Origin of the sequence: Pseudomonas sp. GD03903 (assembly GCF_029840045.1) — a bacterium.
In the GTDB taxonomy this organism is placed as follows: Bacteria; Pseudomonadota; Gammaproteobacteria; order Pseudomonadales; family Pseudomonadaceae; genus Pseudomonas; species Pseudomonas pseudonitroreducens.
This window is the reverse complement of the sequence record NZ_JAOCBT010000001.1, coordinates 282,199-339,134: the sequence shown is the minus strand read 5'-3', so window position 1 is coordinate 339,134 and position 56,936 is coordinate 282,199. Positions and strand designations below refer to the sequence as shown.

At 65.4% G+C, this 56,936-nt stretch carries 49 protein-coding genes and 1 pseudogene (2 of these 50 only partly in view); 15 read left to right on the top strand and 35 right to left on the bottom strand.

The features are described 5' to 3' along the window. Together dtd and pip are read right to left on the bottom strand one after the other, a co-directional pair. Positions 1–181: the 5' portion of a D-aminoacyl-tRNA deacylase gene (gene dtd, locus N5C91_RS01535; protein ID WP_279827247.1), read on the bottom strand. The gene continues 257 nt to the left of window position 1, outside the view; 181 of the gene's 438 nt are visible here — the first part of the coding sequence; it begins with the start codon at positions 179–181; the stop codon falls past the left edge of the window. Continuing rightward, positions 178–1,149, bottom strand: coding sequence for a prolyl aminopeptidase (gene pip / locus N5C91_RS01530; RefSeq protein WP_236171176.1), 972 nt, complete (start codon positions 1,147–1,149; stop codon positions 178–180). The genes dtd and pip overlap by 4 nt, the downstream gene beginning before the upstream one ends. Before the next feature lie 179 nt (positions 1,150–1,328). On the opposite strand from pip, the gene N5C91_RS01525 reads away from it, so the two are divergent. Both N5C91_RS01525 and N5C91_RS01520 read left to right on the top strand, forming a co-directional pair. Continuing rightward, positions 1,329–1,757 (top strand): hypothetical protein, encoded by a 429-nt coding sequence (locus tag N5C91_RS01525; RefSeq protein WP_279827242.1) that lies wholly within the window; start codon positions 1,329–1,331, stop codon positions 1,755–1,757. Next, positions 1,754–2,230 carry an NUDIX domain-containing protein gene (locus tag N5C91_RS01520; protein ID WP_279827241.1) on the top strand — a complete coding sequence of 159 codons (477 nt, stop codon included), beginning with the start codon at positions 1,754–1,756 and terminating at the stop codon, positions 2,228–2,230. The genes N5C91_RS01525 and N5C91_RS01520 overlap by 4 nt, the downstream gene beginning before the upstream one ends. A 5-nt stretch (positions 2,231–2,235) precedes the next feature. Here the strand turns inward: N5C91_RS01520 and N5C91_RS01515 are convergent, their stop codons facing one another. From N5C91_RS01515 to N5C91_RS01505, 3 genes are read right to left on the bottom strand one after another with little or no spacing between them, the layout of a single operon-like run. After that, entirely contained in the window at positions 2,236–3,135 is a 900-nt protein-coding gene (locus N5C91_RS01515) for a transporter substrate-binding domain-containing protein (RefSeq protein ID WP_279827239.1), read from the bottom strand. Positions 3,136–3,174: 39 nt separating this feature from the next. Then, entirely contained in the window at positions 3,175–3,525 is a 351-nt protein-coding gene (locus N5C91_RS01510) for a RidA family protein (RefSeq protein ID WP_279827236.1), read from the bottom strand. 24 nt (positions 3,526–3,549) lie between these two features. Beyond that, complete coding sequence (locus tag N5C91_RS01505; RefSeq protein WP_279827233.1) at positions 3,550–4,794, bottom strand: D-amino acid dehydrogenase; 1,245 nt, start codon at positions 4,792–4,794, stop codon at positions 3,550–3,552. 63 nt (positions 4,795–4,857) lie between these two features. On the opposite strand from N5C91_RS01505, the pseudogene N5C91_RS01500 reads away from it, so the two are divergent. Further along, positions 4,858–5,839 (top strand): annotated as a pseudogene (locus N5C91_RS01500) (LysR substrate-binding domain-containing protein). A 98-nt stretch (positions 5,840–5,937) separates the two neighbouring features. On the opposite strand, the gene hutG reads toward N5C91_RS01500, so the two are convergent. The 9 genes from hutG to N5C91_RS01455 all read right to left on the bottom strand — a co-directional run bounded on the left by hutG (position 5,938) and on the right by N5C91_RS01455 (position 17,096). Beyond that, positions 5,938–6,741, bottom strand: coding sequence for an N-formylglutamate deformylase (gene hutG / locus N5C91_RS01495; RefSeq protein WP_279827230.1), 804 nt, complete (start codon positions 6,739–6,741; stop codon positions 5,938–5,940). Positions 6,742–6,866: 125 nt separating this feature from the next. Further along, positions 6,867–8,063, bottom strand: a complete 1,197-nt coding sequence (gene hutI, locus N5C91_RS01490) for an imidazolonepropionase (RefSeq protein WP_236199126.1) — start codon at positions 8,061–8,063, stop codon at positions 6,867–6,869. After that, the gene (gene hutH / locus N5C91_RS01485) at positions 8,060–9,592 is read right to left on the bottom strand and encodes a histidine ammonia-lyase (protein ID WP_236199127.1); all 1,533 of its coding nucleotides are present in this window, start codon (positions 9,590–9,592) and stop codon (positions 8,060–8,062) included. Before hutH (N5C91_RS01485) ends, hutI begins: the two co-directional genes overlap by 4 nt. Positions 9,593–9,641: 49 nt before the next feature. Further along, positions 9,642–10,457: a glycine betaine/L-proline ABC transporter ATP-binding protein gene (locus N5C91_RS01480; RefSeq protein ID WP_279827222.1), complete on the bottom strand. Its 816-nt coding sequence runs from the start codon at positions 10,455–10,457 to the stop codon at positions 9,642–9,644. Further along, a complete protein-coding gene (locus N5C91_RS01475; RefSeq protein ID WP_138523629.1) occupies positions 10,454–11,308 on the bottom strand; it encodes a proline/glycine betaine ABC transporter permease in 855 nt (284 codons plus the stop codon). Before N5C91_RS01475 ends, N5C91_RS01480 begins: the two co-directional genes overlap by 4 nt. 65 nt (positions 11,309–11,373) lie before the next feature. Next, positions 11,374–12,339, bottom strand: a complete 966-nt coding sequence (locus tag N5C91_RS01470; RefSeq protein ID WP_279827216.1) for an ABC transporter substrate-binding protein — start codon at positions 12,337–12,339, stop codon at positions 11,374–11,376. 79 nt (positions 12,340–12,418) lie between these two features. Further along, positions 12,419–13,831: a cytosine permease gene (locus N5C91_RS01465; RefSeq protein WP_279827213.1), complete on the bottom strand. Its 1,413-nt coding sequence runs from the start codon at positions 13,829–13,831 to the stop codon at positions 12,419–12,421. Positions 13,832–13,949: 118 nt separating this feature from the next. Beyond that, positions 13,950–15,617 (bottom strand): urocanate hydratase, encoded by a 1,668-nt coding sequence (hutU, locus tag N5C91_RS01460; RefSeq protein WP_279827210.1) that lies wholly within the window; start codon positions 15,615–15,617, stop codon positions 13,950–13,952. A 462-nt stretch (positions 15,618–16,079) separates the two neighbouring features. Beyond that, entirely contained in the window at positions 16,080–17,096 is a 1,017-nt protein-coding gene (locus tag N5C91_RS01455; protein ID WP_279827207.1) for an ABC transporter substrate-binding protein, read from the bottom strand. 232 nt (positions 17,097–17,328) lie between these two features. On the opposite strand from N5C91_RS01455, the gene hutH (N5C91_RS01450) reads away from it, so the two are divergent. Continuing rightward, positions 17,329–18,858, top strand: a complete 1,530-nt coding sequence (gene hutH / locus N5C91_RS01450) for a histidine ammonia-lyase (protein WP_279827204.1) — start codon at positions 17,329–17,331, stop codon at positions 18,856–18,858. 857 nt (positions 18,859–19,715) lie between these two features. Here hutH (N5C91_RS01450) and N5C91_RS01445 read toward each other — a convergent pair. Together N5C91_RS01445 and hutC are read right to left on the bottom strand one after the other, a co-directional pair. Next, positions 19,716–20,306: a HutD family protein gene (locus N5C91_RS01445; RefSeq protein WP_279827200.1), complete on the bottom strand. Its 591-nt coding sequence runs from the start codon at positions 20,304–20,306 to the stop codon at positions 19,716–19,718. Next, positions 20,303–21,013 (bottom strand): histidine utilization repressor, encoded by a 711-nt coding sequence (gene hutC, locus N5C91_RS01440; RefSeq protein WP_045216884.1) that lies wholly within the window; start codon positions 21,011–21,013, stop codon positions 20,303–20,305. Before hutC ends, N5C91_RS01445 begins: the two co-directional genes overlap by 4 nt. A gap of 247 nt (positions 21,014–21,260) precedes the next feature. On the opposite strand from hutC, the gene N5C91_RS01435 reads away from it, so the two are divergent. Beyond that, positions 21,261–22,625: a formimidoylglutamate deiminase gene (locus N5C91_RS01435; protein ID WP_279827197.1), complete on the top strand. Its 1,365-nt coding sequence runs from the start codon at positions 21,261–21,263 to the stop codon at positions 22,623–22,625. Between the two features lie 237 nt (positions 22,626–22,862). Here N5C91_RS01435 and N5C91_RS01430 read toward each other — a convergent pair whose 3' ends face one another. The 10 genes from N5C91_RS01430 to thiI all read right to left on the bottom strand — a co-directional run bounded on the left by N5C91_RS01430 (position 22,863) and on the right by thiI (position 37,224). Then, positions 22,863–23,417: a lipocalin family protein gene (locus tag N5C91_RS01430; RefSeq protein ID WP_279827194.1), complete on the bottom strand. Its 555-nt coding sequence runs from the start codon at positions 23,415–23,417 to the stop codon at positions 22,863–22,865. A gap of 37 nt (positions 23,418–23,454) precedes the next feature. Continuing rightward, complete coding sequence (bamE, locus tag N5C91_RS01425) at positions 23,455–23,709, bottom strand: outer membrane protein assembly factor BamE (RefSeq protein WP_024766664.1); 255 nt, start codon at positions 23,707–23,709, stop codon at positions 23,455–23,457. 73 nt (positions 23,710–23,782) lie between these two features. Then, complete coding sequence (locus N5C91_RS01420) at positions 23,783–24,388, bottom strand: DUF924 family protein (protein WP_236199137.1); 606 nt, start codon at positions 24,386–24,388, stop codon at positions 23,783–23,785. Beyond that, on the bottom strand, positions 24,388–25,401 hold the full coding sequence (locus N5C91_RS01415; protein ID WP_279827188.1) for a class 1 fructose-bisphosphatase: 1,014 nt from the start codon (positions 25,399–25,401) through the stop codon (positions 24,388–24,390). The genes N5C91_RS01420 and N5C91_RS01415 overlap by 1 nt, the downstream gene beginning before the upstream one ends. 146 nt (positions 25,402–25,547) lie before the next feature. Continuing rightward, positions 25,548–26,078: a lactoylglutathione lyase gene (gene gloA / locus N5C91_RS01410; protein ID WP_279827185.1), complete on the bottom strand. Its 531-nt coding sequence runs from the start codon at positions 26,076–26,078 to the stop codon at positions 25,548–25,550. 300 nt (positions 26,079–26,378) lie between these two features. After that, positions 26,379–28,286 (bottom strand): esterase EstP, encoded by a 1,908-nt coding sequence (gene estP / locus N5C91_RS01405; protein WP_279827183.1) that lies wholly within the window; start codon positions 28,284–28,286, stop codon positions 26,379–26,381. A 101-nt stretch (positions 28,287–28,387) separates the two neighbouring features. After that, positions 28,388–29,752 carry a DUF3999 domain-containing protein gene (locus N5C91_RS01400; protein WP_279827181.1) on the bottom strand — a complete coding sequence of 455 codons (1,365 nt, stop codon included), beginning with the start codon at positions 29,750–29,752 and terminating at the stop codon, positions 28,388–28,390. After that, positions 29,749–33,477 carry a DUF2339 domain-containing protein gene (locus N5C91_RS01395; protein WP_279827179.1) on the bottom strand — a complete coding sequence of 1,243 codons (3,729 nt, stop codon included), beginning with the start codon at positions 33,475–33,477 and terminating at the stop codon, positions 29,749–29,751. The genes N5C91_RS01400 and N5C91_RS01395 overlap by 4 nt, the downstream gene beginning before the upstream one ends. Positions 33,478–33,774: 297 nt before the next feature. Beyond that, positions 33,775–35,595: a translational GTPase TypA gene (gene typA / locus N5C91_RS01390; protein WP_279827176.1), complete on the bottom strand. Its 1,821-nt coding sequence runs from the start codon at positions 35,593–35,595 to the stop codon at positions 33,775–33,777. A 138-nt stretch (positions 35,596–35,733) separates the two neighbouring features. Then, positions 35,734–37,224, bottom strand: a complete 1,491-nt coding sequence (gene thiI / locus N5C91_RS01385; RefSeq protein ID WP_279827174.1) for a tRNA uracil 4-sulfurtransferase ThiI — start codon at positions 37,222–37,224, stop codon at positions 35,734–35,736. Between the two features lie 332 nt (positions 37,225–37,556). Here thiI and glnA point away from each other — a divergent pair, with 332 nt between their 5' ends. Beyond that, positions 37,557–38,966 carry a glutamate--ammonia ligase gene (gene glnA / locus N5C91_RS01380; protein WP_017517179.1) on the top strand — a complete coding sequence of 470 codons (1,410 nt, stop codon included), beginning with the start codon at positions 37,557–37,559 and terminating at the stop codon, positions 38,964–38,966. Positions 38,967–39,229: 263 nt separating this feature from the next. Here the strand turns inward: glnA and N5C91_RS01375 are convergent, their stop codons facing one another. Next, positions 39,230–41,437 (bottom strand): mechanosensitive ion channel domain-containing protein, encoded by a 2,208-nt coding sequence (locus tag N5C91_RS01375; protein WP_236171152.1) that lies wholly within the window; start codon positions 41,435–41,437, stop codon positions 39,230–39,232. A 194-nt stretch (positions 41,438–41,631) separates the two neighbouring features. Between N5C91_RS01375 and N5C91_RS01370 the strand changes: the two genes are divergently transcribed. The 4 genes from N5C91_RS01370 (at position 41,632) to ntrC (ending at position 45,489) form a co-directional block, all read left to right on the top strand. Next, positions 41,632–42,180, top strand: a complete 549-nt coding sequence (locus N5C91_RS01370; RefSeq protein ID WP_236171151.1) for a DUF4124 domain-containing protein — start codon at positions 41,632–41,634, stop codon at positions 42,178–42,180. Between the two features lie 2 nt (positions 42,181–42,182). Then, positions 42,183–42,773: a DUF4124 domain-containing protein gene (locus N5C91_RS01365; protein WP_236171150.1), complete on the top strand. Its 591-nt coding sequence runs from the start codon at positions 42,183–42,185 to the stop codon at positions 42,771–42,773. A 206-nt stretch (positions 42,774–42,979) separates the two neighbouring features. Continuing rightward, positions 42,980–44,056 (top strand): nitrogen regulation protein NR(II), encoded by a 1,077-nt coding sequence (gene glnL / locus N5C91_RS01360; RefSeq protein WP_236171149.1) that lies wholly within the window; start codon positions 42,980–42,982, stop codon positions 44,054–44,056. A gap of 2 nt (positions 44,057–44,058) precedes the next feature. Then, complete coding sequence (gene ntrC, locus N5C91_RS01355) at positions 44,059–45,489, top strand: two-component system response regulator NtrC (protein ID WP_279827167.1); 1,431 nt, start codon at positions 44,059–44,061, stop codon at positions 45,487–45,489. Positions 45,490–45,872: 383 nt separating this feature from the next. Here ntrC and trmL read toward each other — a convergent pair whose 3' ends face one another. Next, positions 45,873–46,334, bottom strand: coding sequence for a tRNA (uridine(34)/cytosine(34)/5-carboxymethylaminomethyluridine(34)-2'-O)-methyltransferase TrmL (gene trmL / locus N5C91_RS01350; protein ID WP_236171147.1), 462 nt, complete (start codon positions 46,332–46,334; stop codon positions 45,873–45,875). Here trmL and N5C91_RS01345 point away from each other — a divergent pair. Then, positions 46,333–46,785 carry a hypothetical protein gene (locus tag N5C91_RS01345; protein WP_279827164.1) on the top strand — a complete coding sequence of 151 codons (453 nt, stop codon included), beginning with the start codon at positions 46,333–46,335 and terminating at the stop codon, positions 46,783–46,785. The genes trmL and N5C91_RS01345 overlap by 2 nt on opposite strands. Positions 46,786–47,579: 794 nt before the next feature. Here N5C91_RS01345 and secB read toward each other — a convergent pair. The 3 genes from secB to N5C91_RS01330 are packed head-to-tail and all read right to left on the bottom strand — an operon-like array spanning position 47,580 to position 48,778. Continuing rightward, positions 47,580–48,062 carry a protein-export chaperone SecB gene (gene secB / locus N5C91_RS01340; RefSeq protein WP_024762250.1) on the bottom strand — a complete coding sequence of 161 codons (483 nt, stop codon included), beginning with the start codon at positions 48,060–48,062 and terminating at the stop codon, positions 47,580–47,582. A gap of 37 nt (positions 48,063–48,099) precedes the next feature. Next, positions 48,100–48,354 (bottom strand): glutaredoxin 3, encoded by a 255-nt coding sequence (grxC, locus tag N5C91_RS01335; RefSeq protein WP_024762249.1) that lies wholly within the window; start codon positions 48,352–48,354, stop codon positions 48,100–48,102. Between the two features lies 1 nt (position 48,355). Further along, positions 48,356–48,778, bottom strand: a complete 423-nt coding sequence (locus tag N5C91_RS01330; protein ID WP_236171145.1) for a rhodanese-like domain-containing protein — start codon at positions 48,776–48,778, stop codon at positions 48,356–48,358. Positions 48,779–48,923: 145 nt separating this feature from the next. Here N5C91_RS01330 and gpmI point away from each other — a divergent pair, with 145 nt between their 5' ends. The 4 genes from gpmI to N5C91_RS01310 all read left to right on the top strand — a co-directional run bounded on the left by gpmI (position 48,924) and on the right by N5C91_RS01310 (position 54,011). Beyond that, positions 48,924–50,459, top strand: a complete 1,536-nt coding sequence (gpmI, locus tag N5C91_RS01325) for a 2,3-bisphosphoglycerate-independent phosphoglycerate mutase (protein WP_236199145.1) — start codon at positions 48,924–48,926, stop codon at positions 50,457–50,459. A 138-nt stretch (positions 50,460–50,597) separates the two neighbouring features. Beyond that, positions 50,598–51,887: a murein hydrolase activator EnvC gene (locus N5C91_RS01320; protein ID WP_236199146.1), complete on the top strand. Its 1,290-nt coding sequence runs from the start codon at positions 50,598–50,600 to the stop codon at positions 51,885–51,887. Between the two features lie 27 nt (positions 51,888–51,914). Further along, a complete protein-coding gene (locus N5C91_RS01315; protein WP_236171142.1) occupies positions 51,915–53,225 on the top strand; it encodes a S41 family peptidase in 1,311 nt (436 codons plus the stop codon). A gap of 3 nt (positions 53,226–53,228) precedes the next feature. After that, the gene (locus N5C91_RS01310; protein ID WP_279827155.1) at positions 53,229–54,011 is read left to right on the top strand and encodes a divergent polysaccharide deacetylase family protein; all 783 of its coding nucleotides are present in this window, start codon (positions 53,229–53,231) and stop codon (positions 54,009–54,011) included. A 116-nt stretch (positions 54,012–54,127) separates the two neighbouring features. Here N5C91_RS01310 and N5C91_RS01305 read toward each other — a convergent pair whose 3' ends face one another. The 4 genes from N5C91_RS01305 to hisA form a co-directional block, all read right to left on the bottom strand. Then, on the bottom strand, positions 54,128–54,883 hold the full coding sequence (locus N5C91_RS01305) for an ABC transporter substrate-binding protein (protein ID WP_236171434.1): 756 nt from the start codon (positions 54,881–54,883) through the stop codon (positions 54,128–54,130). Between the two features lie 152 nt (positions 54,884–55,035). Beyond that, entirely contained in the window at positions 55,036–55,794 is a 759-nt protein-coding gene (locus N5C91_RS01300; protein ID WP_236199148.1) for an ABC transporter substrate-binding protein, read from the bottom strand. 228 nt (positions 55,795–56,022) lie between these two features. Beyond that, positions 56,023–56,793: an imidazole glycerol phosphate synthase subunit HisF gene (gene hisF, locus N5C91_RS01295; protein ID WP_024762245.1), complete on the bottom strand. Its 771-nt coding sequence runs from the start codon at positions 56,791–56,793 to the stop codon at positions 56,023–56,025. Positions 56,794–56,905: 112 nt separating this feature from the next. Beyond that, positions 56,906–56,936: the final stretch of a 1-(5-phosphoribosyl)-5-[(5-phosphoribosylamino)methylideneamino]imidazole-4-carboxamide isomerase gene (gene hisA, locus N5C91_RS01290; RefSeq protein ID WP_236171139.1), read on the bottom strand. Its footprint extends 707 nt past the window's final position; 31 of the gene's 738 nt are visible here — the last part of the coding sequence; its start codon lies beyond the right edge, outside the window; the stop codon is at positions 56,906–56,908.

The following is a 56,936-nucleotide window of genomic DNA, read 5'->3' as shown; positions in this document are numbered from 1 at the left end:
TACCTTCATCGTCGCCAAACACTCGATAGTTAAGCAGCTTGTGCAACAAACGGTTCACGGAAGCCTCATCATCCTGGGGTTCAACCCCCACCAGGGCCAGCAGCCCATGGTCGATGGCGCCGACGATTTCGCCGTCGACCTCGACGCGGGCACCGCGCACCCGCTGGATCAGCCCCTTCATTCGGCCTCCGGCGGCAGGTTCAGCAGGCGGCGGCCGATCTCGTTGGTGGCTCGCACCAGCGCATCGGTGATGCCCGGCTCGCCGGCCACATGGCCGGCATCGCGGACGATCTGCAGTTCGCTGTTGGGCCAGGCCTTGTGCAGCGCCCAGGCGTTGTCCAGCGGGCAGACCACGTCATAGCGGCCATGCACGATCACGCCCGGCAGGTGGGCGATCTTGTGCATGTCGCGCAGCAACTGGTCGGGCTCCAGGAAGCCATTGTTGACGAAGTAGTGGTTCTCGATGCGGGCGATGGATAACGAACGGTGCGGATCGGCAAAGCGCTCGACCACTGCCGGGTTCGGTCGCAGCGTAGCGGTGCGCCCTTCCCAGGTGGACCAGGCACGAGCCGCGTGCATCTGGGCAATCTGGTCCGGACCGGTCAGGCGGCGATGGAAGGCGTTCAGCAGGTCGCCGTGCTCGTCGGCAGGAATCGGCGCCAGGTAGTCTTCCCAGTAATCGGGGAACAGGCGGCTCGCGCCTTCCTGGTAGAACCAGCGGATTTCCTGCGGACGACAGAGGAAGATGCCGCGCACGATCAGCGCCAGCACGCGCTCGGGATGGGCCTGGGCATAGGCCAGCGACAGGGTCGAGCCCCAGGAGCCACCGAACAGCACCCACTTGTCGATGCCCAGGTGCTCACGGATTCGCTCGATGTCCTGCACCAGGTGCCAGGTGGTGTTGTTCTCCAGGCTCGCGTAGGGCGTGGAGCGGCCGCAACCACGCTGGTCGAAGGTGACGATGCGGTAGAGGTTGGGATCGAAGAAGCGCCGCGACATGGCATCACAACCGGAGCCCGGGCCACCATGGATGAACAGAACCGGCAGTCCGTCGGGCGTGCCACTCTCGTCCACATAGAGGACGTGCGGCGCTTCGACGGCCAGTTCATGGCGCGCGTAAGGCTTGATTTCCGGATACAAAGTTTGCATGGCTCGCTCCTGGATCAGTGCGTACGGTCGCTCCCGGACCAGTAACCATCCTAGGGCCTGTCGCCTACTTATAGAAAGTCGCGTTGTCGCGGCACGACTTCCATCGAAAGTCTTCGGCCCCCACGGTGTCGGGCATGATACTCGGGCCAGCGAAAAACCCATAAGGGAGTTAGTGAGCCATGCCACGGAAGTTGTTTCTTTCTCTATTCCTGCTGCTGTTCGCCTTGACCGGCTGCGACCGGGACGATCCGCGCGCGCAGCTGGATGCCGCGGTCAAGCAACTGCAGGACAACCTCGAAGCGAAGAATAGCGGGGCCGTGATCGATCAGTTGGCCGGCGACTTCCGCGCCAACGGCGAATTCGATCGCGACTGGGCCAGGCGCACCATGACGCTGATGTTCCTGCGCCACCAGCAGGTCAAGGTGATCCTGCTCAGCAGCGAAAGCAGGCTCGACCCGACCTACGCCAATCGCGGCCACACTGACGCGCAGGTGGCCCTCACTGGCGCCGAGAACTTCATCCCCGACAGCGCCGGGCATTACTCCGTGAAGCTGGAATGGTGGCGCGACGGCACCGACTGGAAACTGGCGAGGCTCGACTGGCAATGACGTCCCCCCTGCAACACCGCATCCGCGCTGCCGGGCTGCTGCTACGCAACGACGAAATCCTGCTGGTGCGTCATGCAGTCGCCGGCGATGAGTACTGGATCCCGCCGGGCGGCGGCTTCGAGTCGGACAAGGACGAATCCACCCGCGACACCGTGCGCCGCGAGTGCCGGGAGGAAACCGGGCTGGCCGTGGAAGTCGGGCCACTGGTCTACGTGCGCGAGTTCGCCGAGCCGCTGGCCGGGCGCTTCCACATGGAACTGTTCTATCGCGTCGACGCCTGGGACGGCCGGGTCAGCCTGGACAACCTGCGCGGCCTGGGCGGCGACGAGTTCGATATCCGCGAGGTCGCCTGGGTGCCGCGCCGCGAGCTGCCGCGCCTACCCTCCTACTACCCCGCCGAATTGCTCGACGACGTCTGGGAACGCCTGGCCGAGGCGCAGCCACTGATCCGCCACCTCGGCCTGCAACGCTAGCGGCGTTACTGCACCGGTTCGCTGGTGGGCCTGGCGATGATCGCCTGCAGCTCGGCAGTCATGGGGAATTCCAGGTTGAGGTTCTTCGGCGGGATCGGCTGCTCGAACCAGCGCTGGTAGATGCCCTTGATCTCGCCGGAGGAATACAGCTCGGCCAGCGTCTGGTTGACCAGGGCGAGGAACTGCGGATCGTCCTTGCGCACCATGCAGGCGTAGATTTCCCGCGATTGCGGCTCGCCCACCACCACCCACTGGTGCGGGTCGCGGGCCTTGGCCTTTTCGCCGTAGAGCAGCGCATCGTCCATGTAGAAGGCCACCGCGCGGCCCGACTGCAGCATGAGGAAGGCCTCGCCGTGGTCCTTGGCGCTGACCACGTTCATGCCCAGCTTGTGCTCGGCGTTGTAGGCCTTGAGGTAGCGCTCGTTGGTGGTGCCGGCGGTGGTCACCACGTTCTTGCCCTTGAGGTCGGCGAAGTCCTGGATGCCGCTGTCCCTGGCGGTCAGCAACTGGCCTTTGACGTAAATGAAGCCGTAGGAGAAGGCGACCTGCTTCATGCGCTCGGCGGTGACGCCGGTGGAACCGCATTCCAGGTCCACGGTGCCGTTCTGCACCAGCGGAATGCGCGTCTGCGAGGTCACCAGGTTGTATTTCACCTTGAGATCGGGCTTGTCGAGCTTCTGCCTGATGCGTTCGACCACCTTGCCGGCCAGGTCCACCGAGTAGCCCATGGGCTGGCCACTGTTGTCGCCCAGGTAGGAGAACGGCACCGAGGCGTCGCGATAACCCAGGGTTATCGTGCCGCGCTCGGCCACTTTCTTCAGTGTGCCGTCCAGTGCTTCGTTGGCCTGCGCCAGCGCACAGAGCAGGCTGGACGCCGCCAGCATTCCCAGTGCAAATCGTTTCATCGGTGCGATCCTTCTTGTTGTTGTGGGTCGGGTCGGGGTTCAGGGCCGCGCGGCAATCACCGTGATTTCCACCAGAACCTGCGGGCGCGCCAGCAGCGCCTGTACCGTGGTGCGGGTCGGTGCGCAGCCTTCCGGCAGCCAGGCGCACCAGACGCCGTTCATGGCCTCGAAATCGGCGGCGATGTCCTTGAGGTAGATGGTCGCGCTGAGGATGTTCGCCTTCCCGGTGCCGGCTTCAGCCAGCAGCGCGTCGATCTTCGCCAGCACTTCGCGAGTCTGGCCCTGGATGTCGGTGGCCTGCCCGGGCACCTGCCCGGAGAGGAACACCAGCGAGCCGAAGACCATAGCGCCGGAAAGGCGGTCGTTGGTGGCGATGCGTGTGAGTTGCATGGTGAGTCTCCAGATCCGATTGAATCAGCCGGCCAACCGCGCGGGCGTCAGGCCGGTCGTGTCGATATCCGGCTGACGCCCGGCGATCTGCGCGGCAATCAGTTGCGCACTGCCACAGGCGAGGGTGAAGCCCAGCGCGCCGTGGCCGAGATTCAGCCAGAGGCCACGTGGCCCGCAGGCTCCCACCAGCGGCACGCCGGTGGGCGTGGCCGGACGCATGCCGGCCCATTCGATGGCGGCGCCGTAATCGCAGGCGTCCGGAAGCGTACCCGCCGCCTGCTGGCGGATCAGCGCCAGCCGCTTGGGCTCCAGGCGCGGGTCGAAGCCGACGATATCGACCATGGCAGCGATGCGCAGACGCTCGCCGATGCGCGCATAGACCACCTTGCGGTCGTAGTCGGTGAGGCTCACTTCCAGCACGTGGTCCTCGACGCGGATTGGCGCGGTCAGGCTGTAGCCCTTCAGCGGATACAGCGGCAGGCGCGGGCCGCCCGGCAGCAGCGCGGCGCTGCGGTAGCCGGCGGCAAGCACGACGTGATCGGCTTCGAACGTCTGGCCGCCCGCCTCTACGCCGGCCACGGCGCCATGGCGCAGGACCAGCCTCGATGCCGGATGCCCGTAGACGAGACTGCAACGGCCGGACGCCTGGAGCCGCTCGGCCAGCCGCTGGCAGAACAGGAAGCAGTCGGCGACCTCCTCGTCCGGCGTATGGATGCCACCGATGAAGGGCGCACGCGCCAGCGCCGGGTCCAGCTCGCGGCATTGCTGTGCCGAGAGCACGAATTGCGCGGCAGGATCGGACAGGCTCTGCCGCGCACTGCGGAAGCTGCCTTCATTGCGGAAGGCCACCAGCTTGCCGTTGCGGCGCCAGTCGAAGCCGTCCAGCCCATCCTCCCGCCACTGCGCCAGGGTGCTCTGGCTGAACAGCGCGAGGCGCAGCAAATGTTGCGCATTGGCCTGGTTCACCGAGCGTCGGCAGGCCGCCGTGAATTCCAGCAGCCAGCGCCACTGCGCCAGGTCCAGACGCGGGCGCAGGCGCAGCGGCGAGTCGCCGCGCAGCAGCCAGCCCAGAGCCTGCTGCGGTACGCCGGCATCGGCCAGCGGCGCCACATAGCGGTAGGACAGCTGGCCGCCGTTGGCGAAGCTGGTTTCCAGCCCGGCCGCATCCCGCGCTTCCAGCACGCTGACGTCGAAGCCCTCCTGGACCAGCGCCTGCGCCGTGGCCAGCCCAACCACGCCCGCGCCGATGATGCAAACCCGCTGTGCCATTGCTGTCTCACTGCCAATCGATTCCAGGCCTCGACCTTAGGGCCGGGTGACAGGCGGCGAACAATGAATAAACATGGGCAATCCATAACCTCGGGTTATACGCGCACGTTGTTCACATCAGGGGGAGACGCCCATGCGCCTGCGCCATATCGAAGTGTTCCAGGCCATCCGCGAGACCGGCTCGGTCAGCGGCGCCGCGCAGTTGCTGCACGTCTCCCAGCCGGCAGTGACCAAGGTGCTGCAGCACGCCGAGCAGCAGCTGGGCTTCCCGCTGTTCCTGCGCGTGCGCGGCAAACTGCAGGCAACGCCCGAGGCGCTGGAGCTGGAGCGCGAAGTTGCCAAGGTGACGGAAAGCCTGCAGGGCGTGCGCCGCCTGGCGCAGAGCCTGCGCGGCCAGCCGGAGAACCGCTTGCGCGTGGGCGCCACGCCGGCCCTGGCGCTGTCGCTGCTGCCGCCGGTGATCCGCGAATGGACCGACCGCTATCCGCAGAGCAGCTGCGAACTGGCGACCCAGCATTCCCGCGAGCTGATCCAGAACCTGCTGATGCGCGAGCTCGACCTTGCCCTGACCCTGCAACAGACCGACCACCCCGGCCTGCGCTCGCAGGTCATCGCCAGCGGCCCACTGGTCGCCCTGGCGCCGCGCGGCCACTGGCCGGACGATCGTCTGGGCAAGGCGCTGACGCTGGACGAGCTGGCTGGCGAGCCGATGATCGGGCTGTCCACCTCCGACCCGCTATCCGCGCGTCTGGAAAGCCACTTGGCGAACGTCGAACCACCGCCACGCGTGCGCATTTCAGTACAGACCTACGCGCTGGCGCGCACGCTGGTAGAAGCCGGCACGGGATTGGCGCTGGTCGACCCCTTCACCGCGCTGGGCGCGGACGAAAGACTCACCGCACTGCGCCCGCTGTCGCCGCCGGTGAAGGTCACGCTCTACGCCCTGACCCGCGCCGATGAGACGCCTCCGCACACCCAGGCGCTGCTGCTGGAAATGCTGGTGCGGCATGCCGAGGGGCAACTGGCACAACATCACATCGAATAAAAGACAGCTCCCTGCCGCAACGGGGAAGCGCCGCCGGGATGCGTGGTCCGGCGGCGCCGCGCCGACAAGCCCCGGCGCGGCAGGAGGCTGTGTAAAACTCAGCAGCCGTAGTGCTCGCGGCCCCAGGCGATGAAGGTTTCCAGCATGCGCCGGAGCACCTGGGCGGTCGGCGCGGCGAGGTCTTCGCGGTAGCCGAAGGGCGCGTGCTCATCCATGTAGTTGCACTGCGCGAGTTCGAGCTGCACCGCGTGCACGTTGTCCTGCGGCTGGCCGTAGTGGCGGGTGATATGGCCGCCCTTGAAGCGGCCGTTGAGGATGTGGCGATAGGCTGGAGCCTCGGCGCACACTGCGACCAGTCGCTCGGCCAGCTGAGCATCGCAGCTCGCGCCGCTGTTGGTGCCGATATTGAAATCCGGCAGTTTGCCGTCGAACAGGTGCGGGATGACCGAGGCGATCGAGTGGGCATCCCACAGCAGTGCGTAGCCGAACTCGGCCTTCAGCCGTGCGAGCTCGTCGGCCAGGGTCTGGTGATACGGCGTCCAGACTTCCTTGAGGTAACGCGCGCGCTCTTCCGTGGAGGGCGCCTGCCCTTCCTTGAACAGCGGGCGGCCGTCGAACAGGGTGTCCGGGTAGAGGCCGGTGGTGGCAGTGCTGTACAGCGGCTTGTCGTCGGCCGGGCGGTTGAGGTCGATGACGTAGCGCGAGTAGCCAGCGGCCAGCGTGCTGGCGCCCAGCTCTTCGGCAAAGGCGTAAAGCCGGGGAATGTGCCAGTCGGTGTCGGCCAGCTCGCGGGCCTCGTCCACCAGGCCGGCTTCCACGGCGGGGGTCAGGCGGATGCCGGGGTGCGGCATGCTGATCAGCAACGGCACGCGGCCGCGCTTGAATTCGAGAACGTTATCCATGAGGTGCTATCTCCGTATCCGGCGAAGGCTGTCCTGTAGGAGCGAGCTTGCTCGCGAACTGCCCCGCTGGGGAGCTGGGTTCGCGAGCAAGCTCGCTCCTGCAAGAACACTGTCAATGTCGCGTTTCACAGCTCTTCGCCGTGACGAATGACGCGCTTGGGCAGGTCGCCGCCGAGCCAATAGGCCAGTTCGGCAGGGCGCTGGATGTCCCAGGCGATGAAGTCGGCGACCTTGCCCGCTTCCAGGCTGCCGTGGCTGTCGGCCATGCCCAGCGCGCGCGCGGCGTTGAGCGTCACGCCGGCCAGGGCTTCTTCCGGAGTCAGGCGGAAGGCGGTGCAGGCCATGTTCAGCATCAGCCGCAACGACAGCGCGGGCGAGGTTCCGGGGTTGAGGTCGCTGGCGATGGCGATGTTCACGCCGTGCTTGCGCAGGGCATCCATCGGCGGCAGCTGGGTTTCGCGCAGGACGAAGAAGGCACCTGGCAGCAGCACGGCCACGGTGCCGGCTTCGGCCATGGCGATGGCATCGCTTTCGTCCATGAACTCCAGGTGGTCGGCAGACAGCGCGCCATAGCGCGCGGCAAGGCTGGAGCCGTGCAGCGAGGACAGCTGCTCGGCGTGCAGCTTCACCGGCAGGCCAAGTCGCTTCGCGGCCTGGAATACCCGCTCGACCTGCGCTGGGGAGAACGCCAGGTGTTCGCAGAACGCGTCCACCGCGTCGACCAGCCCTTCCTCGGCCAGCGCCGGGAGAATCTGGTTGCAGACCTGATCGATGTACTCGCCGGCGCGCCCGGCGTATTCCGGCGGCAACGCGTGGGCGGATAGGCAAGTGGTGCGTACCGTCACCGGCAGCTCCTGCTCCAGGCGGCGCGCCACGCGCAGCATGCGCCGTTCGCTCTCCAGGTCCAGGCCGTAGCCGGACTTCACTTCCACTACGGTCACGCCATCGGCCAGCAGCGGGCGGGCGCGCTTGATGGCGCTGGCCAGCAGTTGTTCCTCGCTGGCCTCGCGGGTGGCGCGCACGGTGCTGGCGATGCCGCCGCCAGCCGCTGCGATCTCGGCATAGCTGACGCCATTGAGACGCTGCTCGAACTCGCCGCTGCGGTCACCGCCGAACACCAGGTGCGTATGGCAGTCGATGAAGCCGGGCGTAACCCAGGCGCCGCCCAGGTCGGTGCTCTGCAAGGGGCGCTCGGACAGCTCGGCGCGCGGGCCGATCCAGCTGATGCGTTCACCCTCGGTGATGATCGCGGCGTCTTCGATGATGGCGTAACGACCATTCTTCATGGTCGCCGCGTGGCAGTGCTGCCAGAGGTGTTTCATTGCAATCTCCCGATACTCGCGCCGACGCTGTCCAGCGCTGCCGGGTCGGCCAGCAACGCAGTGGTGCGGTCGATATCCGGCGCCAGCCAGCGGTCGCTGTCGTAGGCCGGCACCTGCTCGCGCAACAGGCTCCAGGCGCAGTCGGTGCCGGCGCCGAAACGCTGCGGCTTGAGGAATTCGAAGGCCTGGGCGGCCAGCAGGTACTCGATGGCGAGGATGCGCCGGCTGTTGTCGAGGGCGCGGCCGAGCTTCAGCGCGGCGCTGGTGCCCAGGCTCAGGTGGTCTTCCTGCAGGCCGGAGGTGACGAAGTTGTCCAGCACCGCCGGTTGCGCCAGCTGGCGGTTCTCACCGGCCAGGGAAGCGGCGACGTACTGGGCAATCATCATTCCGGAGTTGACCCCCGGCTGGCTCACCAGGAAGGCAGGCAGGCCACTGACCAGCGGATTGACCAGGCGATCCAGGCGGCGCTCGGCCACTCCGCCCAACTCGGCCACGGCAATCGCCAGCAGGTCGGCGGCCATGGCCACGGATTCGCCGTGGGGGTTGGCCTGCGACACCACGCGGTAATCATCCGGCGTGCCCAGCACCAGCGGGTTGTCGGTGGCGGAATTGAGTTCGGTCTCGATCTGCTTCGCCACGTGCTCCAGCTGGTCGCGGCAGGCGCCGTGGATCTGCGGCATGGAACGGATGCTCAGGGCGTCCTGGGTGCGGATGCCCTTGCTGGCGGCGATCACTTCGCTGCCTTCGAGCAGGGCGCGCAGGTTGGCGCCGACTTTCTGCATGCCCGGATGCGGCTTGAGCGCGATGATCTCGGCATCGAAGGCGTCGATCTGCCCGCGCAGGGCTTCGAAGCTCATGGCGCCGATGACGTCGGCCCATTGTGCGAGGCGCGTGGCGTCGTCCAGCGCGAGGCAGCTCAGGCCGGTCATGCAGGGTGTGCCGTTGACCAGGCAGAGCCCGTCCTTGGCGCCCAGCTGCACCGGCTCCAGGCCTTCGGCGGCCAGCGCCTGGAAGGCCGGGACGACTTCGCCGCGATAACTCACTTCGCCGATGCCCAGCAGGGCAACGCCGACATGGGCCATGTGGGTCAGATAACCGACCGAACCCTGCGACGGCACGCGCGGGGTGATGCCGTGGTTGAGCAGCGCGACCAGCGCTTCCACCACGCGGCGATGCAGGCCGGACTTGCCGTGGCTGTAGTTGGTGATGGCCGCGCAAATAATTGCGCGGGTCTGCTCGTCCCGCAGCGGCTCGCCGACGCCGCAGGCATGGCTGAGCAAGGTGTTGCGCGACAGCTGCGCCAGTTGCTCGCCCTGCAGCACCACGTTGCACAGAGCACCGAGCCCGGTGTTGATGCCATAGGCGCGCTCGCCCCGGCTGACGATGCGTTCGACGATGCCACGGGCATTGTCGATGCGCGCCCAGGCGGCCGGCGCCAGTTGCAGGCGCGCGCCATGGCGCGCCACCGCGACCAGGTCCTGCCAGCGCAGCGGGCCGTTGCCGAGGGTGATGGTGGAAGAGGACGACATGCAGGACTCCTGTAGGCGGGGAAGCCCCCTTCCCCGCCGGTGAATGGCGTTAGATCGCGGCGACGCGGCGCTGGACGAAGCGGTCGACGTATTCGTCGGCGGGCTTGTGCAGGATGTCGCTGGGCGCGCCGACCTGGATCAGCTGGCCGTCCTTGAGGATGGCGATGCGGTTGCCGATGCGCACGGCTTCGTCGAGGTCGTGGGTGATGAAGACGATGGTCTTGTGCAGGGTCTTCTGCAGTTCCAGCAACTGGTCCTGCATGTCCGCGCGGATCAGCGGGTCGAGGGCGCTGAAGGCTTCGTCCATGAGGATGATGTCGGTGTCGGCGGCCAGTGCGCGGGCCAGGCCGACGCGCTGGCGCATGCCGCCGGAGAGCTGGTGCGGGTAGGACTTCTCGTAGCCCTTCAGGCCCACCGTGGCGATCCAGTGCAGCGCGCGCTCCTGGCACAGCGCCTTGCTCTCGCCACGAATCTTCAGGCCGTAGGCGACGTTGTCGAGCACGCTCTTGTGCGGCAGCAGCCCGAAGCTCTGGAACACCATGCTGATCTTGCGGCGGCGGAAGTTTTCCAGCGCGGCCGCGTCGTAGGCGAGGACGTCCTCGCCATCCACCAGGATCTGCCCGCTGGTGGGGTCGATCAGGCGGTTGAAGTGGCGCACCAGGGTCGACTTGCCGGAGCCGGAGAGGCCCATGATGACGAAGATTTCCCCGGCCTCGATGGACAGCGAGAGGTCGTTCACCCCGACCACGCAATCGGTGGCGGCCAGTACCTCAGCCTTGCTCTTGCCCTGACGGATCATCGCCAGGGCGGCGTCGGCCTTGGCGCCGAAGATCTTGTAGACGTTCTTGACCTGGATCTTGCTCATTTGCTGGCCTCATGGTGGCGCGAGCGGCCGTAAGCCTGGGTGATGCGATCGATGACCACGGCGAGGATGACGATGGCGAGACCCGCCTCCAGGCCCTTGCCGACGTTGAGCGTCTGGATGCCCACCAGCACGTCCTCGCCCAGCCCACGGGCGCCGATCATCGAGGCGATGACCACCATCGACAGGGCCATCATGGTGGTCTGGTTGATGCCGGCCATGATGCTCGGCAGCGCCAGCGGCAGTTGCACGCCGAAGAGTTGCTGGCGGCGGTTGGCGCCGAAGGCGGTGATGGCTTCCATGACCTCGCGGTCGACCTGGCGAATGCCCAGATCGGTGAGGCGGATCAGCGGCGGCGCGGCGTAGATCACGGTGGCGAAGATCGCAGGCACCTTGCCCAGGCCGAACAGCATCAGTACCGGGATCAGGTACACGAAGCTGGGCATGGTCTGCATGATGTCCAGCAGCGGCAGCAGCACGGCGCGGAAGCGGTCGCTGCGCGCCGCGACGATGCCCAGCGGGATGCCGATCAGCACCGAGATGATCGTGGCGACCATCATCAGCGCGAGGGTCTGCATCAGCTTGTCCCACAGGCCCACGGCGCCGACCAGGAACAGCAGCCCGACAATCACCACGGTCGGCAGGATGCGCCGCGTGGCGTGCCAGGCGATGCCGGCGACGATGGCCAGCATCAGCCACCAGGGCGTGGCTCGCAGCACGCTCTCCAGGTTGACGATGGCCCACAGCAGGGTGTCGGAGATGTGGCGGAACACGTCGCCGTAGTTGGTAACCAGGGCATCGACCCAACCGTTGACCCAGTCGGCGATGGAGAAGGTGAAGCGTTCGGGAAACATGGCACGTACTCGTCAGGAGTGGGCATCACCGGAAGGAGCCGGGGCTCCTTCCGGGTTCGGCGGCGTCAGAGCGCGGCCTGGACCTTCTTCGCAGCGTCCTCGCTGACCCAGGTGGTCCACACTTCCGGGTGTTCCTTGAGGAAGGCCTTGGCCAGTTGCTCGGAGGTGAGTTTCTCCTTGGCCATCTTCGCCAGGTTCTGGTTCAGCAGGTCGATGGGCAGGTTGACCTTCTCCAGCACGGCCACCAGTTCCGGGGCCTGGTCGTGGAAGGCCCTGGACAGGCCGACCTGGATCTTCACGTCCTTGTTCACGCCCGGTTCATCCAGCTTCACCAGGTCGGCCTGGCCCATCAGCGGCGTCGGCGACCAGTAATAGAAGAGAATAGGCTCCTTGCGCTTGTAGCTCGACAGCACGGCGGCATCCAGGGCCGGGCCGGTGCCGGGGCGGAAGTTGGTGTACTTGTCCTCGAGGCCGTACTTCTTCAGCATCTCGGAGTTTTCCAGCTCGCAGGTCCAGCCGGCCGGGCAGTTGTAGAAGCGGCCCTTGCCCGGCTCTTCCGGATCGCGGAAGACTTCGGCGTACTGGGCCAGGTCGGTGACGGCCTTGAGGTTCGGCGCCTTGGCTTCGATGTTGCGTGCCTTGTCGCCCTCGATCACGAAGCGCGGCACGTACCAGCCCTCGGTGGCGCCGACGATGGGCGCGCCCACGCCGACCACCTTGTTCGCGGCGGCGGCCTTGTTCCAGGCATCGCTGCGGCCGATCCATTCCTCACTGAAGATCTGGATGTCGTTGTTCGCCAGCGCCTGCTCCATGGTGATGGAGTTGCCCGGCAGGCTGTCGGTTTCGCAGCCGTAGCCGTTCTTCAGGATGATCTGCATGAGGTCGGTGAGCAGCATGCCGCTCTCCCAGTTCAGCCCGGCGAATTTCACCGGCTTGCCACTCTCGCACCAGCCGGCGGCCTGGGCCGTGGTGCCGGCCAGCAGGCCGGCGGACAGGAACAGGCCCAGCAGCGTCTTCTTGGTGTTGTTCATCTGATGCTCCTAAACGTGAATGAGGTTGGGCAGTGCAAGGGCCGCGCAGGCTCGTGGCCGCGCGGCCGGGCCGGTCTGTTCAGGTGCGGGCCGGCAGGATCAGCCGGTCCGGTACTGCCCGCGTGACGCGGCGGGCGACCAGGTAATAGAGAACGGCCGGAACCACCAGGCCGATGATCCAGGAGATATCCACGCCACCCAGGGCGTCCACCAGCGGGCCGGTGTAGAACTTGGTGGCAATGAACGGCAACTGCACCAGGACGCCGATCACATACACGCTGATGCCGGGAATGTTCCAGCGACCGTAGCGGCCATCCGGATCGGAGAGCGCCGGTACGTCGTAGTGCTCGCGGGTGACGCAGTAGTAGTCCACCAGGTTGACCGCGCTCCACGGGGTGAAGAAGGCCAGCAGGAAGAGGATGAAGGACTTGAACGCGCCGAGGAACGAGTGCTGGCCGAGCAGCGCGATCAGGGTCGCGGCACCGACGATCAGCAGGACGAACACCAGGCGTTGCAGACGCGTCACCTCCAGGTGGCCACGGAAGCCGCTGATGATGGTGGCGATGCACATGAAGCTGCCGTAGGAGTTCAGCGTCGAGATGGTGATCTTGCCGAAAGCGATGGCGAAGTACAGCAGCGCGGCGACCGCCCCGCTGCCGCTGAGGCCGACGATGTAGGCCACTTCACGGCCGGCGAACTGCCCGTTGGCCATGGCCGCGGCGAACACGCCGAAGATCATCGCCACCTGCGCGCCGATCACCGAACCGGCGCCGACGGCAAGGAAGGTCTTCAGCGAAGACGTCTTGCCCGGCAGGTAGCGCGAGTAGTCCGCGACATAGGGCCCGAAGGCGATCTGCCAGGACGCCGCCAGCGATACCGCGAGCAGGAAGCCGCTCCAGCTGAAATGACGAATCTCCAGCAGCGCGCTGACGTCGGTCTGGCTCATCAGGCGACTGAACAGGTAGACGAAGGCGATCACCCCGATGACGCTGGCGAGGCGGCCGATAACGTGGATGACGCGGTAGCCGAGCACGGTGACCAGCACGATGACGCTGGCGAACATCAGGATGCCCAGGCTATCGCTGACGCCGAACAGCTGCCCCAGCGCCTGGCCGGAGAGCACCGTGCCGGTGGCGGTGAAGCCCAGGTACATCAGGCACACCAGCACCATCGGGATGGCCGCGCCGTAGACGCCGAACTGCACACGGCTGGAGATCATCTGCGGCAGGCCGAGCTTGGGCCCTTGCGCCGCGTGCAGCGCCATCACGCCGCCACCGAGCAGCTGGCCGATGAGCAGGCCGATCAGCGACCAGAACACATCGCCGCCGAGCACCACGGCGAGGGCACCGGTGACGATGGCGGTGATCTGCAGGTTGGCACCCAGCCACAGGGTGAACTGGCTGTAGAGCTTGCCGTGGCGCTCGGCCTCGGGGATGTAGTCGATCGAACGCACTTCGATCAGGGGTTTGGAGCTATCACTGGCCTGGGACATCGTTATTGTTCTCCCGAGGGGATTTCTTGTCGGTCGATGTACTGCTGCTTCACGGACCGGGCCGCCGCACCACGCCGTGCGGCGGCCCTCTCCCTGGTCCTGGTTGGCTGTTGCCGAACTACTTGCCGGTGATCATCGGCAGGTTCAGGCCCTGCTCCTTCGCGCAGTCGATGGCGATCTGGTAGCCGGCGTCGGCATGGCGCATCACGCCGGTGCCTGGGTCGTTGGTCAGTACTCGAGCGATGCGTGCAGCAGCCTCGTCAGTACCGTCGCAGACGATCACCATGCCCGAGTGCTGGGAGAAGCCCATGCCCACGCCGCCGCCGTGGTGCAGCGAGACCCAGGTCGCGCCGCTGGCGGTGTTCAGCAGGGCGTTGAGCAGCGGCCAGTCGGACACCGCATCGGAGCCATCGCGCATGGCTTCGGTCTCGCGGTTGGGGCTGGACACCGAGCCGGAGTCGAGGTGGTCGCGACCGATCACGATGGGCGCCTTCAGCTCGCCGCGACGGACCATTTCGTTGAACGCCAGGCCGAGCTTGGCGCGCTGGCCCAGGCCGACCCAGCAGATGCGCGCCGGCAGGCCCTGGAAGCTGATGCGTTCCTTGGCCATGTCCAGCCAATTGTGCAGGTGGGCGTCGTCCGGGATCAGTTCCTTGACCTTGGCGTCGGTCTTGTAGATGTCCTCGGCGTCGCCGGACAGCGCCGCCCAGCGGAACGGGCCGATGCCGCGGCAGAACAGCGGGCGGATGTAGGCCGGGACGAAGCCGGGGAAGTCGAAGGCGTTCTCGACGCCCTCTTCCTTGGCCATCTGGCGGATGTTGTTGCCGTAGTCGAAGGTCGGCACGCCCTGCTTCTGGAACTCCAGCATGGCTTTCACGTGCACAGCCATGGACTGCTTGGCGGCCTTCACCACGGCAGCCGGTTCGGTCTGCGCGCGGTCGCGGTACTGCTCCCAGGTCCAGCCGGCCGGCAGGTAGCCGTTGAGCGGGTCGTGGGCGGAGGTCTGGTCGGTGACCATGTCCGGGCGTACGCCACGCTTGAGCAGTTCCGGGAGGATTTCCGCGGCGTTGCCCAGCAGGGCGATGGAGATGGCCTTTCCCTCGCCGGTGTATTTGGCGATGCGCGCCAGGGCATCGTCGAGGTCCTTGGCCTGCTCGTCGACGTAGCGGCTGGCGAGGCGGAAGTCGATGCGGCTCTGCTGGCATTCGATGTTCAGCGAGCAGGCGCCGGCCAGGGTCGCGGCCAGCGGCTGGGCACCGCCCATGCCGCCGAGGCCCGCGGTGAGCACCCACTTGCCTTTCAAGCTGCCGTCGTAGTGCTGGCGGCCGGCTTCGACGAAGGTTTCGTAGGTGCCCTGGACGATGCCCTGGCTGCCGATGTAGATCCACGAGCCGGCGGTCATCTGGCCGTACATGGCCAGGCCCTTGGCGTCGAGTTCGTTGAAATGCTCCCAGTTGGCCCAGTGCGGCACCAGGTTGGAGTTGGCGATCAGCACGCGCGGGGCGTTGGCGTGGGTCTTGAAGACACCGACCGGCTTGCCGGACTGCACCAGCAGGGTCTCGTCTTCATTCAGCTCCTTCAGGGTCTCGACGATCTTGTCGTAGCACTCCCAGTTGCGTGCGGCGCGGCCGATGCCGCCGTAGACCACCAGTTCCTTCGGATTCTCGGCGACTTCCGGGTCGAGGTTGTTCATCAGCATGCGCAGCGGCGCTTCGGTCAGCCAGCTCTTGGCGTTCAGTTGGGTGCCGCGCGGGGCACGGATTTCGACGTCGCAGAATTTGGTCACGGAGGGCTCCTTCGCTTGCTCGGATCGTTAAGCCGGTGAGGGCTCTGGCGGTTCGTTCGACGGTGTCGAGGGGTTCGCCACCATCATGTCTATGCTTGTATGTACAAGTATAAGCAAAGGAAAGGCCAACCTTGGCTGAGGCCGTGCTCCGGCCGCCAATAGTTGATGTCAAACTATTGATTTATAAGAATTAAAAACGAAACTGCGACGATCAGCAGCGGATCACGGAAAGTGCCACCTGACAGACAACCGCACCAGAAGAAGGCTTCCATGCACCGTTCCGTTGCGTTCGGTAACACCGCTCGCTACGAAGGGACACAGCTTGTATAGACAAGCTATTTCCGAGCAGGGAATGCCAGTCCGCAGCGGTGCAGTTCGCGAGCAAGCTCGCTCCTACAGGCCGGCCACCACCGCGCTCTTTGTAGGAGCGAGCTTGCTCGCGAACCCTTTCGAACCTGGCGACTATTTCAACGCGGCATCGATCTTCCCCGCTGCCTCGGCTGTCACCCACTTCGACCACAACTCCCGGTGCTCGCGGAAGAACTTCGCCCGTACATCCGCCACGTCCCGGTGGTGCTGCGCCATGTCCGCCAGCAGCGCGTTGAACATCGGCAGCGGCAGCTCGACCTTCGCGAACACCTGCACCAGTGGCGGCGCCTTGTCGTGGAAGTCGCGCGAGACGCCGATGCTGATCTTCGCCGGCAGCGAGCGCGAGCCCTTGGGGTTGGGGTTGTTCGGGTCGGTCAGGGTCTTCCAGGCCGCCTCGTCGAACGGCGGCTCCTCCAGTTGCACCAGCTTGAAGCGGCCCAGCAGCGGCGTCGGCGCCCAGTAATAGAAGAGCACCGACTTGCCCTGGGCGATGGCCGACGTGATCGCCGCGTCCAGCGCAGGGCCGGCGCCAGTGCGGAAGTTCACATAGCTGTCGTCCAGCCCATAGGCCTTGAGCTTCTGCGTGTTGACGATCTCGCAGGTCCAGCCGGTGGGGCAGTTGTAGAAGCGGCCCTTGCCGGGCTCCTCGTCATCCTTGAACAGGGTCTTGTAGCTGGGCAGGTCGCGCACGGACTTCAGGTCTGGCGCCGAGGCCTTGATGCCGCGCTTGGCATCGCCGTGCACCACGTAGTCCGGCACCCACCAGCCTTCGCTGGCGCCCTTCACCGTCTCGCCCACGGAGAACACCTGGCCGGCCTGCTCCGCTCGCTGCCACACGGTGCTGCGCCCGGCCCACTGCTCGCCGGTGACCTGGATGTCGTTCTGCTTCAGCGCGTTCTCCATGGTCATGGTGTTACCCGGCACGGCATCGGTCTGGCAGCCGTAGCCCTTCTCCAGGATGAAGCGCAGCACCTCGGTGGTGAACATGCCGCTCTCCCAGTTCAGCCCGGCGAACACCACGGGTTTCGGATAGGGGCAGCCAGCGGCAAGGGTCTGCGCGCACAGGCCGAAGGCCAGCAGCAGCGCGAACAGGCAACGGGGGGCGGACATGGGCGACTCCGGGCGCGTTGGTGTCCTTAGGGTTTAGCCGCCACGGCGCGGTTTGCCCACGACCATCGGACTGGAAATGCCACCGGCGGTGACATTCACTCATCCCTGAACCGCCGCACAGCGGGGTGGGCCACCGTGGAGCAGGCGCCAGCCGACCATGGCACAGCGATTGCTATACCTGTATATACAGGAACAATCCACGGTAACACTTCACCGAATCCAGGATGCTGACATGCCCGACACCCTGCTCCTGACGCCCGGCCAGTTCGATCTCGACCAGCTGCGCGCCATCTACCAGCACCAACCCGACCTGCAACTGGCGGATGAATGCCGTGAAGCAATCCTGCGCAGTGCGCAGACGGTCAGCCAGATCATCGCCGACCAGCGCACCGTGTACGGCATCAATACCGGTTTCGGCCTGCTGGCGCGCACCTCGATTCCCGAGGCGCAACTTGCCACGCTGCAGCGCAACCTGATCCTTTCCCACTGCACCGGCACCGGCCCGCTGCTGGACGATGCCAGCGTGGCGCTGATCATGGCGCTGAAGATCGGCTCGCTGGCGCGTGGCTTCTCCGGCGTCGGCCCGGCGGTGATCGAGACGCTGCTCAAGCTCTACCGCGCGCGGGTCTACCCATGCATTCCGTCCCAGGGCTCGGTGGGTGCCTCCGGCGACCTCGCGCCGCTGGCGCACATGTCCGCGACCCTGCTGGGCGTCGGCCAGGTGCGCCATGAAGGGCGCATCCTCGAAGCCAGCGAAGGCCTCGTCATTGCCGGCGCCGAACCGCTGGTGCTGGGCCCGAAGGAAGGCCTGGCGCTGATCAATGGCACCCAGGTGTCCACTGCGCTGGCCCTGCGCGGGCTGTTCGCGGCGGAGCGGCTGTTCATCTCCGCAGTGGTCGCCGGCAGCCTGACCGTGGAGGCGCTGAAAGGTTCGTTCGTACCGTTCGACGCGCGCATCCAGGAGGTGCGCGGCCAGCCGGGGCAGATCGTGGTCGCCGCGCTGTACCGCGAGTTGCTGCATGACAGCCCGATCAACCACTCGCACAGCGACTGCAAGCGCGTGCAGGACCCGTACTCGCTGCGCTGCCAGCCGCAGGTGATGGGCGCGTGCCTGGATCACCTGCGCTTCGCCGCCAGCGTTTTCCTGCGCGAGGCCAATGCGGTTTCCGACAACCCGCTGGTATTCAGCGCTGACGGCGATGTGCTGTCAGGCGGCAACTTCCATGCCGAGCCGGTGGCCATGGCGTCGGACGTCCTGGCGCTGGCGATCGCGGAGATCGGCGCGCTGTCCGAGCGGCGCATCGCCCAGCTGGTAGACCCGGCGATGTCCGGCCTGCCAGCGTTCCTGGTCAAGGAAGGCGGGCTGAACTCCGGCTTCATGATCGCCCAGGTCACCTCGGCGGCACTGGCATCGGAGAACAAGACCTGGGCGCACCCGGCGTCGGTGGACAGCCTGCCGACTTCGGCGAACCAGGAAGACCACGTGTCCATGGCCACCTTCGCCGCCCGCCGCCTGCAGGACATGGCCGCCAACAGCGCCGGTGTGGTCGCCATCGAACTGCTCGCCGCCGCCCAGGGCGTGGACTTCCATGCGCCGCTGCAAAGCTCGCCGCAACTGCAGGAAGTACGCACGCTGATCCGCAGCGAAGTGCCGCACTACGAGCAGGACCGTTACTTCGCCCCGGACATCGCCGCCGCGCGGGCGTGGGTGGAGGACGGGGTGATGAGTCGGTGGATCGGTTATTCGCGGTTGTATTCGTAACTCACCCGTAGGATGGGTGGAGCGCAGCGATACCCATGCGGATCCCGCGCGACAATTGATGGGTATCGCTTCGCTCCACGCCATCCTACTCGCAGCATTCCGCCGGCCCCTTGATTGAAAAGGGCGCCTTCCGGCGCCCTTCTCTGCTCAGCGTGATTCGAGTTCGATCACACAGATATCCGCCTTGCCCGCCACAGACAAGCGCCACTGCTGCAGCGCACCATCGCCCTCGGCAACCAGGGCCGTAGGATGGGTGGAGCGCAGCGACACCCATGCGGATTCCGCGCGACAATTGATAGGTATCGCTTCGCTCCACGCCATCCTACTCGCAGCATTCCGCCGGCCCCTTAATTGAAAAAGGGCGCCTTCTGGCGCCCTTCTCTGCTTAGCGTGATTCGAGTTCGATCACACAGATATCCGCACTCCCCGTAACCGCCAGCCGCCACTCCAGCAGCGCGCCATCGCTTTCGGCAACCAGGGCCGTAGGATGGGTGGAGCGGAGCGATACCCATGCGGATTCCGCGCGACAATTGATGGGTATCGCTTCGCTCCACGCCATCCTACTCGCAGCATCCCGCCGGCCCCTTGATTGAAAAGGGCGCCTTCCGGCGCCCTTTCTGCTTAGCGTGATTCGAGTTCGATCACACAGATATCGCACTCCCCGTCACCGCCAGCCGACACTCCAGCAGCGCGCCATCGCCTTCGGCAACCATGGCCGTAGGATGGGTGGAGCGAAGCGATACCCATGCGGATCCCGCGCGACAATTGATGGGTATCGCTTCGCTCCACGCCATCCTGCTCGCAGCATTCCGCCGGCCCCTTGATTGAAAAGGGCACCTTCCGGCGCCCTTCTCTGCTCAGCGTGAGTCGAGTTCGATCACACAGATATCCGCCTTGCCCGCCACAGACAAGCGCCACTCCCGCAGCGCGCCATCGCTCTCGGCAATCAGCGTGTCATGCAGACCCAACACACCGGCGGCTTCCCCGTTCAGGCTGGCATGAACGCCCTCGCCCGCACTGAACAACAGCACCGTGGAAGCACTGCTGAAGAAGTGCGCCGCGCCGTCGACCTTCAGCCATTGCAGTCGCGCCCGATAGCGGGCTGGCGAATAGATCAGGTTGAAATCGCGGATCGCCCCGCCGAGCAGCGTGCATTCCACCGCGCTCGCGCCATCGAAGGCGAAAGCGTCGAGCGCTTTCAGAGCGCGGGAATCGACACCGTCGACCTGCAGCCGCATGCCCTCGCCCTCCAGCACGCTGATGACGCGCTGGTAGCCGCTGAATGCGGAGAACGGCCCCGGCGCGCCGACATCGGCGATGGACACGCGCCAGCCGAAACCTTCCAGGCCATCGCCGGCATCGCGGACGATCTCGCGGGTGGTGCCCGCACCGTTCTTCCAGGGCATCGCGGGATAGTCAGCCGCGCGCAGAATTCGCACTTCACTCATGAACTGAAGCGTCCTTCCAGGCGGTAGCGCGACCCCGGGTAGAGCAGGCGCGCGCTGGTCACGGTATTGCGTCCCGACCAGGTCCGCCGGCGGATCAGCAGGCACGGCTCGTGGCGGTCGACGGACAGCAGCTTGCATTCCTCGGGGCTGGGCAGCACCGCCTCGACCACGTGCTCACCCTCGCTCAGCGGCGCGACCTGGGTGAGGTAGGCAAACGGCGTCTGCCCGGTGAAATCCTGCTTCAGGTAGTCCGGCGCCACGGCCGCGTTGACGTAACGGTCTTCGATCTGCACCGGGATATCGTTCTCGTAGTGCACGATCACCGAGTGGAAGATGCGCTGGCCCTCGCGCACATCCAGCGCCAGCGCGCGCTCGGCGCTGGCCAGTTCTTCCACCAGGCTGATCACCACGAGATGGTGCTTGTGCCCGCGGGCGGTGATTTCCTCGGCGATGTTCTGCACCTGGAACAGCGCGGACTGGCCCTTGGGCTCGGCGACGAAGGTCCCCACGCCCTGCATGCGCACCAGCAGGCCGTCGGCAGTCAGTTCACGCAGCGCACGGTTGATGGTCATGCGGCTGACGCCCAGCTCGTCAACCAGTTCCGCCTCGGACGGCACGCGGTGGTGCGGCGGCCAGGTGCCGGACTGGATCTGCTGGATGATCAGTTGCTTGACGCGGGCATACAACGGCGCGGGAATTTCCCCCATCTGCGCGGCGAGCGACGAACCCTCGGCGGGCGAGGTAGGCGTGGGCGATGCGGGCACGGGAAACTCCTTGTCGTGGCGACGGTGTTCTTTCTTTGAAGGGCGACTGCGGTCTGACTCCGGCATGTACCGGATTCGACCCGTGCATACAAGTCCTCTGACGACCGCCGGGTTGCCTTGCAGTTTACGGTCCCGGCAAACGTCTGTATATGTATATACAAATTCCAAGAAACCTGCGAGGACCTCCCGCATGTCCGTTCTGTTCGCCGAAACTGCCCTGCTGCCTTCTGGCTGGGCGCGCAACGTCCGCTTCGAGATCGATGCCGCGGGCCTGTTCACCGCGATCACCCCGGACGCCAGCGCAGAGGGCGCCGAACGGGTTTCCGGGCCGCTGCTGGCGGGCATGCCGAACCTGCACTCGCACGCCTTCCAGCGCGCCATGGCGGGCCTGGCGGAAGTTGCCGGCAACCCCAATGACAGCTTCTGGACCTGGCGCGATCTGATGTATCGCCTGGTCGGCCGCCTGTCGCCCGAGCAGGTCGGCGTCATCGCCCGCCAGCTGTACATCGAGATGCTCAAGGCCGGTTACACCGGCGTCGCCGAATTCCATTACGTGCACCACGACGTCGACGGCAAGCCCTACGCCAATCCGGCGGAGCTGGCCCTGCGCGTCAGCCAGGCGGCGACGGATGCCGGCATCGGCCTGACCCTGCTACCGGTGCTCTACTCCCACGCCGGCTTCGGCGGCCAGGCGCCGAGCGAAGGCCAGCGCCGTTTCATCAACAGCACGGACAGCTACCTGAAGCTGATCGACGGGCTGCGCACGCACTTGGCAACTCAACCGCAGCAGGGCCTTGGCCTGTGCTTCCACTCCCTGCGCGCGGTAACACCGCAGCAGATCGCCGAGGTGCTGGGTGCAGATTCCAGCGGCTGCCCGGTGCACATCCACATCGCCGAGCAGCAGAAAGAAGTCGACGACTGCCTGGCCTGGAGCGGTCGCCGTCCGCTGCAGTGGCTGTATGAGAATGTCGCGGTGGACGAACGCTGGTGCCTGGTCCATGCCACCCACGCCGAAGCTGACGAAGTCAGCGCCATGGCCCGCAGTGGCGCGGTCGCCGGGCTCTGCCTGACCACCGAGGCGAACCTGGGCGACGGCATCTTCCCGGCGGTGGATTACCTCGCCCAGAACGGCCGCTTCGGCATCGGCTCGGACAGCCATGTATCACTGAGCGTGGTCGAGGAGCTGCGCTGGCTGGAATATGGCCAGCGCCTGCGCGACCAGCGCCGCAATCGCCTCTACGGCAAGGACCAGCCGATGATTGGCCGCACCCTGTTCGATGCCGCCCTCAGCGGCGGCGCCCAGGCACTCGGCCAGCCCACGGGGGAACTGGCGGTCGGCAAGCGCGCCGACCTGCTGGTGCTCGACGGTGGCGACCCCTACCTGCAGACCGCCCATGGCGATGCCATTCTCAACCGCTGGCTGTTCGCCGGCGGCGACCGCCAGGTGCGCGATGTGATGGTCGCCGGGCAATGGCGGGTGCGCGATGGCAGGCACGCGCTTGAAGAGCAAAGCGCCCACGAGTTCTCTGGCGTCCTTCGCGAGTTGCTGAACTGACAGCGTTTGTAGGATGGCGTGGAGCGCAGCGATACCCATCGATTTGTGCGCATACAGCATGGGTATCGCTGCGCTCCACCCATCCTACGACGCAGGGACCAAACCTGTAGGAGCGAGCTTGCTCGCGAACCAGCCCCGCTGCGGAGATTGTTCGCGAGCAAGCTCGCTCCTGCGACAAGCTCGCGCCGGCAATACCGCGCGAAATGGCCCAATGAAAAACGCCCCGAGGGGCGTTTTTCATTGGGCCGTTGAACTGGAATCGGCTGCCCGCCAGATCAGGTCATCCGTCTGGTAGCCCCGCGCGTGGGCCAGCTCCAGCAGCTTCTCGCGCGTCGCATCCGGCACCACCGGCTTGCGCGACAGCAGCCAGAGGTATTCGCGATTCGGGTTGCCCACCAGCGCAGTCTGGTAATCGTCGTCGACGTAGAGCACCCAGTAGTCGCCCTTGGCGAGCCCCGGGAAGACCCGCGTGAAGGTATTGTCGAAACGCACCCAGAGCTTGTCGGTACGACCCGGCACCTGCGCTTCGGCGCGGCCGGTGGCCTGGTCCCACTCACCGTCGGTGGTCAGGCAGCGATTGGTCACCGCGATGCTGGAGTCAGGCTGCAACTGGTAGTGGGCTTCGGATTGCGCACAGTGGCGCTGGAAGAACATCGGCTTGCGCGCCAGCTCGTACCAGGTGCCCTGGTAGCGCTTGAGGTCGACCTGCACGGTCTGCGGCGGTTGCGGCGAAGACCCGGCACAACCGCTCAACGCGGCGAGGCAGGCCAGCCAGGTAAGGGATCGACGCATTGCGTTGCTCCTTGGCTGCCCGCCCCGCCCCCAGGGCTTACTTCAGGCCCTGGGCGGAGAACAGCAGCACTTTGTCGCCAGCGTACTGGATGCTGATGAAAGCCTTCTCGTCGCCCCAGGTGCAGCTGGAAACTCCCAGTGCGCCGGAGCATTCGGCAGGCTTGCCGAGCAGGCTTTCCACCTCGGCCTTGCTCATGCCGGTTTTGATCTTGGAATAGTTCTCCTGGTTCACTTTGCTGCAAGCGGCCAGGACGACACAGAATGCGACGAGCGCGAGGCGGCGGAAGGACATCGACAACTCCATTGTTTGGGGGGCAGGCCAACAAGCTTGGCACAGGGCGACCGGTTCGGCCGCCGGGTTGGAGTCAGAAACGTGAGCCAGGTTCCGTGAGGAACTGTGCTTCTTCAGCCGTCGAGTCACGGCCCAGAATGAGATTGCGGTGCGGGAAGCGACCGAAGCGGTCGATCACCACCTGGTGCTTGCGTGCATAGGCGAGGTAACCGGCGAACAGCACTTTCTCGCTGTCGCTGGATTCGTCCTGCAATGCTTCGTACAGGCGTACCGCCTCATCCTGGCTGGCCAGGTCTTCGGCGTGTTCCAGCACGATGTAGACGAACACCCGCTCGATGCGCGGCAGCTGGCGGTCGAAACCGGCAGCCAGGCCCTGGCGCACCAGTTGCTGGGCGCGGGGATCACCGGCGTAGGCGCGCGGGGTATCGCGGAAGATCATCCGCGGCAGCTGGTCCAGCAGCAGGATCAGCGCCAGCCAGCTCTGCGGCTCGCGTTCCCATTCCTGCAGCCCGCCGTCCAGGGCCTGGCGCACCAGGCCGCCGAAACGGTTTTCCGAGTCCACGTCCTGGCAGGCGCTCTTGCCGAACCACAGCGCATTGCGCTGCTCGGCCACCTCATTGGCGTCCAGCGCAGTGCCGAACCACCAGTCGAGCAGCGACTGCCAGGGCGCGGTGGCCATCAGCCTTCCTGGTGGTAGGCAGTGGCGCGCTCGACTTCTTCCTTCGAGCCGAGGAACACCGCGACGCGCTGGTGCAGGCTGTCGGGCTGGATGTCGAGGATACGCTGCTTACCATTGGTAGCAGCGCCGCCGGCCTGCTCGATGATGAAGGACATCGGGTTGGCTTCATACATCAGGCGCAGCTTGCCGGGCTTCTCCGGCTCGCGGGAATCACGCGGGTACATGAACACGCCACCGCGGGTCAGGATGCGGTGCACGTCGGCCACCATGGAGGCGATCCAGCGCATGTTGTAGTTCTTCGCCAGCGGGCCGTCCTTGCCGGCCAGCAGCTCGTCGACGTAGCGCTTCACCGGGGCTTCCCAGTGGCGCTGGTTGGACATGTTGATGGCGAATTCGGCGGTCTGGGTCGGCACGGTGATGTTGTCGTGGGTCATCACGAAGCTGCCCAGCTCACGGTCCAGGGTGAAGCCCTTGACGCCGTTGCCCAGGGTCAGGATCAGCATGGTCTGCGGGCCGTAGATGGCGTAGCCGGCGGCAACCTGGGTAGTGCCCTTCTGCAGGAAGGCTTCCTCGCGCAGGCTGTCGTTCTGGCTCAGGTACTCCTGCGGGCAACGCAGTACGGAGAAGATGGTGCCGACCGAGACGTTGACGTCGATGTTGGAGGAGCCGTCCAGCGGGTCGAACACCAGCAGGTACGCACCCTTCGGGTATTTGCCCGGAATCTGGTAGGGGTGGTCCATTTCCTCGGAGGCCATGCCGGCCAGGTTACCGGCCCACTCGTTGGCTTCCAGGAGGATTTCGTTGGAGAGCACGTCGAGCTTCTTCTGCACCTCGCCCTGCACGTTCTCGGTTTCCATGCTGCCCAGCACGCCACCCAGCGCGCCCTTGGAAACAGCGTGGCTGATCTCCTTGCACGCGCGCGCCACCACTTCCACGAGGTGACGCAGGTCGGCCGGGGTATTGTGACTGCGGGTCTGCTCGATCAGGTAGCGGCTCAGGGTAACGCGGGACATGGAAGGCTCCAGGGGAGAAGATGGAAAAAATCAGGGCGCATTCTAGCGTGGAAACGCTCGCGACGCCTCCTTGCGCAAAGGCTCGCCGAATGCTTGGAGCCCGCCGGTGGCGGGCAGTTCCCCACCCGCTCCGGGCATTGCGACCTTCAGCCGCGCGCCAGCTCGCCGTTGAGATCGGCCTGGACGATTTCCACCCAGTATCCATCGGGGTCGGCAATGAACGCGACGTTCTTCATGCCACGCGTGAGCGGCTTGACGAACGGCACGCCGAGCGCCTCGAAGCGTGCGCAGGCGGCGTGGATGTCCGGCACGCTGAAGCAGATGTGGCCGAAGCCGCGCGGCTCGCTGTTGCCGTTGTGGTACTGGCTGTCGTCGGACTCGCTACCCCAGTTGTGGGTCAGTTCCAGCACCGACTCGCGGCCGAAGGTGTAGCGCTGGCGCGCGCTGGTTTCGTCCGGTACTTCGCAGCCCTTGGTGTGCGCCAGGAAGTACAGCGAGAAACGCCCTTCCTCGAAGTCCAGGCGGCGCAGCAGGCGCATGCCCAGCACGCGGCTGTAGAAGTCCAGTGACGGCTCGGGGTTCTTCACCCGCAGCATGGTGTGGTTGAACACGTAGTCCTGGGTGACGGCTTCGGGCTCGGCGCAGACGCCGGGTTGCAGTTCGGTGGTGAAGGTCATGACGGGTCCTCGTGAAACGGACCGGCAGTGTATGTGCGGATGGATCGGGCGGGGTAACAGCGGAGTATTACGGCGGGCTTCGGGGATTGGCACGTTGCCAACCCCCTCACCCCAACCCTCTCCCCAAGGGAGAGGGCGTCATCCGGAGCGAAGCCCGACTTGGGCGCCGTCCTTCCACAGCGGCCGGAGCGAAGCTGGGCAGGTGATCGCCAGACGCGCCGATCAGCCCCCTCTCCCCGAGGGAGAGGGTTGGGGTGAGGGCAAGGTCTGGCACCAGGCCTTGCCCTCACCCCGTGCCGATCAGAAGTCCAGGCTCAGCGCCAGGTTCACGCCCTGGGCCAGGTCATCGCTGCTGCGGTGCGCGCTGTAGCCGCCGCGCAGCGACAGCTCCGGAGTCAGCTTCTGGGCGAAGCCGATGGTGGCGCGCTGCAGGTGGCTCTGCGGGGTGTAGCCCTGCAGGCTGAAGCCGACGTCGGGCAGGCTGGTGAAGTTCATCCCGACGTTCTGGGTGTCGTCGGCGTATTCGCGCTCCACGGCGACCTCGCCAAACAGCTGGGTTTCCTGCGATAGGTCCAGCTTGCCCTGCAGACCAACGCCGAGGCGGCGGGAGTAGCGGTCCTGCTCGTCATAGGCCAGCGCGGTAGAGCGACCGCTGCCCTCTTCGTAGCTGTCCACTTTCACCCGCGCCCAGTCGGCGCTGACGAAGGGCGACAGGTGCCAGTTCTCGCCGCCCTGGGCAATGTCGTAACCCAGGCGACCGCTGAAGGCCAGCAGGCTGCCGTCGGTGTCGGCCTTCTCCTCGACCTCGTGGTTGATGATGGAGAACTTGCGATTGGCGTCATCAAAGTCGAGCTTGCCGCCAGTCACGGAAGCATCAGCCCACCAGCGGTTCTGCTGGAACTGCACGAACAGGCTGCCCAGGTAGCTGTTGAGTTTGTAGTCGGAATCTTCGGCACCCAGCTCCAGCTTCTGCCGGTAGAAGCCCAGCGAGCCGCCGACGCGCCAGGCATCGTCGAGGCGATAGCTGGTACCCAGGGTCAGGTTGGCGCCGTAGCCGTCGCCATCCGCGGCGCTGTCCTGGTCGTCGTAGTCCAGGTGTTGCGCACCACCGGTGACGAAACCGCGCCACTGATTCACACCCTGCCAGCTCTCCCAGTCCGCCAGCCACTGGCTGCGCAGCTGGTCCTGGTAGGCGTTGTAGGTGCCCAGCGCCATCTCCGGCAGCATGGTCGCTTCCCATGGCGCGGAGAGCACCGAGTAGGCGTAGTCGGCGATCATGCTCTGGCCAGCGATGGTCGGGTGGACGCCGTCATTGAAAATCAGCTTGGTCGGATCCGGATTGGTGCCGTGGCGACCATACACAGGATTCTCGGTGCAACTGTTGCCGCTGAAGCAGGTGCCGACCAGATTCTGGCCGGTGGCCAGGCCATAGGCGCCCGGGTTGGCCAGGACTTCCTTGAACATCGCCGGAATGTTCAGCGGGATGACGTTGGCATTGCTCGCGGCGAGCTGGCTGACCAGCTCCTCGTTGAAGATACCGGACAACTGAGTGCCGATCCCCTGCAGGGCCGTACCGTTGGTGGCCGGGGTCTGGCCCAGGTCCGGCAGCAGCCAGACCATGATGTAGCGCGCGCCGGCATTGTGCAGCGCATCCACGCTATCCACCAGGCGGCCGGCTGCAGCACGGGCGGTTGGGTCGTTGGTGATGCGCAGCTGAAGGAAGTCGTTGCCGCCGCCGGTGAGGTAATACAGCGCATTCGGGTCGGCGCGGTTGTTTACCAGATAGCCGTCGCGGGTACGGCTGGTGGAACCGGAGGTCACCACCGAGCCGTCAGGAGCGGTGATCGAGTCGTAGATCTGGTCGGTGCGGTAGCCGCCGACCGCCCAGTTGTTGCCGTCCACCGTGCCGGGGACCAGCGAGGTCGACGGATTCAGGTCGGTAGGATTGATGCCCAGCTTGCCGCCGAGGATCATCGGCGCGGTGGGACCGAATACCTCGCCACTGCCGTCCAGGTAGGTCGGGCCGACGCGGTTGGTGAAGCGGGTGCTGGCGCCGGCAGGGCCGCCTGCATCGGCGAACTGGCCGGAATCACTCAGGCTGTCGCCGAAGACGACCATGGTGGAATACGGCGAAGGGGCTGCGGAGGCCTGTGCGGCAATGGCCATCGCGCACGCAGCCGCCAGCGGGGTGAGCGCCTTTCTGATCATTCTGCTACTCCATGCTTTGTTGTTATTCGGTAATCAGAACAACCCAGACAGTATCAGAATTTCTACCGGCGATACCCCTATCTTGCGGCCATCCGCGGCGATCAACCGGCCTGGCGATTACTCCGCAGCAGGCTCAGCGCCATCAGCCCGAGCAGACCGACGCCCGCCAGCAGCAGCGCCCACAGGCCATAGCGTTTCCAGTTTGTATCGGCCTTCGCTTCCTTGGCCATCGTTTGCGTGACGGGAGCCTGAAGAGTGCCCTTGAGCCGCGCCTCACCCATGCCCGCCAGGCGCTTGGGCTCGTAGCCGGGAACCAGGGTGGTCAGCGGCAGGCTGCCGTCGCTGATGGCGTCGTTGCCTACCGCGAGCTCATAGGGCGCGCCGCCACGGGCGAGGAATACCAGTTCCGTGGCGCGAACCCCCACGCTCAGGTGCGCAGTGGAACCGCCAAGGCCACCGCCGCGCGAATCCACTTGCAGCCGCAGTTGGCCGAGCGTGTTGCCGGGCAGCTCGAGCTCCTCCTGGGCGATCTCGCCGCCCTGCCCCGGCAGGCGATACAGCACACCGCGCGCCAGCGGCGTCCATTGCACGTTGCCGTCGTGGCGGCCGGAGATCACCACTGGCGCCAGGGTGTTGTCCTGCTGCAGCGGAACCCGCACGCGCTCCACCGGCAACGCCAGCGGCAGGCTCCAGCTGAAGTCGCCATTGCTGTCGGCCTTGGCCGCCAGCGGCTCGGACCAGAGCATCGGGATCGGGCCAGTGCTGCTGCGGCTACCGCTGAGCGTGGCGCCGACCAGTTGCGCCGCCTGCTCCGGCGACTCCCACCACAGGCGCAGGTAGCGCGCTGTCTGGCCGGGTAGCGCAATGTCGTTCTGCTCGATGCGCTGGCCATTGAAGTCGAGCCGCGCCAGTTGCCCCTCACCCAGCGAGCGCCAGTGCTCCAGGTCGTCGCTGGCTTCGATGCGCAGGCGCTGGAAGCCGTCGCCGTCGGCGGTCCAGTCAAGCTGCAGGCGATCCAGCGGCAGATCGCCGGAGCCGGTCTCCAGCAACCAGCCACGCAGCACCTGGGGCTGGTCTTGCGCCGGCGCATTGGGGGTGATTTCGAGGATGGTGCCGGTGGTACTGCGGACGATCTTCAGGTTGTCGCCGGCAGCGCTGCCGGCAGTACCGCGCAATGGGAAGATGCGCGCCTGCACTTCGCTGCGCACCTGCTTCGCGCTGGCCGCGCCAGTGCGCAGGCTGTAGGGCAGCGCTTCGCCTTCGGCATTGAAGATGCGCAGGTCGCGCAGGTCGCCATGGCGGGCCGCGAACAGCACGTCGATGGGCAGTTGCACGCGATACCACGGGCCATTGCCGGAAACTTCCAACGGCACGCGGCTGGCGAAATCCGCCGGAACGGGCGCCGCACCGGCCTGGTTGCCCAGCAGGCACGCGCCGACGAGCAGGACGAGAGTAGTGAGCTTCATGCGGAGGGTTGCTCCTGTTGCGGTTGCTCTTCGGCCATCGGCCGGCGCGGCGGCAGCGGTGCGAAGTAGCCGACGATCAGCATCAGTACGCCGACGCCGATGAAGGAAACGATGCGTTCCAGGCTGCCGCCGCTGGCGCGATCGACGAGGAACAGTTTGATCACCACCACGACCAGCAACACGGCGCCGACCAGCCAGAAGTCGCGGCGGCCGCGCAGGTGCCCGGCAATCATCAGGCCCAGCGCGATCAGTGCCCAGACGATGGACAGCCCGGCCTGCACCAGCATGGACTGGCTCAGGGTATCGAACTCGAACGCCACTCCACCCCAGTGATGCGCGGTACGGCACACGGCCATGGTCAGCAGGGCGAACAGCGAAGCGCCCAGTACCGCCTGCACCGGCAGGCGCAGGGTGGACTCGGCCACGCCCAGTTGCGGCAGGCCCAGGCGCGTCCACTGGAAGACCGCCGCGAGCACGATGAGCATGCCCAGCTCCAGCGGGTTCAGCAGCGGCAGGTAGGGCAGTGGGTCGGCCGCGCCATTGCTGAACAGGTTGACCAGCCAGAACCAGCCCAGCAGTGCCAGGGCCACCGGCGCGGCGGCGATGGCACGGTACTCGCGCTCGAAGGCGGCCACCGGCCACGGCAAGCGGCGCACGCCGCCCATGAGGATGAGGAACAGGCTCGGAACCAGCGCCCAGCCCAGCCAGCGCCAGGCGTTGTAATGCTCGGCCAGGGCGAAGAACAGGTAGCGCAGCTCCAGCGCCAGCACGCCAAGGATCAGCCAGCAGCCCAGCACATGGGCCGCCTGTGCGGCACGGTGCGGCAGCAATGCAGCGAGCCGGCGCAGGGTGAAGAAGTGCACCGTGAACACCGCCAGCCAGCCGAGCCAGCCCAGTTCCGCCAGCGGGTGGTAGCGCAGGTGCCAGGCACTGCCCAGCGCGACCAGCGACACCGGCACCAGCGCCAGGCACAGCAGCGCCAACGCGCGCCACTGCTCGCGGCGCGCCAGCAATGACCAGAGTCCGACGCTGACAGCGGCTACCAGCAGCGCCACGTGCTCACGCATCTCGCCGGGCACGAAGCGGGCGATCTCCCACAGCGCGGTCAATGCCCACCAGCCGGCTCCCCAGACCAGCAGCAACTGCGATAGCTGCTGCAGTCCAAGGCCGCCCAGTGCCAGGTGACGCTCGCGTTCGCTGGCCCGCTGCAGGCGCCAGGCACCGATCATCGCGGCCAGCGCCAGCACCGCCGGCGTCCAGAAGCCCATGTGCGCCAACGGCTTCAGGCCCTCGCTGGGCAGATCGCCGAACAGCGCGGCGCCACCGAAGAGGAAGGCGCCCGCGCCAATCACCTGCAGCACCAGGCCGAAGACGAAGGCCGCGCGCTGCTGCAATTGCAGGCTCAGCCAGAGGATCAGCAAGCCGCTGCCCGCCCACACCGCTGCCGCTGTTTGCCACGGCAGCACGAACAGCACCGCAAGGTTGATGAAGGCCAGCCCCAGCAGCAGGACCACACTCAGGCCGAGCATCAGCCGGCGGTCGTCACGCACCAGGGAATCACGCGCGGCGATCAGCATGCCGGCAATCAGCGCCAGGCCGATCAGCGAGGCCGTCACCAGGCCGCGCCAACCCGAGCCGAGCACACCACTCCCCTCCTGCGCGCCTTGCAGGTGCAGGAGGAATACCGCCCCGCCGAGCAACTGCACCGCAAAGGCGCAGGCCAGGAAGGTCCGTGAACGCAGGCGCAGCGCAGCGAACAGCGTGGCCAGGCCGGCGACCGCCCAGACAATGGCGGTGCCGTCCGCGCCCAGGCACAGCGGCGCGATCAGATAGAGGAATGCCAGGCCGATGCCCGCCAGGGCAGGCCGGGCATTCGGCTCCCAACTGCGCAGGGTCTGCGGATCGGCATTGCGCAGGTTCCAGAAGCTGAACAACAGCGCCACGCCCAGCATCAGCGCGCCCAGTGGTGAGCCGTCGAGCAACGTCAGCGATTGCGGGTCGGCACGCAGCCCGGCGAGGAATGCCAGCGCTGCGCCTACTTGCAGCAACAGGGCAAAGATCCGTGCCAGCGGACGCTGCTGGCGCAGGCCGAGCCAGAAGATACCGGCGCCCTCCACCGCCCAGGCAGCGGAAGTCCAGCGTGCGTCCAGGCCCAGCGGAATCGCCAGGGTGCCGAACACCACGCCCAGCGCCAGGCAGGTTTCCACCAGCAGCAACGCGCGGCCGGCGGTGCGCCCCGCCAGCACAAGGGCAAGGACCATGTAGAACAGGCCCAGCGCCAGCGCGCTGAATGCCGCGCCGAACTCCAGGTGCCGGATGATCCCGTACTGCAGGCCGAAGCCCACCAGCGGCGTGCCGAACAGGATGGTGCCGTCGACATAGTCGGTCTGCCGCGCCGACCAGCGCAGCAGCGCCTCGCGGGAATCATCTTCCGGCGCCCCTGCCGCTTCGCGCAGGCGACGACGGGCGAACAGCAGGCCGATGGCGACATAGGTGAGGAAGAACAGGATCAGGAACGGCTCGGTCGTCGCGAAAAGCTCCGGCGCGCGATCCTGGGTATAGGAGCGAAGACCCCATGCCAGGCCGATGCCGAAGGTGCCGAAGAAACCGATCAGATTGAGCAGGCGCCAGGCCTTGAACCAGGCGATGGCAAAGATGCCGGCATTGAGCAGGGCGAAATAGCTGAACAACGCAACGTGGCTACCGCCACCGGTCGAGGCCAGGATCGGTGCGGCGAATCCGCCCAGCGCCGCCGCGGCGGCCAGGCCCAGTGCGTCCTGAAGGATGGCGAGGATTGCCGAGAACAGCGTGACCGCTACCAGCAGGACGAAACCGGCCTGCGCATCGACCAGCACTTCGCCATGGTTCATCGCCGGGTACAGCTTGATGCTGGCGAACACCGTCAGGTAGAGCACGGCGATGCCGGTGCCCTGGAGAATCAGCGCATAGGCCGGGCGCCGATGCCGCAGCCACCAACCCAGGCCGAGCAATGCCAGGGCAGCAGCGGCTGTGCCGATATACGGGCCCTGCGGCGGCATGGTCATGCCTTCGGTGGCGTAGCGCAGCAGGAAAGCCAGGCCGAGGAACAGCAGCAGCACACCGACACGCAGCACGGTATTGCCGCCCAGCAGCCAGTCACGGGCGGCACCGAAGGCGCGGTCGAACAAGGAAGGAACCGGCGCAGACGGCGGCAGCGGCGGTGCGGCAGGCGCCGGCTGCGGCTGAACCTCGGGCTCCTCGACGCGGGCCTGAGCCGCAGGTTTCTGCATCGGCTCGAGCACCAGGTCGGACCACTCGATGGGGGCCTCCACCCGCGCAGCAGCAGCCGGGGCCGGCGCCAGCTCGTCGGTGGGCAGCTCGATACTCCACTCCAGCTCGGTGGCAGCGGGTTCGCTGATGGCCACCTCCACCTCAGGCTCGGCTGCCGGAGCAGCGACCGGCATTTCCGTCGCGGCGCTCTCAACGCTCGCCGTCGCCGAAGCCTGCCCGGCAGCGCCACGCTCCACCTGCAGCAGCCGCTCATACAGGGCCTTGGTGCCCTGGTCGAAGCGCTCGCCAAAGGCCTTCAGCTCACCGCGAAGGCTGGCGTTCTCCCGCTGCAGACTGTGCAGTGCAAAGGTCTGCCCCAGCGCGAGGCCGACCACTGCGCCCAACACCGCCCCGGTAATCGACTCGCCCGCAGCGGCGCCGATGACCAGGCCGACCAGCATGAAAATCCATTGCATGCTTTCGAATCCTTGAGGTTCTGTGCGAATCCATCCCGATCCGGGCGCTTACGCCCGGACAGCTGAGTATATCGGCCCGGCTCCCTGGCCTGCGTCCACGATCTCACAGCTTCGAATGGTCAGACGTCGCGAGACTACCTTTCAGCCACGCTCCGAGGAAAAATCGGACGCTTCCTACGACACACCCGTTGCTGTAGGAGCGAGCTTGCTCGCTCCTACAGCAACGGGTGAAACTGCCTGGAAGACGGGCAAAAAAAAGCCGGGCATAAGCCCGGCTTTCTCGTACTGCTGGTCGACTTAGACCTTGGCGCGCTCGTAGCGCTTGCGGTCGTTCTCGTTCAGCATTTTCTTGCGCAGACGGATCGACTTCGGCGTCACTTCCACCAGCTCGTCATCAGCGATGAATTCCAGCGCCTGCTCCAGGGTGAAGCGGATCGGCGGAACCAGGGCGATGACTTCGTCCTTGCCCGAAGCGCGCATGTTGTCGAGCTTCTTGCCTTTGGTGGGGTTGATCACCAGGTCGTTGTCACGGCTGTTGATGCCGGCCAGCTGGCCTTCGTAGATCTCGTCGCCTGGGCCGAGGAACAGCTTGCCGCGGCTCTGCAGGGTTTCCAGCGAGTAGGTCAGCGCGGTGCCGGTGGCCATGGAGACCAGTACGCCGTTCTGACGGTTGGTCACTTCGCCGGCCTTGATCGGGCCGTAGTGGCTGAAGGTCGAGGTCAGGATGCCGGTGCCCGAGGTCAGGGTCAGGAAGTTGTTACGGAAGCCGATCAGGCCACGCGCCGGGATGGTGTATTCCAGGCGCACGCGGCCCTTGCCGTCGGGGATCATGTTGGTCAGATCGCCCTTGCGCAGGCCCATCTGCTCCATCACCGAGCCCTGGTGCTGCTCTTCGATGTCGATGGTGACGTTCTCGTAAGGCTCCTGCTTCTCGCCTTCGGCGGTCTCGATGATGACCACTTCCGGACGACCGACGGCCAGTTCGAAGCCTTCACGGCGCATGGTTTCGATCAGCACCGAGAGGTGCAGTTCGCCACGGCCGGAGACCTTGAACTTCTCCGGGCTGTCGCCTTGCTCGACGCGCAGGGCCACGTTGTGCAGCAGTTCCTTGTCCAGACGGTCCTTGATGTTGCGGCTGGTGACGAACTTGCCTTCCTTGCCGGCGAACGGCGAGTCGTTGACCTGGAAGGTCATGCTCACGGTCGGCTGGTCGACGGTCAGCGGCGGGCGCGCTTCGACGTTCTGCGGGTCGCACAGGGTGTCGGAGATGTACAGCTCGTCCATGCCGGAAACGCAGACGATGTCGCCGGCTTCAGCTTCGGCGACTTCGATGCGCTGCAGGCCGGAGTGGTCCATGATCTTCAGGATACGGCCGTTGCGCTTGGTGCCGTCGTCGCTGATGGCCACGACCGGGGTGTTGGTCTTGACCTTGCCGCGGGCGATACGGCCAATGCCGATCACGCCGAGGAAGCTGTTGTAGTCCAGCTGGGAGATCTGCATCTGGAACGGGCCGTCGACGTCGACTTTCGGCGCCGGGACGTGGTCGATGATCGCCTGGAACAGCGCGTCCATGTTGTCGTCCATCTTCTCGTGGTCCATGCCGGCGATGCCGTTCAGGGCACTGGCGTAGACGATCGGGAAGTCCAGCTGCTCGTCGGTGGCGCCGAGGTTGTCGAACAGGTCGAAGATCTGGTCGATGACCCAGTCAGGACGCGCGCCCGGACGGTCGATCTTGTTCACCACGACGATCGGACGCAGGCCGGCCTTGAAAGCCTTCTGGGTCACGAAGCGGGTCTGCGGCATGGGACCGTCCTGGGCGTCGACCACCAGCAGTACGGAGTCGACCATCGACATCACGCGCTCAACCTCGCCGCCGAAGTCGGCGTGGCCGGGGGTGTCGACGATGTTGATGCTGTAGTCGTTCCATTTCAGCGCGGTGTTCTTCGCCAGAATGGTAATGCCACGCTCTTTTTCCTGGTCGTTGGAGTCCATCACGCGCTCGTTTTCCGCTTCTTTGCGGTCGAGGGTGCCGGACAGGCGCAGGAGCTTGTCTACGAGGGTGGTCTTGCCATGGTCGACGTGGGCGATGATGGCGATGTTGCGCAGTTTTTCGATCACAGTGTCAGTCTCAGTAAATAAAGCTTCAGGCTGCAAGCCGCAGGCGGCAGGCAGGCGAAATTCCGGTTCAGGCCCAGGCGTCTGGAGGATGCCTAAGCCAGGTTGCGTTTCGGCTAATGCGGCACAGGATCATGCAGGCTAGCTCTTCTCTTGCAGCTTGCCGCCTGCTGCCTGCGGCTCGGGTCGATAGACCCGCACATTGGTGTGCCCTTCATTGACCAGGTGGTGGGCGTGCAGGCGACTCATCACGCCCTTGTCGCAATACAGGAGGTACTGGCGGTTGGGGTCCAGTTCCTTGAATTTGCTGTTGATCGCATAGAACGGCATGGACAGGACTTCGATGCCCTCGATGGCCAGCGGTTCATCTTCCTGGGCATCCGGGTGACGGATGTCCACGACGATCTGGCCGGCCAGCACTTCATCGACCATTTCCACCGAGAGGTCCTTGCCCAGTTCGTCGATCACCCGATCGACTGTCATCTGGGTGGAGCGCTCCAGGGCGCGGTCGAGCACGGCCATGTCGAACTTGGTTTCTTCGTAATCGACGCGGTGCGGCTTGGCCTGGGTGGTCGGGTTCACCGAGATCACGCCGCAGTACTCGGGCATGTGCTTGGCGAACTCGGCAGTGCCGATCTGCGTCGCGGTGTCGATGATGTCCTGCTTGTGGCTGACGATCAGCGGGCGAAGGACCAGGGTATCGGTCACCCGGTCGATCACCGAGAGGTTCGGCAGCGTCTGGCTGGAAACCTGGGAGATCGCCTCGCCGGTCACCAGAGCGTCGATCTCCAGGCGCTCGGCCACGCGGCTGGCGGCGCGCAGCATCATGCGCTTCAGGGTCACGCCCATGTAGCTGTCGTCGACCTTGGTGAGAATCTCGCCGACCACTTCCTCGAAGGGCACGCTGACGAACAGCACGCGCTGGGAGCTGCCGTACTTCTTCCACAGGTAGTGCGCGACTTCCATCACACCCAGTTCGTGGGCACGGCCGCCGAGGTTGAAGAACACGAAGTGGCTGATCATGCCGCGGCGCATCATCTGGTAGGCCGCCACGGTGGAGTCGAAGCCGCCGGACATCAGCACCAGCACCTGTTCCAGCGCACCCAGCGGGTAGCCGCCGAGGCCATCGTGCTGGGCGTGGATCACGTAGAGGCGGTCATGGCGGATTTCCACGCGCACTTCCACTTCCGGGTTCTTCAGCGAGACGCCCGCCGCGCCGCAATGCTGGCGCAGGCCGCCGCCGACGTAACGCTCCACATCTATAGAGGTGAAGGGGTGCTTGCCGGCGCGCTTGCAGCGCATGGAGAAGACCTTGCCCGGCAGCTTGTCGCCGAAGTGCGCCTTGCACTTCTCGAGGATGTCGTCGAAGTCGCCCAGCGGATATTCGTGCACTTCGAGGAAATGGCCGATGCCCGGCGTGCAGGTCAGGCGCTCGATCATCTCGCGCAGGACCTTGGCGTCAGTGACCCTGGTCTCGACCTCGAGGTTGTCCCACTCGCCTTCGACCAGCAGCTCGGGGTCGAGGTCGCGGAGCACCGTGCGAATGTTCTTCGCCAGCTGGCGGATGAAGCGCTTGCGCACCGGCCGGCTCTTGATGGTGATTTCCTGGAAGACCTTGACGATGAGTTTCATGCGAATCGGGCGATTGCCATGGGACTGAAAAAAAGGGGCGGAATTATATCCGAAATTGCTCAAGACTTGAGCAGAAATCGGAGACTTTCTTTTTGGTGCACCAAAATGGACTCATGCACCATGATAGAGCACCAAAGCGGTGCACTATTATCGCGCAATTCTCCGTAACACTCGCCACAGCCCGTGATTTCTGGGCTTCTGCCCATTTACGGGCACTGGCACGCAACTTGCTCTCTTGTGAGGCAGGTTGCCCTGGCGGAGTATTCCGGCCGGCATCACCCGATACTGGGGCACAAAAAAGCTCCCAGCTCTAATCCCTCCTGGAGGACAGCATGTCGTACAAGTCGCAACAACTGATCAAAGATCATGACGTGAAGTGGGTTGACCTGCGCTTCACCGATACCAAAGGCAAGCAGCAGCACGTCACCATGCCCGCCCGCGACGCGCTGGACGACGAGTTCTTCGAAGCCGGCAAGATGTTCGATGGTTCCTCCATCGAAGGCTGGAAGGGCATCGAAGCCTCCGACATGATCCTGCTCCCGGACGACAGCACCGCCGTGCTCGACCCGTTCACCGAAGAGCCGACCCTGATCATCGTTTGCGACATCATCGAGCCGAGCACCATGCAAGGCTACGAGCGCGACCCGCGCAACATCGCCAAGCGCGCCGAGGAATACCTGAAGTCCACCGGTATCGGTGACACCGTATTCGTTGGTCCGGAGCCGGAGTTCTTCATCTTCGACGAAGTGAAGTTCAAGTCCGACATCTCCGGCTCGATGTTCAAGATCTTCTCCGAGCAGGCTTCCTGGAATACCGACGCCGACATCGAGACCGGCAACAAGGGTCACCGTCCGGGCGTGAAAGGCGGCTACTTCCCGGTACCGCCGGTCGACCACGACCACGAAATCCGTACCGCCATGTGCAACGCCCTGGAAGAAATGGGCCTGGTCGTGGAAGTTCACCACCACGAAGTGGCCACCGCTGGCCAGAACGAGATCGGTGTGAAGTTCAACACCCTCGTTGCCAAGGCTGACGAAGTCCAGACCCTGAAGTACTGCGTGCACAACGTTGCCGACGCCTACGGCAAGACCGTGACCTTCATGCCGAAGCCGCTGTACGGCGACAACGGCTCGGGTATGCACGTGCACATGTCCATCTCCAAGGATGGCAAGAACACCTTCGCTGGCGAAGGTTATGCCGGACTGTCCGACACCGCCCTGTACTTCATCGGCGGCATCATCAAGCACGGCAAGGCGCTGAACGGCTTCACCAACCCGGCGACCAACTCCTACAAGCGTCTGGTTCCGGGCTTCGAAGCTCCGGTCATGCTGGCCTACTCGGCCCGTAACCGTTCCGCCTCGATCCGTATCCCGTACGTTTCCAGCCCGAAAGCCCGCCGCATCGAAGCGCGCTTCCCGGACCCGGCTGCCAACCCCTACCTGTGCTTCGCCGCGCTGCTGATGGCGGGCCTGGACGGCATCCAGAACAAGATCCACCCCGGCGATGCCGCCGACAAGAACCTGTACGACCTGCCGCCGGAAGAGGCGAAGGAAATCCCGCAGGTTTGCGGCAGCCTGAAAGAGGCGCTGGAAGAACTCGACAAGGGCCGTGCGTTCCTGACCAAGGGCGGCGTGTTCACCGACGAGTTCATCGATGCCTACATCGAGCTGAAGTCGGAAGAAGAAATCAAGGTGCGCACCTTCGTGCACCCGCTGGAATACGACCTGTACTACAGCGTCTGATCCACGAATACCTATAAATAGCGACAGCATTAAGGCCTCCTTCGGGAGGCCTTTTTTATGGGCTGGAGAAACCGCTGGCGCCTGTGCCTGTGCCTGTGCCTGTGCCTGTGCCTGTGCCTGTGCCTGTGCCTGTGCCTGTGCCTGTGCCTGTGCCTGTGCCTGTGCCTGTGCCTGTAGGAGCGAGCTTGCTCGCGAATCGCACAGCACCGGAGCCAGCGGATAACTCATTCGCGAGCAAGCTCGCTCCTACAGGAAGGCCGGTTTCAGATCCCACCGTCCGCCGGCACGCCGTGCTCCTCGTCGTCCTCGCGGCGCGACTTGCGCATGCGTGAGAGCTGCACGTTCAGGCGCGGCATCGACAGTTCCAGGCCGGCCTTGTCGAGCTTCTGCCGCAGGCGCAGGTTGAACGCGCGCTGCACTTCCCACTGGCGGATCGGCGCCGTCTTGAAGCGGAAACGCAGGATCGCCTGGCCGGCGTCGAAGCTTTCGATACCCTGGATTTCCAGCGGCGACCAGATGGCGCGGTTGATCGTGCGGTCGGTGCGCAGCTCGCCGGAGACTTCCTTGACCAGCGCCAGCGCATCGTCGATCGGCATGCTGGCCGGCACCGGCCAGCGGAACATGGCGTAGCCGAACTGCCGCGAGTAGTTCTTGATGCTCTTGATCTCGCTGAACGGAATGGTGTGCACCACGCCGTCGAGGTCGCGCAGACGCACTGTGCGGATGGTCAGGCCCTCCACCGTGCCAAGGTGGCCGCCCACATCGACGTAGTCGTCGATCGACAGCGAGTCCTCGATGATGATGAACAGGCCGGTGATCAAATCGGCCACCAGCGACTGCGCGCCGAAACCGATGGCCAGGCCGATCACACCGGCACCGGCGAGCAGCGGCGTGACGTTCATGCCCATGTTGGCCAGGGCGACGATCAGCGCGATCACCGCAATGGTCACGAACAGCACGTTGCGGATCAGCGGCAGCATGGTCAGCGCACGGGCGTTGGCGCTCTTCTTGCCGCCCAGGCCGAGACTGTGCTGCACGGCAGTGTCGGTGAGAATCCAGACCAGCCAGGCGACCAGCAGGGTGGTGCCGAAGCTGAACAGCTTGAGGCTGATCTGCGAGCCGTCGCCTTCGGCGAAGCGGATCAGCGACATGCCCCAGACGCGCAGGCCGATCTCCAGGAAGAACAGCAGGCTGGCGATGTGCAGCAGCGTATAGCCGAAGCTCTGCAACTGTTCGATATACGGCGCGTGACGCCGCGCCCCCCGCCGGGCCGAGCGCTGGTGCGCGCGGCGGATCAGGCCGTTGACGGTCATTGCCACCACCGCCACGGCGGCGCAGACCAGGGCACGACGCAAGGCGTAGCTGCTGTCGCCGGCGGTGACGATGGTGGCGAACAGCGAGATGCCCACCAGCACCAGCACCGGCAGGAACCAGATCGAGCCGATCAGCTCCACCAGATCGCTCAAGCCCCGGCGCTTCAAGCGGCGTTCAAGCGGCTGGTTGCGGATCAGGTGGGCGATCGGCCGGCGGAACTGCAGGACGAACAGCGCGGTGAGCAGCGCCGCGCAGATGTTCGCCACGGAGCCGACGAACAGCGAGATGTTCTGCCCCAGGCTCTCGATGACGCGCGGGTCGTGCATCACTTCGCCCAGCGCGGCGAGGCTGCCGATCAGCCAGAGCGGGCGGAAGGCGCGACGCCTCAGGATGTCCAGCGCACGCATGCGGTGCGGGCCGCTGAGCAACGACAGGGAGATCACGCACAGGGCGGAGAACAGCGTGCCGCACACCAGGGTATAGGCGATCACCATCGCCACCAGCTTGCCCAGCGAGCTGGGCAGCACGACGGACAGGTAGACGGTGATCAGGAAGGCGACCAGCCAGGGCCCCAGCTTGCGCAGGGCGAACAGCAGCAGGTCGCGGGTCTTGGGGTGCTGCGGCAGTTCGTCCTCCAGGCCAAAACGCTTGCGCATGCGCCCGGCGATCCAGCGCAGACCGAGGGCGACGCAGGCCCAGATAAGGATGACCAGGGCGAAGTCGAGGATCATTCCGGGCCACTCGGCCAGCGACGGCGTGCGCGCATCCAGCTCGTAGCCGGCGCCCTGGAACAGGTCGGCCCAGCGCACCATCGGGCTGTTGGCCCCTTCGAACTGTTTCTCGAGGCTGCCCAGGGTGTCGCCGATCAGCCCCAGGACGCCGCCCTGCTCCTCCGCCCCCTTCTGCGTCGCGTCGCGCAATTGCTTGAGCTTCTTCAGCAGGTCGGCCCGCTGCTGATCGTTCTCCAGGGTCTTGATCACCTGGTTCAGCGATTGCTCCAGCTGGGCGTCGCTGACCTTGCTCTCGCCACTGCCCGTCACCCCGGCCAGCGGCCCGGGAAGCGCCGCCAGCGCAGGCCCGGCGACGGACAAGCCGAGGCCCAGGCAGCACAGCAGCAGCCACTGACGAAGCAGGTAACGAATCAGACTCACAGGCATACCCCACCACGATGGAAAATCACACTCGCCCGCATCATACAGACGCTGGCGCCAGGCTCGGACCCGTCCTGCACAGGAAAGGTCCCCGCACGAGCAGCAGCGCACAACGCACGGCGCCCTGCTGAAAGACAATAGGCAACTTGCCAGCTGCCGTCGGCAGTGCAAGGCTTGGCAGGACTATCCGGAGATTCGTCATGCGCCTGATCCTCACCGCCCTGCTGCTCGCCGCCGCATTGCCAGCCAGCGCGCAGATCTACAAATACACCGACGCCAACGGCAAAACCGTGTTCACCAACCAGCCGCCGACCAATGTCGATGCCAAGCCCGTGGAGTTGCCGCCGACCAATACCGTCGGCCCGCAGCAACCGGCCGCCGCCCCCGCCACCAGCGGCACGCAGAATCAGGCCGCCAAGGCCTACGCGATTCTCGCGCTGAGCAACCTGCCCGATGACGAATCGCTACGCCAGAACAACGGCACCTTTATCGTCAACGTCGTCGTGCAGCCAGCCCTGGCGCCGGACCATCAGCTGCAGCTGGTGCTCGACGGCCAGCCCTATGGCGACCCGACCAGCAGCACCGGTATCGGCGTGCAGAACCTCGACCGTGGCGAGCACACCCTGGCAGTCCAGGTCCTGCAAGGTAGCCGCGTGATCCAGGCCAGTGCACCGGTGAGCTTCACCCTGCAGCGCATCAGCACCAACAGCCCGCAGCGCCCCAGGGTTCACCCCACGACGGGCGGCTGACGATGCGTAATCTACTGACTCTCTCACTGGCGCTCCTGTTGTCGGCACTGACCTGCCTGTCGGCCAGCGCCGAGGTCTACACCTACATCGACAAGGACGGCAATCGCGTCTTCACCGACCAGCCGCCGCGCGGCAACGCGCAAAAGCTCGACATGACCCCGCGCAACGATCCACAGAAATCGCCGCATGGCGTGCGCATGCCGCCGCCGCTCTATGCGCCGGCCACCCCGGCCCTGCCGCCGGGGCCTCCGGCCTACCAGTTGCTGCGCATCATCGTGCCGGAGCCCGATGCCACCGTACGCGCCAATGACGGCGCACTGATCGTTTCCGCCACCAGCGACCCGGCCCTGCTGCCCGGCCACCTCTACCGCCTGCTGCTCGATGGCAAACCCGTCGGCGAGCCCGGCCGCAGCCCGGTATTCCCGCTGGACAACATCGAGCGTGGCACCCACCTGCTGTCGGTGGAGATCGTCGACACCCTCGGCCGCACCATCGAGCAGACACCCAGCCAGCCCTTCCACATGTTCCGCGTTTCGGTGGCCGACTCGGCCGACCTCGACGCCTCCCAAGCGCTAACCGCCGCCGGCCGCTGACCCGGCGTACGGCCAGGCACAAATGCACCATTACGGTGCATATGCCTGCACCACTTTCTATACTCTCCCCATTTCGGGTCATTCCCCCTGACCGGATCAGCCTCGTGCGCACCGCAAATCAGCGCAACCGGCCGAAATACGCGTCTTTTCAGGGCCTGGTTTGTTTTTTGCATTTTCCCGCACAGTCTTGGGACATCTCTTACGCCATGCCTACAGAAACCCAGCTCCGCCTGTTGCTCGACAACCTCACCACGGCGGTGATCCTGCTCAATGCCGAGCTGCGCCTGGAGTACATGAACCCGGCGGCGGAGATGCTGCTGGCGGTCAGTGGCCAGCGCAGCCACGGGCAGTTCATCAGCGAGCTGTTCACCGAGTCCCCCGAAGCGCTGCAGTCGCTGCGCCAGGCGGTGGAGGAGGCACACCCGTTCACCAAGCGCGAAGCGACGCTGACCTCGCTGACCGGCCAGACCATCACCGTGGACTACGCGGTGACGCCGATCCTCGACCGCCGCAACACCCTGCTGCTGCTGGAGGTCCACCCGCGCGACCGACTGCTGCGGATCACCAAGGAGGAGGCGCAGCTGTCCAAGCAGGAAACCACCAAGCTACTGGTGCGCGGCCTGGCCCACGAGATCAAGAACCCGCTCGGCGGCATTCGCGGTGCGGCGCAACTGCTCTCCCGCGAGCTGCCGGACGAATCGTTGAAGGACTACACCAACGTCATCATCGAAGAAGCCGACCGCCTGCGTAACCTGGTGGACCGCATGCTCGGCTCCAACAAGCTGCCGCAACTGTCGGTGACCAACGTCCACGAAGTGCTGGAGCGCGTCTGCAGCCTGGTGGAGGCCGAGACCCAGGGCAGCATCCCGCTGGTACGCGACTACGACCCGAGCATCCCCGACCTGCTGATCGACCGCGAGCAGATGATCCAGGCGGTGCTCAACATCGTGCGCAACGCCATGCAGGCGATCGCCGCGCAAAATGAACTCAAGCTGGGCCGCATCACCCTGCGCACCCGTACCCTGCGCCAGTTCACCATCGGCCATACGCGCCACCGCCTGGTGTGCAAGGTGGAGATTATCGACAACGGCCCGGGCATCCCGAGCGAACTGCAGGACACCATCTTCTATCCCATGGTCAGCGGCCGTGCCGACGGCACCGGCCTGGGCCTCGCCATCACCCAGAACATCATCAGCCAGCACCAGGGCTTGATCGAATGCGACAGCCATCCAGGCCACACCGTATTCAGTCTGTTCCTGCCCCTGGACCAAGGAGTGCATTGACCATGAGCCGATCAGAGACCGTCTGGATCGTCGACGACGACCGCTCCATCCGCTGGGTACTGGAAAAAGCCCTGCAGCAGGAAGGCATGACCACTGTCAGCTTCGACAGCGCCGACAGCGTGATGAGCCGCCTGGGCCGGCAGCAGCCGGACGTGATCATCTCCGACATCCGCATGCCCGGCGCCAGTGGCCTGGACCTGCTGGCGCAGATCCGCGAGGTGCACCCGCGCCTGCCGGTGATCATCATGACCGCGCACTCGGACCTGGACAGCGCCGTGGCCTCTTACCAGGGCGGCGCCTTCGAATACCTGCCCAAGCCATTCGACGTCGACGAGGCCGTGTCCCTGGTCAAGCGCGCCAACCAGCACGCCCAGGAACAGCAGGGGCTGGAAGCGCCGGCCAACCAGACACGCACCCCGGAAATCATTGGCGAGGCGCCGGCGATGCAGGAGGTGTTCCGCGCCATCGGCCGCCTCTCCCACTCCAACATCACCGTGCTGATCAACGGCGAATCGGGTACCGGCAAGGAGCTGGTTGCCCACGCCCTGCACCGCCACAGCCCGCGCGCGGCTTCGCCGTTCATCGCACTGAACATGGCGGCGATTCCCAAGGACCTGATGGAGTCCGAGCTGTTCGGCCACGAGAAAGGCGCTTTCACCGGCGCGGCCAACCAGCGCCGCGGGCGTTTCGAGCAGGCTGACGGCGGCTCGCTGTTCCTCGACGAGATCGGCGACATGCCAGCGGACACTCAGACCCGCCTGCTGCGGGTGCTGGCCGACGGCGAGTTCTACCGCGTGGGCGGCCACACGCCGGTGAAGGTGGACGTGCGGATCATTGCCGCGACTCACCAGAACCTGGAAAACCTGGTGCGCGAGGGCAAATTCCGCGAAGACCTGTTCCACCGCCTGAACGTCATCCGCGTGCATATCCCCCGCCTGGCCGACCGTCGCGAAGACATCCCTGCCCTGGCCCGGCACTTCCTTTCCCGCGCGGCGCAGGAACTGGCGGTCGAGCCCAAGCTGCTCAAGCCGGAAACCGAGGAATACCTGAAGAACCTCGGTTGGCCGGGCAACGTGCGCCAGTTGGAGAACACCTGCCGCTGGATCACCGTCATGGCGTCCGGCCGCGAAGTGCACATCGACGACCTGCCGCCGGAGCTGATGACCCAGCCGCAGGACAGCGTGCCCGCCGCCAACTGGGAACAGGCCCTGCGCCATTGGGCGGACCAGGCGCTGGGACGCGGGCAGTCGAACCTGCTGGACACCGCCGTGCCGGCCTTCGAGCGGATCATGATCGAGACTGCACTCAAGCACACCGCCGGCCGCCGTCGCGATGCCGCGGTACTGCTGGGCTGGGGTCGCAATACCCTGACCCGCAAGATCAAGGAGCTGGGCATGAAGATCGACGGCCCGGACGAGGACGGCGACGACTGAGGTCCTGCGATTAAAAAGGGGCCGGAAGGCCCTTTTTTCTTGCATCACCGTGAGCACCGTGCCGGCTTTGGCCAATCGCGGACAGAGTCCGCTCCTACGCTCGGGGTCAGGTGTAGGAGCGGACTCCGTCCGCGATCAGCGTCAGCAAGGCGCGGTCACTTCCCGGCAACATCCATCCCCAGAACCTGTGGATAACACTGTGCACGGAACGGGGAAGGAACGTGCTACAGCCCAGAGCATGCGCGGTCTGGGGGTTTGCTCGGTTTCTGTGCAGGAATTTGTCGGTTGCCCACATCGGCTGTGCGCCCGCCTGTGGATAAGCTTGGGGCAAGCCGCTGCGCTTCATAGCCCACGCGGGTTTGCGCGAGCCGTACAAAAAACGCTCAATCCATGGCGAAGCCGTGCTGACGCCAGGCTTCATAGACGGTTACGGCAACGGTATTGGACAGGTTCAGGCTGCGGCAGCCCGGACGCATCGGCAGGCGCACACGCTGCTCCGGCGGCAGGGCATCACGCACCTCCTCCGGCAGGCCGCGACTTTCCGGGCCGAACAGGAAGGCGTCGCCGCGCTCATAGGCCACCTCATGGAATGGCTGCGAGCCCTTGGTGGTAAAGGCGAACAGGCGCGGTTGGCCGAGCTGCTGCAGGCATTCCTCGAGGCTCGCGTAGCGGCGCACGCTGGCGTACTCGTGGTAGTCCAGGCCGGCGCGGCGCAGGCGTTTGTCGTCCAGCTCGAAGCCCAGCGGCTCGATCAGGTGCAGGCTTGCGCCCGCGTTGGCGCACAGCCTGATAATGTTGCCGGTGTTGGGGGGGATTTCCGGTTGAAAAAGGATTACGTGGAACATGCAGCGCTCCGAGCCTGAGAACGGCGGGCATTCTACCTCCGCGCAGGAGCAAATGCGGCCCAGGCCGTGGCTCAAGGTCATGCTTTCACTGTGCGTGCTCGGCCTGCTGCTGGGTTTGATGATCGGCCGGCTGGTCAATCCCGCGCACGAGGGGCCAGCGCAAATTCTCGGGATAGAGCCTTCGGAGAATGGCCTGGTACTCATTCTGGATGCGCAGCCTGCTGTCCGCGCCGGGCATCTGGACGGCGCACTGGCATTGCAGATCGACGCCAGCGGCAAGGCGCAACAGGGCCAGATGCGCATCGGCGATGCACCGGCGCGCTGGAAACTGCAGCCACAGGATAACGGTGTTGTGCTGACGCTACTGTCGACCCGGCGCCTGCAAGGCACCTGGGATAGCAGCGAAGTCCAGGGCCGGTGGCGACTGAACATCAGCGCGCGGCCCGAATAAAAGCGGGGTTTTCCCGGCCTGCCTGGTCCGGGGCCCCGAAGCGGGAGACGCCGCTCCGCAGAGGAGGGGCGTGGGCAAAAAAGAGGGGTTTCCCCGGCCTGCCTGTACCAGGACCCCTAACGGGTGCGCAGGGCGCCGTGGCACGCCTGCTGGCATAAAAAGGGGGCTTTCCCGGCCTGCCTGTACCAGGACCCCCGAACCGGCCGCGACGGCCACCGCTTCGGGTGACACGCTCGCAAGATGTAAAAGAGGGGTTCCCCAGCCTGCCTGTACCGAGGCCCCTGAAATCGCTGTTGTCAGGGGTATTGCAGAGGGCGTGCCAAAACCCGCCCTGAGCCTTGCCGGTGAGCCGAGGCACAACACGGAAAACCTCTACAGGCATTGCTACATAAGGCTTTCAGCGATTTTCGCCCGATAACTGAAACGCGCTGACGGCAGCGTTACCCAGGCATTTCCCGGCGCGTCGAGTGTCGCTGCACCTGCGCCCTGCTAGTGCGCATGCACCAAACTTGAACGCTCAGCCCGCATTCCCTTCCTGTAGGAGCGAGCTTGCTCGCGAACAGCCATGGCACCAGCGCCACCGGCAAAAGCGCTTCGCGAGCAAGCTCGCTCCTACAAAAGAGCCCGCAGATTTACCCACAACAGGCTTGAGCAATTGCTGGAACAGTCTGTGGATAAACAGCTCAACAGCAGGCTGTGCATGGCCTTCGCACAGCTGTTCGAATTTCGTACAAACCAAATCCCAGGCAAAGAAAAAGGCGCCCGAAGGCGCCTTTCTCGTCGGGCGTCAGCGATTACTGAGCCGGGATCTCGCCGGAAGCCTGCATGCGGGCGATTTCCTGCGCGTACAGCGCATCGAAGTTCACCGGGGACAGCATCAGCGCCGGGAACGAACCACGGACAACCAGGCTGTCCAGGGTTTCGCGGGCGTACGGGAAGAGGATGTTCGGGCAGAAGGCACCCAGGGTGTGGCTCATGCTGGAAGCGTCCAGGCCCTTGATCAGGAAGATGCCGGCCTGCTGAACTTCAACGATGAAAGCAGTTTCCTCGTTGTTCTTCACGGTCACCGAAACGGTCAGGACCACTTCGTAGAAGTCACCGTCGAGCTGCTTCTGACGGGTGTTGAGGTCCATCGAAATGGCCGGCTGCCACTCCTGGCGGAAGATTTCCGGAGCCTTGGGGGCCTCGAAGGAGAGGTCGCGTACGTAGATGCGCTGCAGCGAGAACTGCGGGTTGTTGTCTTGTTCGGCTGCGCCGTTGCTGGCTTGTTCAGTCATTTCGGGACCTTCTTGTGCATCGTTTCAGAATGAGGGATCACGCCGAGAGCAGCGTATCCAGCTTGCCCGCGCGTTCCAGCGCGTAAAGATCGTCGCAGCCGCCGATGTGGGTTCCGTCGATCCAGATCTGCGGCACCGAAGTGCGGCCCGCCTTGCTGGCCATCTCGGCGCGAACGCCAGGCTTGCCGTCCACGGAGATTTCCTCGTAGGCGACACCCTTCTTGTCCAGCAGGGCCTTGGCGCGGATGCAATAAGGGCACCACGCGCTGGTGTAGATCAAGGTCGACGGCATCTCACTTCACCAGGGGCAGATTATCGCCACGCCAGCTGCCGATGCCGCCGGAGAGCTTGGCAGCGGTGTAGCCGGCCTTCTGCAGCACGCTGCACCAGGTGCCCGAGTGCTGGCCCATGCCGTCGACCACGATGATGGTCTTGGCCTTGTGTTTGTCCAGCTCGCTCATGCGGGCGTTCAGTTTGTCCGCCGGGATATTCAGCGCACCAACGATATGGCCGGTGGTGAACTCCTTGGCCGGGCGGATATCCAGCACCACGGCCTGTTCGGCGTTGACCATGGCGGTCAGCTCGCGGGTGGACAGCGCGCGGCCGCCCTTGCGCATTTCGTGCAGGGCCAGGAGCACCAGCAGGATGACCAGGGCACCGACCAGCAGGTAGTGGTGGGTGGCGAATTCGATCAGACGAGGAAGAAACGAAGACATGCGCAGGACATCCAGACGTAAAAATGCCGGCCAGTATACACGCGCGTATCTGACGGCTGAACCCTAGGGATCATGGCGTCTGTCGGCACCAAAAGGTAAAATGTGTGTCCTTTTCTGACCCCTATTCTCGGAAAGAGCCGTACCTATGACTGCAACGCGCAAACCGCTGGTCCTGATCATTCTGGACGGCTTCGGCCATAGCGATAGCCCTGAATTCAACGCCATCTACGCCGCCAAGAAGCCCAACTGGGACCGCCTGCTGGCCAGCCAGCCGCACGGCCTGATCTCCGGTTCGGGCATGGACGTCGGCCTGCCCGACGGCCAGATGGGCAATTCCGAGGTGGGTCACATGAACCTGGGCGCCGGCCGTGTCGTCTACCAGGACTTCACCCGCGTCACCAAGGCGATCCGCGACGGCGAGTTCTTCCAGAACCCCGTGCTGACCGCCGCCGTGGACAAGGCAGCGAGCGCCGGCAAGGCCGTGCATATCCTCGGCCTGCTCTCCGATGGCGGCGTGCACAGCCACCAGGACCACCTGATCGCCATGGCCGAGCTGGCCGCCCAGCGTGGCGCCGAGAAAATCTACCTGCATGCCTTCCTCGACGGCCGCGACACGCCGCCCAGGAGCGCCGAACCCTCGCTGAAGCTGCTCGACGACGCCTTCGCCCGCATCGGCAAGGGCCGCACCGCCAGCATCATCGGCCGCTACTTCGCCATGGACCGCGACAACCGCTGGGACCGCGTCGAAGCCGCCTACAACCTGATCACCGACGGCACCGCCGAATTCACCGCCGATTCCGCCGTGGCCGCACTGAACGCCGCTTACGAGCGCGGCGAGAGTGACGAATTCGTCAAGGCCACCCGTATCGGCGCGCAGGTGCGCGTGGAAGACGGCGACGCCGTGGTCTTCATGAACTTCCGCGCCGACCGCGCCCGCGAGCTCTCGCGTGCCTTCGTCGAGCCGGGCTTCAAGGAGTTCCCGCGACAGCGCGAGCTGCACCTGGCCGAGTACGTGATGCTGACCCAGTACGCGGCCAGCATCCCGGCACCCAGCGCGTTCAAGCCCGAGTCCCTGGACAATGTCCTGGGCGAATACCTGGCGAAGAACGGCAAGACCCAGCTGCGCATCGCCGAGACCGAGAAATACGCCCACGTGACCTTCTTCTTCTCCGGCGGCCGTGAAGAGCCGTTCGAAGGCGAAGAGCGCATTCTCATCCCTTCGCCCAAGGTCGCCACCTATGACCTGCAGCCGGAAATGAGCGCGCCGGAAGTCACCGACAAGATCGTCGACGCCATCGAGAACCAGCGTTTCGACGTGATCATCGTCAACTACGCCAACGGCGACATGGTCGGCCACACCGGCGTGTTCGAGGCCGCAGTGAAGGCCGTCGAGTGCCTGGATACCTGCGTCGGTCGGATCGTCGAGGCGCTGGACAAGGTCGGCGGCGAAGCCCTGATCACCGCCGACCACGGCAACGTCGAGCAGATGGAAGACGCCATGACCGGCCAGGCGCACACCGCGCATACCTGCGAGCCGGTGCCCTTCGTCTATGTCGGCAAGCGCAAGCTGAGCATCCGCGAGGGTGGCGTGCTCGCCGACGTGGCCCCGACCCTGCTGAACCTGATGGGTCTGGAACAGCCAAAAGAGATGACCGGGAAATCGATCGTCACCCTGCTTTAATAGGTATCGATTGGGCGGGAACGTGAGCCAGCTCCCGCCGGTCAGAGCAAACGCCCCACGCCATGCGGCCTGGGGCGTTTTTTTTAATGCCCGCCACGGGCATACTAGGCCGTCCAGACTTCAGGTCCCCGCCGCCCAATGCCTCGCGCCCTCCTTCCGTTGCTGCTGATCTGCCTCCTGAGCCCGCTCGCGGTCGTTGCCGACGAACGCGCCGACGCCCAACGTCAGCTGGAGCAGACGCAGAAAGACATCAACGAGCTGAAGAAGAACCTGAAGAACATCCAGGACGAGAAGTCCGGGGTGCAGAAGCAGCTCAAGTCCACCGAGACCCAGATGGGCGACCTGGAAAAGCAGATCCGGCAGATCCAGGACGAGATGAAGAAGAACGAGGAAGAGCTGCAGCGCCTCGACTCCGAGAAAAAAAAACTCCAGGGCGCACGCCTTGAGCAGCAGCGCCTGATCGCCATCCAGGCGCGCGCCGCCTACCAGAGCGGCCGCGAGGAATATCTCAAGCTCCTGTTGAACCAGGAGCACCCGGAGAAATTCAGCCGCACCCTCACCTACTACGACTACATCAACAAGGCGCGCCTGGAGCAACTTTCGGCCTTCAACGAGACCCTGCGCCAGTTGAACAACGTCGAGCAGGAAATCACCTCGCAGAAGGACGAGCAGGTCGCCCAGCAGAGCGCCCTCGAGGCACGCCGCCAGGAGCTGGCCGATGCCCGCAAGGCGCGCCAGGAGACCCTGGCCAAGCTCAACAGCGACCTGAAGGACGGCAGCAGCAAGCTCAAGGACCGCGAACAGAGCCAGGAAGACCTCAACAAGGTCCTCAAGACCATCGAGGAAACCCTTGCCCGCCAGGCCCGCGAAGCCGAGGAGGCGCGCCAGCGCGCACTCGCCGCCGAGCGTGAACGGGTCAAACGCGAGCGCGAGCTGGCCGAACGCGGCGAGAAGCCCGAAACTCCCTCCAAACGTAGCGATTACAGCGGCCCGCTGGTTTCCAGCGGCGCGGGCTTTGGCGGCGCCTTCGCCGCCACCAAGGGCAAGCTACCCTGGCCGGTGGATGGCCGCGTCCTCGCGCGCTACGGCAGCCCACGTGGCGATGACCCCCGCGCCACCTGGGATGGCGTGCTGATCGGCGCCTCCGCCGGCAGCACCGTGCGCGCCGTGCATGGCGGCCGCGTGGTGTTCGCCGACTGGCTGCGCGGCTCCGGTCTGCTGGTGATTCTCGACCACGGTGGTGGCTACCTCAGTCTTTATGGGCATAATCAGAGTCTTCTGAAGGACGCCGGCGATACCGTCAAAGCGGGCGATCCCATTGCAACCGTGGGAGCCAGCGGGGGTCAGAGTACCCCGGCGGTGTATTTTGCCATTCGCCATCAGGGCCGCCCGGCGGACCCTTCGACCTGGTGTCGCACGCAGGGATAAGCGGCGAACACGCATTAGGAGCCAAACATGTCGCAAGCTTTCCGTCTCACTACCCTGGCCCTGGCCTTGCTGCTCGGCGTCGGTGCGGTCCAGGCCGCCGACGCGCCGGCCGCATCTCCTGCGGCCAACGGCAAGGAGGCTCCGCTGCCGCTCGACGAACTGCGCACCTTCGCCGAGGTCCTGGACCGGGTCAAGGCAGCCTACGTCGAACCGGTGGACGACAAGACGCTGCTGGAGAATGCCATCAAGGGCATGCTCAGCAACCTCGACCCGCACTCGGCGTACCTCGGCCCGGAAGAGTTTGCCGAGTTGCAGGAAAGCACCAGCGGCGAGTTCGGCGGCCTGGGCATCGAGGTCGGCAGCGAAGATGGCTTCGTCAAGGTGATCTCGCCGATCGACGACACTCCGGCGGCCACCGCCGGCATCCAGCCCGGTGACCTGATCGTCAAGATCGACGGCAAGCCGACCAAGGGCCAGTCGATGAACGAGGCCGTGGACAGCATGCGCGGCAAGGCCGGCTCGCCGATCACCCTGACCATCGTGCGCGGCGGCGGCAAGCCATTCGACGTCACCCTCAAGCGCGCCATCATCAAGGTCAAGAGCGTGAAGAGCCAGTTGCTCGAACCGGGCTACGGCTACCTGCGCATCACCCAGTTCCAGGTCAACACCGGCGAGGAAACCGTCAAGGCGCTGTCCAAGCTGCGCAACGACAACAAGGGCAAGCTCAAGGGCGTGATCCTCGACCTGCGCAACAACCCCGGCGGCGTGCTGCAGTCGGCGGTGGAAGTGGCCGACGCCTTCCTCACCAAGGGGCTGATCGTCTACACCAAAGGCCGCATCCCCAACTCCGAGCTGCGCTTCTCCGCCGACCCGGCCGACCCGAGCGACGGCGTACCGCTGGTGGTGCTGATCAACGGCGGCAGCGCCTCGGCGGCAGAGATCGTCGCCGGCGCCCTGCAGGACCAGAAGCGCGGCATCCTCATGGGCACCGACAGCTTCGGCAAGGGTTCGGTGCAGACCGTGCTGCCGCTGAACAACGACCGCGCCCTGAAGCTCACCACCGCGCTCTACTACACCCCCAACGGCCGCTCCATCCAGGCCCAGGGCATCACCCCGGACATCGAGGTGGAACGTGCCAAGGTGACCCGCGAGAAGAGCGAGTTCGACGGGTTCAAGGAAGCCGACCTGCAGGGCCACCTGGCCAACGGCAATGGCGGCCAGGATCGCCCGACCGCCTCCGGCAAGGCGCCGGAGGATCGCCCGCAGGATGGCGACTACCAGCTCAGCCAAGCCCTCAGCCTGCTGAAAGGACTCAGCGTCAGCCGCGGCAACAACTGACCGATGCGCCCGGCCCGGCTGCTGTTCGGCCTGTGCCTGGGTGCGCTGCTGTGCCTGCCGGTGGCCGCCGCGCCCCGGCCGGACAGCGGCAAGCCGCTGGTCAGCATCGTCATCGACGACCTCGGGCAGAACCTGGCGCGCGACCGCCAGGTGCTCGACATCTCCCCTGCCATCGCCCTGGCGATCATTCCCGACACGCCCCACGCCGCCGAGCTTGCGCGCGAGGCGCACCAGCGTGGGCGCACCGTGATGCTGCACATGCCGATGGACCCGGCCGGCGGTGACTACGCCTGGAGCCCTGAGCTGACCCAGCAGGAGCGCGAGCGCCGCCTGCAAGCCGCGCTGGCGAAAGTCCCGTATGTGCAAGGCCTGAACAACCACGAAGGCAGCCGCATGACCGCCGACCGCCCGGCCATGGCCTGGCTGGCGGCGGAGCTGCAGCGGCGCCACCTGTTCCTGCTCGACAGCCGCACCAGCGCCGCCACCGTGGCCGCCGCCGAGGCGCAAAAGATCGGCCTCGCCAGCCTGTCACGGGACGTATTCCTCGATGACGACCCGAGCGAGGCTGCGGTGATGCAGCAGATGCAGCGCGGCCTGCAACTGGCGCGCAAACAAGGAACCGTGGTGATGATCGGCCACCCGAAGCCGGCGACCCTGGCGGTGCTCAAGCGTGTTCTGCCGACGCTGAAGGCCCAGGGCTTCGAGCTGGTGCAGCCATCGCTGATGATCGCCGAGCGCGGCAACCGCGCCATGGCGGGGCATGGCCGGGATGGGATTTACCGATAGATGTAGCCAGGATCGGCTTTCTGTAGGAGCGAGCTTGCTCGCGAACAGCGCCCGGCACCGAAATCCGCGGAAGCTGGGTTCGCGAGCAAGCTCGCTCCTACAACGATAAGCCGACCTTAGAGGTAGTTATTGGTCGCCTGCTCGATAAAGCCATCGGCGCGCATCTCATCCAGCGCCTTCTGCAGCTTGGCTACCACCTCGTCCGGCGTGTCCTTGTTGATCGCCAGGTACAGCTGCGCCTCGTTGAAGCGCAGCACGGTCTGCAGACCGGAAACGCCTTCCTGCTTGGCCAGGTAGCGACCGACCGGATCGGTAGTGGCCCACAGGTCGATCTCGCCAGTGGTCAGCTTCTTCACGTTTTCCTGGTCGCGCAACGCGTTGAGCACCGGAATGCCCTGGCTCTCCAGGTTCTGGCTGACGGCGTCGTTCTTGTAGGCACCCAGCTTGTACCTGGCGGCGTCCTTCAGGTCCTTGACCTTGATGCTGCTGCCCGGCGGCGCCAGCAGTACCCAACTGGTCTTGGCGATCGGGCCGACCCACTTGAACAGCGGCACGCGCTCGGGCGTGTAGGTGGTGGAGAACAGTCCGTAATCCGGCTTGTCGAGGGTCAGCTTGTACAGGCGATCCCAGGGGAAACGCAGGCTCAGGCTGTACTGGATGCCGGCGCGCTTGAACATCTCGCGGACGATGTCGGCGCTGATGCCGTCGATTCCCTCGTCGCGGGCGAAGTTCTTGTCGTCCACCGCCATGTTGAACGGCGGGAAGTTCTCGGTGAGCAGCACCATCTTGTAATCGGCGGGCAACTCGGCGCGGGCCGTGGCGGCCCCCAGCAACAGACCCAGGGTCAGGGTCTTGGTCAGGACTTTCAGCATGGTCATACCGCTCGCTTGGTTATCGTTATTGGGCTTGCGGCATCCCTGCAGAGGGGACGGAATACTTCGCTCGTCTGCCTTCCGTGGCAAAACCGGCGCCGAGGGGTGTCGACGCCAAACACGAAGGCCGGCGAGTGGCCGGCCTTCGGGTGTTACAGGTAACTGTTGAGCACGTCGTCGACGAAGCCTTCAGCGCGCATCTTGTCCAGCGCCGCCTGCAGCTTCTGCACCACGGCATCCGGGGTCTCGCGGTTCAGCGCGAGGAACAGCTGATCGCTGTTGAAGCGCAGCACGGTCTTCAGACCGGTGACGCCAACCTGCTTGGCCAGGTAGCGGCCCGCTGGGTCGCCGCTGGCCCACAGGTCGATCTGGCCGTCGCGCAGCTTGGCGGCGTTCTCCTGGTCACGTAGCGCCAGCACCGGCTCGAAGCCATGCTCGCCCAGGTATTGCGCCATGGCGTCGCCCTTGTAGGCGCCGACGCGGTATTTCTTGGCTTCATCGAGATTGTTCAGGCTGATCGGGCTGTCTGCCTTGGCCAGCAGGACCCAGTCGTCCGGGCCGATCGGGCCGACCCACTTGAACTGGCTTTCGCGCTCGGGCAGCCGCGCGGTGACGAATACGCCGTAGCCGGGCTTCTCCAGCGCCAGCTTGTAGATGCGGTCCCAGGGGAAGCGCAGGGTCAGGCTGTACTGCACGCCGGCACGCTTGAACATTTCCTTGACGATATCCACGGCGATACCGTCGATGCTGTCTTCCTGGGCGAAGTTCTTGCCATTGATGGCCATGTTGTAAGGCGGGAAGTTCTCGGTGAGCAGCACCACGCTGTAGTCCGAAGAATCCGTTTCAGCCCTTGCCGCACTGGCCAGAAGCAGGCCGCAGCCTAGCCATGCGAGCAGAATGCGCTTCAGCATCGAGATATTTCCTGCGTATGACATTTCTGAGAAGGCGCAGAGCTTACTCGGAGAATTGACGCCAATAAACCCTATGAATATGGCAATGGGACATGGATGCGCCATTACCTTGACTGGAGCCTTGGGCTAGCAAGCTTCGTGCGCAGGAAAGAGATGCGGCCACCGGACGCAGGAGAGAAAGGCTCGCGATAGAGCCATCGGGCCGGGAGATCCCCGGCCCGGAAGGGATCAGCGCACGACGATGCCGCGGCTGGCCAGGTAGGCCTTGGCCTCCGGCACGCTGTACTCGCCGAAGTGGAAGATGCTCGCCGCAAGCACCGCGTCGGCCTTGCCTTCGATGATGCCGGCGGCCAGGTGCTCCAGGTTGCCGACACCGCCGGAAGCGATCACCGGAACGCCCACAGCCTCACTGATGGCGCGGGTCACGCCGAGGTCGTAGCCGCTCTTCACACCGTCCTGATCCATGCTGGTCAGGAGGATTTCACCGGCACCCAGGCCTTCCATCTTCTTCGCCCACTCCACTGCATCCAGCCCGGTGGGCTTGCGACCGCCGTGGGTGAAGATTTCCCAGCGCGGGGTTTCGCCGGGGGCCGACACTTTCTTGGCGTCGATGGCGACCACGATGCACTGCGAGCCGAAGCGCGCGGCGGCTTCGCCGACGAATTCCGGGGTGAACACCGCGGCGGTATTGATCGAGACCTTGTCCGCACCGGCATTGAGCAGGTTGCGGATGTCCTGCACCGTCCTGACGCCGCCGCCCACGGTCAGCGGGATGAACACCTGGCTGGCCATGCGCTCGACGGTGTGCAGAGTGGTGTCGCGACCATCGACGCTGGCGGTGATGTCGAGGAAGGTGATCTCGTCCGCGCCCTGCTCGTCGTAGCGGCGGGCGATTTCCACCGGGTCGCCGGCGTCGCGGATGTTCTCGAACTTGACGCCCTTCACCACGCGGCCGTTGTCCACGTCGAGGCAGGGAATGATGCGTTTAGCCAGTGCCATAGCAATGCTCTCGTAGGATGGGTGGAGCGCAGCGATACCCATGCTGTCTCGCCACCCGATGCCCTCATCGGTGGGTTACGCCGCTGCACGGCTAACCCACCCTACGTTCGAATCAGCCCTTGAAGGCGTCGCACAGCGCCTGG

Bases quoted from the DNA above. Each gene is read 5' to 3' on its own strand.
- pip (WP_236171176.1), bottom strand. From the start codon at position 1,149: ATGCAAACTTTGTATCCGGAAATCAAGCCTTACGCGCGCCATGAACTG.
- N5C91_RS01525 (WP_279827242.1), top strand. From the start codon at position 1,329: ATGCCACGGAAGTTGTTTCTTTCTCTATTCCTGCTGCTGTTCGCCTTG.
- N5C91_RS01520 (WP_279827241.1), top strand. From the start codon at position 1,754: ATGACGTCCCCCCTGCAACACCGCATCCGCGCTGCCGGGCTGCTGCTA.
- N5C91_RS01515 (WP_279827239.1), bottom strand. From the start codon at position 3,135: ATGAAACGATTTGCACTGGGAATGCTGGCGGCGTCCAGCCTGCTCTGT.
- N5C91_RS01510 (WP_279827236.1), bottom strand. From the start codon at position 3,525: ATGCAACTCACACGCATCGCCACCAACGACCGCCTTTCCGGCGCTATG.
- N5C91_RS01505 (WP_279827233.1), bottom strand. From the start codon at position 4,794: ATGGCACAGCGGGTTTGCATCATCGGCGCGGGCGTGGTTGGGCTGGCC.
- hutG (WP_279827230.1), bottom strand. From the start codon at position 6,741: ATGGATAACGTTCTCGAATTCAAGCGCGGCCGCGTGCCGTTGCTGATC.
- hutI (WP_236199126.1), bottom strand. From the start codon at position 8,063: ATGAAACACCTCTGGCAGCACTGCCACGCGGCGACCATGAAGAATGGT.
- hutH (WP_236199127.1), bottom strand. From the start codon at position 9,592: ATGTCGTCCTCTTCCACCATCACCCTCGGCAACGGCCCGCTGCGCTGG.
- N5C91_RS01480 (WP_279827222.1), bottom strand. From the start codon at position 10,457: ATGAGCAAGATCCAGGTCAAGAACGTCTACAAGATCTTCGGCGCCAAG.
- N5C91_RS01475 (WP_138523629.1), bottom strand. From the start codon at position 11,308: ATGTTTCCCGAACGCTTCACCTTCTCCATCGCCGACTGGGTCAACGGT.
- N5C91_RS01470 (WP_279827216.1), bottom strand. From the start codon at position 12,339: ATGAACAACACCAAGAAGACGCTGCTGGGCCTGTTCCTGTCCGCCGGC.
- N5C91_RS01465 (WP_279827213.1), bottom strand. From the start codon at position 13,831: ATGTCCCAGGCCAGTGATAGCTCCAAACCCCTGATCGAAGTGCGTTCG.
- N5C91_RS01455 (WP_279827207.1), bottom strand. From the start codon at position 17,096: ATGTCCGCCCCCCGTTGCCTGTTCGCGCTGCTGCTGGCCTTCGGCCTG.
- hutH (WP_279827204.1), top strand. From the start codon at position 17,329: ATGCCCGACACCCTGCTCCTGACGCCCGGCCAGTTCGATCTCGACCAG.
- N5C91_RS01445 (WP_279827200.1), bottom strand. From the start codon at position 20,306: ATGAGTGAAGTGCGAATTCTGCGCGCGGCTGACTATCCCGCGATGCCC.
- hutC (WP_045216884.1), bottom strand. From the start codon at position 21,013: ATGGGGGAAATTCCCGCGCCGTTGTATGCCCGCGTCAAGCAACTGATC.
- N5C91_RS01435 (WP_279827197.1), top strand. From the start codon at position 21,261: ATGTCCGTTCTGTTCGCCGAAACTGCCCTGCTGCCTTCTGGCTGGGCG.
- N5C91_RS01430 (WP_279827194.1), bottom strand. From the start codon at position 23,417: ATGCGTCGATCCCTTACCTGGCTGGCCTGCCTCGCCGCGTTGAGCGGT.
- bamE (WP_024766664.1), bottom strand. From the start codon at position 23,709: ATGTCCTTCCGCCGCCTCGCGCTCGTCGCATTCTGTGTCGTCCTGGCC.
- N5C91_RS01420 (WP_236199137.1), bottom strand. From the start codon at position 24,388: ATGGCCACCGCGCCCTGGCAGTCGCTGCTCGACTGGTGGTTCGGCACT.
- N5C91_RS01415 (WP_279827188.1), bottom strand. From the start codon at position 25,401: ATGTCCCGCGTTACCCTGAGCCGCTACCTGATCGAGCAGACCCGCAGT.
- gloA (WP_279827185.1), bottom strand. From the start codon at position 26,078: ATGACCTTCACCACCGAACTGCAACCCGGCGTCTGCGCCGAGCCCGAA.
- estP (WP_279827183.1), bottom strand. From the start codon at position 28,286: ATGATCAGAAAGGCGCTCACCCCGCTGGCGGCTGCGTGCGCGATGGCC.
- N5C91_RS01400 (WP_279827181.1), bottom strand. From the start codon at position 29,752: ATGAAGCTCACTACTCTCGTCCTGCTCGTCGGCGCGTGCCTGCTGGGC.
- N5C91_RS01395 (WP_279827179.1), bottom strand. From the start codon at position 33,477: ATGCAATGGATTTTCATGCTGGTCGGCCTGGTCATCGGCGCCGCTGCG.
- thiI (WP_279827174.1), bottom strand. From the start codon at position 37,224: ATGAAACTCATCGTCAAGGTCTTCCAGGAAATCACCATCAAGAGCCGG.
- glnA (WP_017517179.1), top strand. From the start codon at position 37,557: ATGTCGTACAAGTCGCAACAACTGATCAAAGATCATGACGTGAAGTGG.
- N5C91_RS01375 (WP_236171152.1), bottom strand. From the start codon at position 41,437: ATGCCTGTGAGTCTGATTCGTTACCTGCTTCGTCAGTGGCTGCTGCTG.
- N5C91_RS01370 (WP_236171151.1), top strand. From the start codon at position 41,632: ATGCGCCTGATCCTCACCGCCCTGCTGCTCGCCGCCGCATTGCCAGCC.
- N5C91_RS01365 (WP_236171150.1), top strand. From the start codon at position 42,183: ATGCGTAATCTACTGACTCTCTCACTGGCGCTCCTGTTGTCGGCACTG.
- glnL (WP_236171149.1), top strand. From the start codon at position 42,980: ATGCCTACAGAAACCCAGCTCCGCCTGTTGCTCGACAACCTCACCACG.
- ntrC (WP_279827167.1), top strand. From the start codon at position 44,059: ATGAGCCGATCAGAGACCGTCTGGATCGTCGACGACGACCGCTCCATC.
- N5C91_RS01345 (WP_279827164.1), top strand. From the start codon at position 46,333: ATGCAGCGCTCCGAGCCTGAGAACGGCGGGCATTCTACCTCCGCGCAG.
- trmL (WP_236171147.1), bottom strand. From the start codon at position 46,334: ATGTTCCACGTAATCCTTTTTCAACCGGAAATCCCCCCCAACACCGGC.
- secB (WP_024762250.1), bottom strand. From the start codon at position 48,062: ATGACTGAACAAGCCAGCAACGGCGCAGCCGAACAAGACAACAACCCG.
- grxC (WP_024762249.1), bottom strand. From the start codon at position 48,354: ATGCCGTCGACCTTGATCTACACCAGCGCGTGGTGCCCTTATTGCATC.
- N5C91_RS01330 (WP_236171145.1), bottom strand. From the start codon at position 48,778: ATGTCTTCGTTTCTTCCTCGTCTGATCGAATTCGCCACCCACCACTAC.
- gpmI (WP_236199145.1), top strand. From the start codon at position 48,924: ATGACTGCAACGCGCAAACCGCTGGTCCTGATCATTCTGGACGGCTTC.
- N5C91_RS01320 (WP_236199146.1), top strand. From the start codon at position 50,598: ATGCCTCGCGCCCTCCTTCCGTTGCTGCTGATCTGCCTCCTGAGCCCG.
- N5C91_RS01315 (WP_236171142.1), top strand. From the start codon at position 51,915: ATGTCGCAAGCTTTCCGTCTCACTACCCTGGCCCTGGCCTTGCTGCTC.
- N5C91_RS01310 (WP_279827155.1), top strand. From the start codon at position 53,229: ATGCGCCCGGCCCGGCTGCTGTTCGGCCTGTGCCTGGGTGCGCTGCTG.
- N5C91_RS01305 (WP_236171434.1), bottom strand. From the start codon at position 54,883: ATGCTGAAAGTCCTGACCAAGACCCTGACCCTGGGTCTGTTGCTGGGG.
- N5C91_RS01300 (WP_236199148.1), bottom strand. From the start codon at position 55,794: ATGCTGAAGCGCATTCTGCTCGCATGGCTAGGCTGCGGCCTGCTTCTG.
- hisF (WP_024762245.1), bottom strand. From the start codon at position 56,793: ATGGCACTGGCTAAACGCATCATTCCCTGCCTCGACGTGGACAACGGC.